This is a genomic window from Selenomonas timonae (genome assembly GCF_014250475.1).
GTDB classification, from domain to species: Bacteria; Bacillota; Negativicutes; order Selenomonadales; family Selenomonadaceae; genus Centipeda; species Centipeda timonae.
The window spans coordinates 1,958,811-2,015,845 of record NZ_CP060204.1 but is presented as its reverse complement, the minus strand read 5'-3'; the positions used below and the strand labels follow the sequence as shown (position 1 = coordinate 2,015,845).

At 57.0% G+C, this 57,035-nt stretch carries 61 protein-coding genes (2 of these 61 cut by a window edge); 57 read left to right on the top strand and 4 right to left on the bottom strand.

Going from position 1 to position 57,035, the window contains the following annotated elements; translation table 11 throughout:
- The 57 genes from H1B31_RS09690 to H1B31_RS09410 all read left to right on the top strand — a co-directional run.
- Positions 1 to 1,289: the 3' portion of a dicarboxylate/amino acid:cation symporter gene (locus H1B31_RS09690; protein ID WP_009440047.1), read on the top strand. 34 nt of this gene lie to the left of the window's left edge; 1,289 of the gene's 1,323 nt are visible here — the last part of the coding sequence; its start codon lies off the left edge, out of view; its stop codon occupies positions 1,287 to 1,289.
- A gap of 130 nt (positions 1,290 to 1,419) precedes the next feature.
- The gene (locus H1B31_RS09685) at positions 1,420 to 1,896 is read left to right on the top strand and encodes a hypothetical protein (RefSeq protein ID WP_185981282.1); all 477 of its coding nucleotides are present in this window, start codon (positions 1,420 to 1,422) and stop codon (positions 1,894 to 1,896) included.
- 86 nt (positions 1,897 to 1,982) lie between these two features.
- Positions 1,983 to 2,612: a hypothetical protein gene (locus H1B31_RS09680; protein ID WP_185981281.1), complete on the top strand. Its 630-nt coding sequence runs from the start codon at positions 1,983 to 1,985 to the stop codon at positions 2,610 to 2,612.
- Positions 2,613 to 2,734: 122 nt separating this feature from the next.
- A complete protein-coding gene (locus H1B31_RS09675; RefSeq protein WP_185980169.1) occupies positions 2,735 to 4,393 on the top strand; it encodes an FAD-dependent oxidoreductase in 1,659 nt (552 codons plus the stop codon).
- A 1-nt stretch (position 4,394) separates the two neighbouring features.
- Positions 4,395 to 4,733 carry an ArsR/SmtB family transcription factor gene (locus tag H1B31_RS09670; protein ID WP_185980168.1) on the top strand — a complete coding sequence of 113 codons (339 nt, stop codon included), beginning with the start codon at positions 4,395 to 4,397 and terminating at the stop codon, positions 4,731 to 4,733.
- Positions 4,636 to 4,902, top strand: coding sequence for a 4Fe-4S binding protein (locus H1B31_RS09665; RefSeq protein ID WP_318842520.1), 267 nt, complete (start codon positions 4,636 to 4,638; stop codon positions 4,900 to 4,902). The genes H1B31_RS09670 and H1B31_RS09665 overlap by 98 nt, the downstream gene beginning before the upstream one ends.
- Positions 4,899 to 5,522, top strand: a complete 624-nt coding sequence (locus H1B31_RS09660) for a 4Fe-4S binding protein (RefSeq protein ID WP_185980166.1) — start codon at positions 4,899 to 4,901, stop codon at positions 5,520 to 5,522. The genes H1B31_RS09665 and H1B31_RS09660 overlap by 4 nt, the downstream gene beginning before the upstream one ends.
- A gap of 106 nt (positions 5,523 to 5,628) precedes the next feature.
- Complete coding sequence (locus H1B31_RS09655; protein WP_009656698.1) at positions 5,629 to 5,901, top strand: ACT domain-containing protein; 273 nt, start codon at positions 5,629 to 5,631, stop codon at positions 5,899 to 5,901.
- Positions 5,902 to 5,916: 15 nt separating this feature from the next.
- A complete protein-coding gene (locus H1B31_RS09650) occupies positions 5,917 to 7,278 on the top strand; it encodes a PFL family protein (protein WP_185980165.1) in 1,362 nt (453 codons plus the stop codon).
- Between the two features lies 1 nt (position 7,279).
- Positions 7,280 to 7,909, top strand: a complete 630-nt coding sequence (gene nth, locus H1B31_RS09645; RefSeq protein WP_009656721.1) for an endonuclease III — start codon at positions 7,280 to 7,282, stop codon at positions 7,907 to 7,909.
- A gap of 27 nt (positions 7,910 to 7,936) precedes the next feature.
- Positions 7,937 to 8,386, top strand: coding sequence for an N-acetyltransferase (locus H1B31_RS09640; RefSeq protein ID WP_009656727.1), 450 nt, complete (start codon positions 7,937 to 7,939; stop codon positions 8,384 to 8,386).
- 12 nt (positions 8,387 to 8,398) lie between these two features.
- Complete coding sequence (aroF, locus tag H1B31_RS09635) at positions 8,399 to 9,412, top strand: 3-deoxy-7-phosphoheptulonate synthase (RefSeq protein WP_185980164.1); 1,014 nt, start codon at positions 8,399 to 8,401, stop codon at positions 9,410 to 9,412.
- Entirely contained in the window at positions 9,409 to 10,299 is an 891-nt protein-coding gene (locus tag H1B31_RS09630) for a prephenate dehydrogenase (RefSeq protein ID WP_185980163.1), read from the top strand. Before aroF ends, H1B31_RS09630 begins: the two co-directional genes overlap by 4 nt.
- Before the next feature lie 95 nt (positions 10,300 to 10,394).
- Positions 10,395 to 11,009: a transcriptional repressor LexA gene (lexA, locus tag H1B31_RS09625; RefSeq protein ID WP_009440056.1), complete on the top strand. Its 615-nt coding sequence runs from the start codon at positions 10,395 to 10,397 to the stop codon at positions 11,007 to 11,009.
- 103 nt (positions 11,010 to 11,112) lie between these two features.
- Positions 11,113 to 12,231: a cobalt-precorrin-5B (C(1))-methyltransferase CbiD gene (gene cbiD, locus H1B31_RS09620; protein WP_185980162.1), complete on the top strand. Its 1,119-nt coding sequence runs from the start codon at positions 11,113 to 11,115 to the stop codon at positions 12,229 to 12,231.
- Positions 12,221 to 12,862 carry a precorrin-6y C5,15-methyltransferase (decarboxylating) subunit CbiE gene (gene cbiE / locus H1B31_RS09615; RefSeq protein WP_185980161.1) on the top strand — a complete coding sequence of 214 codons (642 nt, stop codon included), beginning with the start codon at positions 12,221 to 12,223 and terminating at the stop codon, positions 12,860 to 12,862. Before cbiD ends, cbiE begins: the two co-directional genes overlap by 11 nt.
- On the top strand, positions 12,862 to 13,437 hold the full coding sequence (cbiT, locus tag H1B31_RS09610; RefSeq protein WP_185980160.1) for a precorrin-6Y C5,15-methyltransferase (decarboxylating) subunit CbiT: 576 nt from the start codon (positions 12,862 to 12,864) through the stop codon (positions 13,435 to 13,437). Before cbiE ends, cbiT begins: the two co-directional genes overlap by 1 nt.
- A gap of 9 nt (positions 13,438 to 13,446) precedes the next feature.
- The gene (cobM, locus tag H1B31_RS09605) at positions 13,447 to 14,202 is read left to right on the top strand and encodes a precorrin-4 C(11)-methyltransferase (protein ID WP_185980159.1); all 756 of its coding nucleotides are present in this window, start codon (positions 13,447 to 13,449) and stop codon (positions 14,200 to 14,202) included.
- Complete coding sequence (locus H1B31_RS09600) at positions 14,199 to 15,290, top strand: cobalt-precorrin 5A hydrolase (protein ID WP_185980158.1); 1,092 nt, start codon at positions 14,199 to 14,201, stop codon at positions 15,288 to 15,290. Before cobM ends, H1B31_RS09600 begins: the two co-directional genes overlap by 4 nt.
- Positions 15,278 to 16,033, top strand: coding sequence for a precorrin-3B C(17)-methyltransferase (gene cobJ / locus H1B31_RS09595; protein WP_185980157.1), 756 nt, complete (start codon positions 15,278 to 15,280; stop codon positions 16,031 to 16,033). The genes H1B31_RS09600 and cobJ overlap by 13 nt, the downstream gene beginning before the upstream one ends.
- Positions 16,030 to 16,812: a precorrin-6A reductase gene (gene cobK / locus H1B31_RS09590; protein WP_185980156.1), complete on the top strand. Its 783-nt coding sequence runs from the start codon at positions 16,030 to 16,032 to the stop codon at positions 16,810 to 16,812. The genes cobJ and cobK overlap by 4 nt, the downstream gene beginning before the upstream one ends.
- A gap of 15 nt (positions 16,813 to 16,827) precedes the next feature.
- Positions 16,828 to 17,463 (top strand): precorrin-8X methylmutase, encoded by a 636-nt coding sequence (locus H1B31_RS09585; RefSeq protein ID WP_185980155.1) that lies wholly within the window; start codon positions 16,828 to 16,830, stop codon positions 17,461 to 17,463.
- A gap of 14 nt (positions 17,464 to 17,477) precedes the next feature.
- Complete coding sequence (locus tag H1B31_RS09580) at positions 17,478 to 18,845, top strand: cobyrinic acid a,c-diamide synthase CobB (RefSeq protein WP_185980154.1); 1,368 nt, start codon at positions 17,478 to 17,480, stop codon at positions 18,843 to 18,845.
- The gene (cobU, locus tag H1B31_RS09575) at positions 18,833 to 19,402 is read left to right on the top strand and encodes a bifunctional adenosylcobinamide kinase/adenosylcobinamide-phosphate guanylyltransferase (protein ID WP_185980153.1); all 570 of its coding nucleotides are present in this window, start codon (positions 18,833 to 18,835) and stop codon (positions 19,400 to 19,402) included. The genes H1B31_RS09580 and cobU overlap by 13 nt, the downstream gene beginning before the upstream one ends.
- The gene (locus H1B31_RS09570; protein WP_185980152.1) at positions 19,402 to 20,934 is read left to right on the top strand and encodes a cobyric acid synthase; all 1,533 of its coding nucleotides are present in this window, start codon (positions 19,402 to 19,404) and stop codon (positions 20,932 to 20,934) included. The genes cobU and H1B31_RS09570 overlap by 1 nt, the downstream gene beginning before the upstream one ends.
- On the top strand, positions 20,931 to 21,893 hold the full coding sequence (cbiB, locus tag H1B31_RS09565) for an adenosylcobinamide-phosphate synthase CbiB (RefSeq protein ID WP_185980151.1): 963 nt from the start codon (positions 20,931 to 20,933) through the stop codon (positions 21,891 to 21,893). Before H1B31_RS09570 ends, cbiB begins: the two co-directional genes overlap by 4 nt.
- 9 nt (positions 21,894 to 21,902) lie before the next feature.
- Positions 21,903 to 22,670, top strand: a complete 768-nt coding sequence (gene cobS / locus H1B31_RS09560; RefSeq protein WP_185980150.1) for an adenosylcobinamide-GDP ribazoletransferase — start codon at positions 21,903 to 21,905, stop codon at positions 22,668 to 22,670.
- Complete coding sequence (locus H1B31_RS09555) at positions 22,661 to 23,539, top strand: GHMP family kinase ATP-binding protein (protein ID WP_185980149.1); 879 nt, start codon at positions 22,661 to 22,663, stop codon at positions 23,537 to 23,539. Before cobS ends, H1B31_RS09555 begins: the two co-directional genes overlap by 10 nt.
- A gap of 22 nt (positions 23,540 to 23,561) precedes the next feature.
- The gene (locus tag H1B31_RS09550; protein WP_185980148.1) at positions 23,562 to 24,185 is read left to right on the top strand and encodes a histidine phosphatase family protein; all 624 of its coding nucleotides are present in this window, start codon (positions 23,562 to 23,564) and stop codon (positions 24,183 to 24,185) included.
- Positions 24,182 to 24,556: a fluoride efflux transporter CrcB gene (crcB, locus tag H1B31_RS09545; RefSeq protein ID WP_185980147.1), complete on the top strand. Its 375-nt coding sequence runs from the start codon at positions 24,182 to 24,184 to the stop codon at positions 24,554 to 24,556. Before H1B31_RS09550 ends, crcB begins: the two co-directional genes overlap by 4 nt.
- A gap of 122 nt (positions 24,557 to 24,678) precedes the next feature.
- Entirely contained in the window at positions 24,679 to 25,509 is an 831-nt protein-coding gene (gene ispH, locus H1B31_RS09540) for a 4-hydroxy-3-methylbut-2-enyl diphosphate reductase (protein WP_185980146.1), read from the top strand.
- Positions 25,506 to 26,660: a 30S ribosomal protein S1 gene (gene rpsA, locus H1B31_RS09535; protein ID WP_185981280.1), complete on the top strand. Its 1,155-nt coding sequence runs from the start codon at positions 25,506 to 25,508 to the stop codon at positions 26,658 to 26,660. Before ispH ends, rpsA begins: the two co-directional genes overlap by 4 nt.
- Before the next feature lie 82 nt (positions 26,661 to 26,742).
- The gene (locus H1B31_RS09530) at positions 26,743 to 28,143 is read left to right on the top strand and encodes a DUF512 domain-containing protein (protein ID WP_185980145.1); all 1,401 of its coding nucleotides are present in this window, start codon (positions 26,743 to 26,745) and stop codon (positions 28,141 to 28,143) included.
- Positions 28,144 to 28,169: 26 nt separating this feature from the next.
- Positions 28,170 to 29,495, top strand: a complete 1,326-nt coding sequence (gene der / locus H1B31_RS09525) for a ribosome biogenesis GTPase Der (RefSeq protein WP_185980144.1) — start codon at positions 28,170 to 28,172, stop codon at positions 29,493 to 29,495.
- Entirely contained in the window at positions 29,495 to 30,076 is a 582-nt protein-coding gene (gene plsY / locus H1B31_RS09520) for a glycerol-3-phosphate 1-O-acyltransferase PlsY (protein ID WP_185980143.1), read from the top strand. Before der ends, plsY begins: the two co-directional genes overlap by 1 nt.
- Positions 30,077 to 30,185: 109 nt before the next feature.
- Positions 30,186 to 31,487, top strand: a complete 1,302-nt coding sequence (locus tag H1B31_RS09515; protein ID WP_185980142.1) for a homoserine dehydrogenase — start codon at positions 30,186 to 30,188, stop codon at positions 31,485 to 31,487.
- The gene (gene thrB, locus H1B31_RS09510; protein WP_185980141.1) at positions 31,484 to 32,437 is read left to right on the top strand and encodes a homoserine kinase; all 954 of its coding nucleotides are present in this window, start codon (positions 31,484 to 31,486) and stop codon (positions 32,435 to 32,437) included. The genes H1B31_RS09515 and thrB overlap by 4 nt, the downstream gene beginning before the upstream one ends.
- Before the next feature lie 137 nt (positions 32,438 to 32,574).
- On the top strand, positions 32,575 to 33,609 hold the full coding sequence (gene argC / locus H1B31_RS09505) for an N-acetyl-gamma-glutamyl-phosphate reductase (protein ID WP_185980140.1): 1,035 nt from the start codon (positions 32,575 to 32,577) through the stop codon (positions 33,607 to 33,609).
- Between the two features lie 26 nt (positions 33,610 to 33,635).
- Positions 33,636 to 34,847 (top strand): bifunctional glutamate N-acetyltransferase/amino-acid acetyltransferase ArgJ, encoded by a 1,212-nt coding sequence (gene argJ, locus H1B31_RS09500; RefSeq protein ID WP_185980139.1) that lies wholly within the window; start codon positions 33,636 to 33,638, stop codon positions 34,845 to 34,847.
- A 13-nt stretch (positions 34,848 to 34,860) separates the two neighbouring features.
- The gene (gene argB, locus H1B31_RS09495; protein ID WP_185980138.1) at positions 34,861 to 35,745 is read left to right on the top strand and encodes an acetylglutamate kinase; all 885 of its coding nucleotides are present in this window, start codon (positions 34,861 to 34,863) and stop codon (positions 35,743 to 35,745) included.
- A gap of 12 nt (positions 35,746 to 35,757) precedes the next feature.
- Entirely contained in the window at positions 35,758 to 36,975 is a 1,218-nt protein-coding gene (locus H1B31_RS09490) for an acetylornithine transaminase (protein WP_185981279.1), read from the top strand.
- Entirely contained in the window at positions 36,975 to 37,910 is a 936-nt protein-coding gene (gene argF, locus H1B31_RS09485; RefSeq protein ID WP_185981278.1) for an ornithine carbamoyltransferase, read from the top strand. Before H1B31_RS09490 ends, argF begins: the two co-directional genes overlap by 1 nt.
- 24 nt (positions 37,911 to 37,934) lie before the next feature.
- Positions 37,935 to 39,146 carry an argininosuccinate synthase gene (locus H1B31_RS09480; protein ID WP_185980137.1) on the top strand — a complete coding sequence of 404 codons (1,212 nt, stop codon included), beginning with the start codon at positions 37,935 to 37,937 and terminating at the stop codon, positions 39,144 to 39,146.
- Positions 39,146 to 40,570 carry an argininosuccinate lyase gene (gene argH / locus H1B31_RS09475; RefSeq protein ID WP_185980136.1) on the top strand — a complete coding sequence of 475 codons (1,425 nt, stop codon included), beginning with the start codon at positions 39,146 to 39,148 and terminating at the stop codon, positions 40,568 to 40,570. The genes H1B31_RS09480 and argH overlap by 1 nt, the downstream gene beginning before the upstream one ends.
- Before the next feature lie 112 nt (positions 40,571 to 40,682).
- Positions 40,683 to 41,186: a hypothetical protein gene (locus H1B31_RS09470; RefSeq protein ID WP_185980135.1), complete on the top strand. Its 504-nt coding sequence runs from the start codon at positions 40,683 to 40,685 to the stop codon at positions 41,184 to 41,186.
- Positions 41,187 to 41,507: 321 nt separating this feature from the next.
- Entirely contained in the window at positions 41,508 to 43,211 is a 1,704-nt protein-coding gene (locus tag H1B31_RS09465) for a ribonuclease J (RefSeq protein WP_037345751.1), read from the top strand.
- Between the two features lie 154 nt (positions 43,212 to 43,365).
- On the top strand, positions 43,366 to 44,217 hold the full coding sequence (locus H1B31_RS09460; RefSeq protein WP_185980134.1) for a transketolase: 852 nt from the start codon (positions 43,366 to 43,368) through the stop codon (positions 44,215 to 44,217).
- Positions 44,218 to 44,219: 2 nt separating this feature from the next.
- On the top strand, positions 44,220 to 45,161 hold the full coding sequence (locus H1B31_RS09455; protein ID WP_185980133.1) for a transketolase family protein: 942 nt from the start codon (positions 44,220 to 44,222) through the stop codon (positions 45,159 to 45,161).
- 157 nt (positions 45,162 to 45,318) lie between these two features.
- Positions 45,319 to 46,365, top strand: coding sequence for an ABC transporter substrate-binding protein (locus H1B31_RS09450; RefSeq protein WP_185980132.1), 1,047 nt, complete (start codon positions 45,319 to 45,321; stop codon positions 46,363 to 46,365).
- Positions 46,366 to 46,392: 27 nt separating this feature from the next.
- Positions 46,393 to 47,721, top strand: a complete 1,329-nt coding sequence (gene rimO, locus H1B31_RS09445) for a 30S ribosomal protein S12 methylthiotransferase RimO (RefSeq protein WP_185980131.1) — start codon at positions 46,393 to 46,395, stop codon at positions 47,719 to 47,721.
- Positions 47,721 to 48,212 carry a CinA family protein gene (locus tag H1B31_RS09440; RefSeq protein ID WP_009440094.1) on the top strand — a complete coding sequence of 164 codons (492 nt, stop codon included), beginning with the start codon at positions 47,721 to 47,723 and terminating at the stop codon, positions 48,210 to 48,212. Before rimO ends, H1B31_RS09440 begins: the two co-directional genes overlap by 1 nt.
- Positions 48,209 to 48,856: a hypothetical protein gene (locus tag H1B31_RS09435; protein WP_185980130.1), complete on the top strand. Its 648-nt coding sequence runs from the start codon at positions 48,209 to 48,211 to the stop codon at positions 48,854 to 48,856. Before H1B31_RS09440 ends, H1B31_RS09435 begins: the two co-directional genes overlap by 4 nt.
- Positions 48,857 to 48,899: 43 nt before the next feature.
- A complete protein-coding gene (locus H1B31_RS09430) occupies positions 48,900 to 50,102 on the top strand; it encodes a hypothetical protein (RefSeq protein WP_185980129.1) in 1,203 nt (400 codons plus the stop codon).
- A 34-nt stretch (positions 50,103 to 50,136) separates the two neighbouring features.
- Positions 50,137 to 51,204: a tartrate dehydrogenase gene (locus H1B31_RS09425; protein ID WP_185980128.1), complete on the top strand. Its 1,068-nt coding sequence runs from the start codon at positions 50,137 to 50,139 to the stop codon at positions 51,202 to 51,204.
- Between the two features lie 237 nt (positions 51,205 to 51,441).
- The gene (gene galU, locus H1B31_RS09420; RefSeq protein ID WP_185980127.1) at positions 51,442 to 52,326 is read left to right on the top strand and encodes a UTP--glucose-1-phosphate uridylyltransferase GalU; all 885 of its coding nucleotides are present in this window, start codon (positions 51,442 to 51,444) and stop codon (positions 52,324 to 52,326) included.
- 10 nt (positions 52,327 to 52,336) lie between these two features.
- Positions 52,337 to 53,566: a DUF445 domain-containing protein gene (locus H1B31_RS09415; RefSeq protein ID WP_185980126.1), complete on the top strand. Its 1,230-nt coding sequence runs from the start codon at positions 52,337 to 52,339 to the stop codon at positions 53,564 to 53,566.
- The gene (locus H1B31_RS09410) at positions 53,563 to 54,852 is read left to right on the top strand and encodes a DUF445 domain-containing protein (RefSeq protein WP_185980125.1); all 1,290 of its coding nucleotides are present in this window, start codon (positions 53,563 to 53,565) and stop codon (positions 54,850 to 54,852) included. The genes H1B31_RS09415 and H1B31_RS09410 overlap by 4 nt, the downstream gene beginning before the upstream one ends.
- Here H1B31_RS09410 and H1B31_RS09405 read toward each other — a convergent pair.
- The 4 genes from H1B31_RS09405 to H1B31_RS09390 form a co-directional block, all read right to left on the bottom strand.
- Positions 54,845 to 55,288, bottom strand: a complete 444-nt coding sequence (locus tag H1B31_RS09405) for an RrF2 family transcriptional regulator (RefSeq protein ID WP_009440101.1) — start codon at positions 55,286 to 55,288, stop codon at positions 54,845 to 54,847. The two genes, H1B31_RS09410 and H1B31_RS09405, sit on opposite strands and share 8 nt — an antisense overlap.
- 119 nt (positions 55,289 to 55,407) lie before the next feature.
- Positions 55,408 to 55,800, bottom strand: a complete 393-nt coding sequence (rpsI, locus tag H1B31_RS09400) for a 30S ribosomal protein S9 (protein WP_006691995.1) — start codon at positions 55,798 to 55,800, stop codon at positions 55,408 to 55,410.
- Positions 55,801 to 55,826: 26 nt separating this feature from the next.
- Positions 55,827 to 56,252: a 50S ribosomal protein L13 gene (rplM, locus tag H1B31_RS09395; RefSeq protein ID WP_009440103.1), complete on the bottom strand. Its 426-nt coding sequence runs from the start codon at positions 56,250 to 56,252 to the stop codon at positions 55,827 to 55,829.
- 145 nt (positions 56,253 to 56,397) lie between these two features.
- Positions 56,398 to 57,035, bottom strand: the 3' portion of a protein-coding gene (locus tag H1B31_RS09390; protein WP_185980124.1) for an aminotransferase class I/II-fold pyridoxal phosphate-dependent enzyme. The gene runs 604 nt beyond the window's last position; only the last 638 of its 1,242 coding nucleotides appear in the window; its start codon lies beyond the right edge, outside the window — the gene reads right to left on this strand; the stop codon is at positions 56,398 to 56,400.

Below are 57,035 nucleotides of genomic sequence, written 5' to 3'. Positions count from 1 at the left end.
ATGAGGTGGAGCAGAAAGCGCAGGCGGCGCTTTCTGCGGCGAAATTGAACAATCAGAAGAGACAGGTTGTGCTTTGGATTGGTGCGCTCATCGTTGGCGGCATACTAGGTTGGGTGAATGTACCCGTACTGAATGAGCTGTTTAACTTTATTGCGACAGTATTCACGCGTCTGTTCCAGTTCGTTGCCGTGCCGACCATTGCACTCGCTGTTATCACGACGCTTGCGGCACTTGGAACGAAGCGGGATACAGGACGAATCTTTGCACATGCTGTTACCTATACGCTGCTTACAACTGTGTGTGCAGCGGCGGTGGGGCTTGCACTCTTCCTTTGGCTCGCACCTGCGAATCTGCCGACCGAGGTTGTCGGCGCAGGCGCGTCGGATGTACCTGGGAAACTTGAAGGGCTGTCCTACTACGATCACTTCCTTTCCATTGTACCGAACAATGTGCTTGCGCCATTTGTCTCGGGCAATGTGCTCTCCGTTATGCTTGTTGCGGCGGCGGTGGGGCTTGGACTCGCCTTTGCACCCAAAACGGAGAATCGCGAGATGCTCCTGAAAGGGATTCACGGCTTGCAGGAACTGCTCTTTACCCTGATTCGCGGGCTGCTGACGGTGCTGCCTATTGGGATTCTCGCCTTTGCCGCACAGCTTGCGGCGCAGATTGAGGCGGGCGTTATCGTCGGATCTCTGGGTGTCTACACCGCTGTTGTCATTGGAGGAAATCTGATTCAGTTCTTTGTTGTGATTCCATTCTTCCTCGCCGTGCGTGGCTTGAATCCCGTACGCGTTTTCCGTCAGATGGCTCCCGCTGTCGCAGTTGCGCTCTTTACAAAGAGTTCGGCAGGCACACTGCCCGTAACGCTCGCCTCGGCGGAGCAGCGCCTTGGTGCGCATCCGTCCGTTGCGCGCTTCGTCCTGCCTATCTGCACGACGATCAATATGAACGGCTGCGCCGCATTCATCCTCGTGACATCGCTCTATGTCATGCAGAACGCGGGGATGGAGCTGACGCTCGGCACGATGGTCAGCTGGCTCTTCATTGCTGTACTGGCCGCTGTAGGCAATGCGGGCGTACCGATGGGCTGCTACTTCCTGACACTCTCGCTCATGGCGTCGATTGGTGCGCCCGTCGGACTCATGGGCATCATCCTGCCGATCTACTCCGTCATCGACATGATCGAGACGGCGGAGAATGTCTGGTCGGATTCGGCTGTGTGCGCGATCACGAATCACGAGCTGGCGGATACGCTTGCAGACGATGAGGAACTTGCTCCGACTGCCTGAGCAGCATGATATAGTATAGCTGAAAAGCCTCTGAATAATTTCGTTCAGAGGCTTTTCAGCGTTTCCACCTATAATGCATCATAGAATCGAAAGTCATAAGGAATGTTTTTTGACAAAGGAGCTGTGGATGATGTTCAGCTATGGAAAACAGATTGCAGGTATTGCGCTTGGTGTCAGCCTTCTCGGCTCTGCGGCGGCGGAGGCTGCTGTGCCGCAGGATGCGCTCGTTGTCGGCGGTATCGAATACGGTGCGTCGGAGTCCTATGTCCGCAGCGTCTACGGTGCGCCGCGCGAGGTCGAGACGAAGTTTGACTCGATTTATGCAGGTGGTCAGGGCGTCGAGTGGGAATATGGCAGCGACTTCGATATCGTCTTTGTCAATGATATGGTGCGCCGCGTAGAGATTGGTGCGCGCAACGGTATTCAGACGAAGGATGGTATCGCCGTTGGTTCCGATGTGAATGCGCTCGTTGCCGCATATGGTCAGCCGGATGCCATCCGCGGCGATAAGTACATCTACTATGCGGATGGGGATGCATCAATCGGATTTAGCTTCGAGATTGAGAATGGCCGCGTCGATGAGATCGATATGGGAGTCATCCGTTAATTTTTGGGGCATTTGAGGCGCAGGTTCACGATCTGAGCCGTCATCAGAGGGAATGATTTTGGGGGAGAGAATCATTGAATATACGGATGTGTGCAGCCTTTGTTGGGATTGCAGTCCTTGCAGGGGTGGCGGCAAGCCTTGCGGTGGATGCGTACCGCTCTGCGGTGACAGTGCCGCCCGGCGTGGATGGGGGAAAGCGCGTCACGATTGCACGGGATGCCGTCGAGCAGACGCTCTCGGCGGATGATGCGGTCAAGCGCGAGGCGGAGGCTTTGCGTCAGCACCGCGCGGAAGAGCAGAATTCGGCGGCGCGCATTGTCCGCGAAGCGCTCGTGCTCGGCGACATTGCCTACGGTGCAACGGAGGCAGACGTGCGCGCGCGCTATGGCGCGCCCTATGAGACGGAGTCGGAGCGCTCCATGCGCTACGCCGGCAAACAGGTCGTCGAATACGAGTATGCGGATAGCCTGTCGCTCGATTTCGTGGACGGTCTCGTCCGCCTCGTCAAAATATCGGAGCGCAGTTCCCTCACATCAGGGAAGGGCGTCCGCATCGGGACGCCCGTGGAGGAACTGCGCCGCGTGTATGGCGAGCCGAGCATGATCTACGGAGAGGATTATATCTACTTCTCCGAGGAGGATCCGACCATCGGATTTGCCTTTGAGATCGCACATGGTCGCGTCGAGGAGATCAAGATGGGGGATTTGGGACTCTGATCAGCATGATAGATATGATAATATTTTTGAGGACGGAGGGAAATCGTCCTCTTTTTTATTGACAATATAATCGTTATATCGTAATATATGAATATAGCGATTGCATTGAAGGAGATGGTGTTGTGAGCAAATATATCATTGTGGGCGGTGTTGCCGGCGGAGCAACGGCCGCCGCGCGTCTGCGGCGTCTGGATGAGACAGCGGAGATCATTCTGTTTGAGCGTGGGGAGGATATCTCCTTTGCAAACTGTGGGCTTCCGTACTATGTGGGCGATGTCATCGCTGAGCGGGGGGACTTGCTCCTCCAAACTCCTGAGAAGTTCCGTGGGATGTATAACGTCGACGTGCGTGTGTGCAGTGAGGTCACACGTGTGGATACGGAAAATCGTACCGTAGAGGTGCGCTCTGCGGACGGCGTATATACGGAAAATTATGATGCGCTGCTGCTTTCACCGGGAGCAAAGCCGCTGCGTCCGCCAATCCCCGGCATCAATCATCCGCGTATTGCGACGCTGCGCAGTGTGCAGGATGCGGATCGCATTCGTTCCCTCGTCGGTACGGGCGGCAGCGTTGTTGTGGTCGGCGGCGGCTTCATCGGCGTGGAGCTTGCGGAAAATCTGCGTGAGCGAGGGCTGTCTGTTACTCTGGTCGAGGCGATGCCGCATATCCTTCCGATCTTTGACACAGATATGATTTCGCTGCTTGAGGATGAGCTGCGTAGGCACGGCGTAGAGCTTGCACTTGGGGATGGCGTTGCCGGATTTGAGGAGCAGGAGGACGGTGGGATCTGCGTACGTCTTTCCAGTGGGCGTACGGTACATGGGGATTTCGTCGCGCTTGCGATCGGCGTGCGTCCCGATACCGCGTTCCTCGACGGGAGCGGCATTGCGCTCGGGGAGCGCGGGCACATTCTTGTCAATGAATATATGCAGACCAATATCCCTCATGTCTATGCTGTTGGGGATGCGGTGCTGACTCGCTCCGCACAGACGGGAAAAGCGACGGCACTCCCGCTCGCAGGTCCTGCGAATCGGCAGGCACGTCTGGCTGCGGATCGTATGGCAGGGGAGGCGCGTGCCTATCGCGGTGTAGTGGGAACTGCCGCGCTCAAGGTATTTGGTCTTACGGCAGCGGCAACGGGGCAGAACGAGCGAGCCCTCCAGTCAGCAGGGATGGTATACGGAAAGGATTATCGCTTTACGGTGATTTTCCCCCGCCATCATGTGGCCTATTATCCGGGGGCAAAGGAGCTTGCACTCAAGCTGATTTTCCGTCTTTCGGATGGTGTTGTACTGGGGGCGCAGGCAATCGGTGCAGAGGGCGTGGACAAGCGCATCGATGTTCTTGCCTCTGCCATCGGGCGGTCGCTCACGGTTGCGGATTTGGAAGAGTTTGAGCTGTCCTATGCACCGCCGTATTCCGCAGCGAAAGATCCCGTGAATATGGCCGGCTATGCAGCAGAAAATATTCTGCTGGGCAGGAGTATTCCGCTTCTCCCGCACGAGCTTTCGGCGGAACTTGCGGCAGGGGCAAGGCTCATCGACGTTCGCCCACCGGAGGAATATCATGCGGGCGAGATTGCAGGAGCGCAGCGCATTCCTTTGCCTCGGCTGCGCGAGCGTCTGCATGAATTCGACCCGCAGGTACCGATCGTCGTCTGCTGCAAGATGGGGCTGCGCGGCTATCTTGCAGAGCAGATTCTGCGGGCACACGGGTTTTCCGTAAAAAATATGGTTGGCGGCTATACTTACATGAAGATGCAGCATGAGGAGAGAAATTAAGATGGTAATTGAGGATCGAGAGCGTCTTGAGGAGGCTGCGGAATTTCTCCGTGCATTGGCACATCCCGTACGCCTCTGTATTGTGCGGCGGCTTCTGCGTGAGGGGAGCTGTAATGTCTCCTATATGCAGGATTGTCTGGATGCGCCGCAGTCCACGGTATCGCAGCATCTGAGCAAGCTGCGCCAGGCGGGGCTGATCCGTGGAGAACGCAGCGGGCTCGAGGTTGCCTATCAGTTGAAGGATGAACGTGTTGCAAAGATCTTGCGTGCCCTGCTCTGTGGGGCAGACGAGGAGGGGGCGGCTCATGGGGACGAGGAAGCGGCCACTCCCTGTTGTTGAATGCGGAAGCTGCGTTGCCTGTGGAACGTGTCAGAGTGTGTGCCCACGTGGAGCAATCTCCGTTAGGCGCGGGCTCTATGCGGTGGTCGATCCTGCACGCTGCGTCGGTTGCGGTATGTGCAGTCGTGAGTGTCCGGCGGAGATCATACGAATGGAGGTGTGCACATGAGGACGAGGGGCAAGCGATGGTATCAATATTTTTGGATCTTCTCCATCGTGTATTTCTCACTGGGCTTTGTCAATATTCTGTTCGCATGGCTCGGTATGATCTGCTTTCTCACACCGCTCGCCTTTGCTTTGGTAGCGGGAAACAAGGATTACTGCAATCACTACTGTGATCGTGGACAGCTCTTTCAGCTGCTCGGCAGCCGTCTGCATCTTTCCGCACGAAATGAACTGCCAATGTGGCTGCGCAGTCGGCGCTTCCGCTATGGATTCTTGGCGTTCTTTCTGACCATGTTTGCCAATGTGATGGTTGTAAGCTATCATGCGGCGGCAGGTGTTCCTCTGCGGGAGACGGTGACACTGTTCTGGCTGTTTGATGTGCCGTGGGGCTGGGCGTACAGCGGAGATGGCGCACCGTGGGCTGCACAGTTCGCCTTCGGCTTCTACAGCCTCATGCTGACCTCGGCAATCATCGGCATTTTGATGATGCTGCGCTATCGTCCGCGTGCATGGTGTGTCATCTGTCCGATGGGAACGATGACACAGGCAATCTGCCGTGCAAAGGCATCGGGGACGGAAGAAGCAGCGGTTCTGGGCTCGCGATGTATTTGCTCGAATGACTGATTTGTGTAATGATTGACGCTCTCTGCATTTTCTGATAAAATTTACGCTATGCCGCATTCGCTCCGAATGGTGCGAATGCTTATTTTTTCGATGAGGAGTGACGACGATGAAGCTGGTTGTGACGATTGTCGGACGAGATCAGGTTGGTATTGTGGCGATGGTGAGCGGGATTCTCGCCGAGCAGCGCGTGAATATCATGAATGTGAATCAGAATATCATGGACGGTTTCTTCAACATGGTCATGATTGCCGAGATGCCGGATGATGCGGAGATCCGCCTGAAGGATTTGCAGGAACTCCTGCGGAAGAAGGGCGAGGAGCGCGGTCTGGAGATCAAGCTCCAACATCAGGAGATCTTTCAGGTCATGCACAGCATTTGAGCGAGGAGCGGCAGAGTGATTACATTTGACGACATCCGTGAAACAAATCGGATGATTACGGAAAACCGTCTGGATGTGCGTACGATCACGATGGGGATTTCCCTGCGCGACTGTCCGCATCCGAACATTGACAAGTTCTGTCAAAATGTGTACGAGAAGATTACGCGCTCGGCGGAGTATCTCGTGCGCACGGGCGAGGACATCGAGACGGAGTACGGAATCCCCATCATCAACAAGCGCATCTCTGTCACGCCGATTGCGATTGCGGCAGACGCGTGCCAGACGGATTCCTTCGTCCCCGTGGCGGAGGCTCTTGACCGCGCGGCAAAGACGGTTGGCGTCGACTTCATCGGCGGCTTTTCCGCACTTGTCGAAAAAGGAATGACGCACGGCGACCGCGTGCTCATCGACTCGATTCCGCAGGCGATGGCGGCGACGGATATTGTCTGCTCCTCGGTGAACATCGGCTCGACGAAGGCGGGCATCAATATGGATGCTGTGCGCGAGATGGGCGATGTGATCAAGCGTACGGCGGAGCTGACACGCGAACAGGAGGCAATTGGCTGCGCAAAGATTGTCGTGTTCTGCAACGCGCCGGGGGACAACCCGTTCATGGCGGGGGCGTTCCACGGCGTCGCCGAGGGTGACCGCGTCATCAATGTCGGGGTCAGCGGCCCCGGCGTCGTGAAGCACGCGCTTGAGGATCTCAAGGGCTCGGATTTCACGGAGATTGCGGAGACGATCAAGCGCACGGCGTTCAAGATTACGCGCGTGGGGCAGCTCGTTGCGCGCGAGGCTGCGCGCCGCCTCGGTGTGCCGTTCGGCATCATCGACCTCTCGCTTGCGCCGACCTCGGAGGTCGGCGACAGTGTGGCGCGCATTCTTGAGGAAATGGGGCTGGAGGCGTGCGGTGCACCGGGCACGACGGCGGCACTGGCGCTGCTCAATGACGCGGTCAAGAAGGGCGGTCTTATGGCGAGTTCCCACGTCGGCGGGCTCTCGGGTGCATTCATCCCCGTGAGTGAGGATGAGGGCATGATCGATGCCGTACAGCGCGGCAGCCTCTCGATTGAAAAGCTCGAGGCGATGACCTGCGTCTGCTCGGTCGGGCTCGATATGATCGCAATCGAGGGCGATACGCCCGCCGCGACGATTGCGGCAATCATTGCGGACGAAGCGGCAATCGGCATGGTGAACAACAAGACGACGGCGGTGCGCGTCATCCCTGTGCCCGGCAAGAAGGTCGGCGAGGGCGTATCGTTTGGCGGGCTCCTCGGCTATTCGCCGATTGTGCCCGTGCGCAGCGGATTCAGCTCGGCAGCCTTCATTGCGCGCGGCGGGCGGATTCCGGCGCCTACGAGGTCGCTGACGAACTGATATGAGAGTAACGAAAGCCATCAAGGCGGAGCAGCTCCACATCCTCCGCACTCTCTATCCCAATGCAAAGCCTGCGCTGGAATTCAAGACGCCGTTCGAACTCCTCATTGCGGTGATTCTCTCAGCGCAGTGTACGGATGTGCGCGTGAATATTGTGACGAGCAGACTCTTTCCGCGTGCGAATACACCGGAGGCAATTGCCGCGCTTGGGCAGGAACAGCTCGAGGCAGCGATTCACGACTGCGGATTCTTCCGCATGAAGGCGAAACACATTTTGGAGACCTGTGACATCCTCCTGCAGGAGTATGGCGGCGAGGTTCCGGCAGACTTTGAGGCCTTGCAGCGTCTCCCGGGCGTCGGACGCAAGACGGCAAATGTCGTGATGAGCGTCGCCTTTCACGCACCCGCGATTGCCGTCGACACCCATGTCTTTCGCGTGGCGAACCGTCTGCGGCTTGCAGTCGGCAAGACGCCGCTCGAGGTGGAGAAGGGGCTGCAAAAGGCAATCCCGCGTGAGGATTGGAGCGATGCGCATCACTGGCTGATCCTGCACGGACGTCAGCGCTGCAAGGCGCGCAAGCCGCTCTGCGGGGAGTGCCCGCTCGCACCGGTCTGTCCGAGTGCCATTTAACTGCATTGGAGAAGGGCGCGTGAGGGCATGATTTACCGAAAGGCACGGTTTGATGATATTGAGTCCATCTACGGACTCGTGCATATCTATGCAGCACAGGGAGAGATGCTCCCGCGCTCGCGCAATACGCTCTATGAGAATCTCCGCGATATGGTTGTGGCGGAGGCAGACGACACTGTCGTCGGTGTCGGAGCACTGCACATCATGTGGGATCGGCTCGCCGAGGTGCGCATGATGGCGATTGCGCCCGAACATACGCGGCAGGGGATCGGTGCAGAGATTGTGCGCCGCTTGCTCGCGGAGGGGGATGCGCTCGGCATCGAGAAGGTGTTCACGCTCACCTATAAGCCCGACTTTTTCCGCAAGCTCGGCTTCATCCGCATCAGCCGGGAGGAACTGCCGCAGAAGGTTTGGAAAGAGTGCATTGACTGCCCGAAGTATCCGAACTGTGACGAAATTGCTATGATCAAGGTATGATGGAGGCGCATTATGATTGTCGTTATGAATCCAAGAGCCACACAGGAGAATATTGAGCTGGTCACGGCGAAGATCGAACAGGCAGGGCTTCGCACACATCTGTCGAAGGGGGAGGATCGCTTTATCATCGGTGTGATTGGCGATAAGAAGATCATCGCGGGGCTTGAGATGAACATGATGGAAGGCGTTGAGAAAACGGTTCGTATCACAGAAAAGTATAAGCTTGTCAGCCGCGATTTCCATCCGTCAAACTCCATTGTGGACGTCGCGGGTTTCCCCGTCGGCGGCGAGCAGCTTGCCATCATGGCGGGACCCTGCTCGGTCGAGAGTTACGATCAGCTCTATGAAGTTGCGATCAAGGTCAAGGCGGCCGGTGCTCAATTCCTGCGCGGTGGTGCATTCAAGCCGCGTACGAGCCCCTATGACTTCCAAGGACTCGGGCTGGAGGGGCTGAAGATCCTCCGCGATGTGGCGGATAAGACCGATCTGCGCGTCGTGACCGAGGTCGTGGACAAGGACGACATCGAACTCGTCGCAGAGTATGCCGATCTGTTGCAGGTCGGTGCGCGCAATATGCAGAATTTCCAGATGCTCAAGGCACTCGGCAGGACGCAGACGCCTGTGCTCTTCAAGCGCGGACTGTCCGCAACGATCAGCGAGTGGCTGAACGCCGCCGAGTACATTGCTGCGGGCGGGAACGGGAACATCATCTTCTGCGAGCGCGGAATCCGCACCTACGAGACCTATACGCGCAATACGATGGATCTCAACGCCGTTGCGGCGCTCAAGGAGCTCACACATTTTCCCGTCATTGCCGACCCCAGTCATGGGACGGGGCGTTGGCAGATGGTGCGCCCGCTCGCGCGTGCCTCCGTTGCCGTCGGGGCGGACGGCCTCATTATTGAGGTTCACTGCCACCCCGAATGCGCACTTTCGGACGGCGATCAGAGCCTTGTTCCACGCAACTTCGAGCAGCTGATGGATGAGGTGCGTCAGATCGCCCCCGCAGTCGGTCGGCACGCATGATGCAGACAAAGCTCGCCATCATCGGCGTCGGTCTCATCGGCGGCTCGCTCGGGCTCGCGCTCAAGGACGCGCTTGGTGAGGACATCCATATCACAGGACTCTGCCGCACGGAGACATCCATGTGCGCGGCAATGGCGTGCGGTGCCGTGGACTTTGCCTCATCCGATCTGAAAGAAGTGGTGGGGGAGGCGGATATTGTATACCTCAGCCCGCCCGTCCTTCAGATTGTGCCGATGGTCGAGCGCATCCTGCCCTATCTGAAAGACGGTGCGATCCTCACCGACGCAGGCAGCACGAAGGGCTATATCTACGAGGCTCTGCATAGGATTCTGCCCCCGCATGTGTACTATGTGCCGGGGCATCCGATGACGGGGCGTGAAAAGAGCGGCGTCGAGGCGGCGACGAAAGACCTTTTTGTAGGAAAAGCATATGTCATCATCGACGACGAGACGGTGCCGCAGAAGGTCAAAGAGCGATTGATGGCGCTCCTGAGGCATACGCGCGCGAACTTCACGACGCTTGATCTCGCACAGCATGACCGCTGCGCCGCCGTTATCAGCCACGTGCCGCATCTTGCGGCGGCGGCGCTCGTCACACTGCTGAACCGTAGCGGCGATGATCTGGACTCCTGCCTGAAGCTCATCGGCGGCGGATTCAAGGACACCACGCGCATTGCGTCGTCCAACGCGGATATGTGGGCGGACATCTGTATGACGAACGGCGTGCCGATTGCGGACTCGCTGCGTGAGCTGCAGGCAATCCTCGGCGAGGTCATCACAGCGGTTGAGTGCGGGGATCGACAGGCGGTGCACGATTATTTTGCCGCATCGAAGGAGCGCCGCGACAGTATTCTGCACGATGCAGAACAAAAATTTGATACGAATTGATGTTTTTTTTCAAAACCCTCTTTTTTTTAGAACGTACATATGCTATGATATAAAAGACTATATGTGTACGAACGAACCTGTCAGGGGGTATTAGCGTGAAGAAAACCAGAATCTCCACACGGCGTCAATCCGAGATCTTGCAGTACATCAAGGATTTCTTGGTCGAGAAGGGCTATCCGCCCTCGGTGCGCGAGATCGGAACAGCCGTCGGACTGAAGTCCAGTTCGACCGTACATCGCTATCTCGCCATGCTCGAGGAGAACGGCGCGATTCGACGCGATGCGACGAAGCCGCGTGCGATCGACATCATGGGCGAGAACCCGTGGGGGCGTACGCTCCCTGTGCCGCTTGTCGGCACGGTGACAGCAGGTGAGCCGATTCTCGCGGAGCAGAACGTCGAGGAGGTCTTCTCCTTCCCGCGCGCGCTGCTTGGAACCTCGGAGGATGTATTCATGCTGCGCATACAGGGCGACAGCATGATCAACGTCGGCATCTTCGACGGGGACTTCGTGCTCGTGCGCCAGCAGCCGACGGCGAACAACGGGGATATCGTCGTGGCGTTGATTGACGGCGAGTCGGCGACGGTGAAGCGCTTCTTCCGCGAGAAGACCTGCATACGCCTGCAGCCGGAGAACGACTCGATGGAGCCGTTCTACGAGACGGATGTGCAGATTCTCGGCAAGGTCATCGGACTCTATCGTCACATTTGATGGATATTTCGAGAGCGTTGTGTGAAAAACACGGCGCTCTCTTTTCATTTCCATGGAAGAATGTTATAATAACTCTGTTTTTCTCTTGTGGAGATTTATTTGTATGGCAAAGGGCGAATTACGCAGCGGATATACAACGGGGGCGTGCGCGGCGGCGGGCGTCAAGGCGGCGTTTCTCTATATGGCGGGAGCGGACTGGCACGAGGTCGGCCTGATGGCACTTGACGGCACGCCGCTGACGATTCCCGTGAAGAATGTTGTCGAGACGGCGGAGGGGATTCGCGCCGAGGTCGTGAAGTTCTCGGGGGATGACCCCGATATCACGAATGGTGTCTCTGTCTTTACAACGCTTGCGCTTGTCGATGAAACGGATGATATTGAATTCCGCGCGGGCGAGGGCGTCGGTACGGTGACGAAGCGTGGCATGAGTCTCCCCGTCGGTGAGCCGTCGATCAATATGGGGCCGCGGACATTGATCCGCAATGTCGTGGAGGAGATGACGGGGAGTGCCGATGTCGGCGCGCGCGTGACGATCTCCATCCCTGCGGGTGTGGAACTGGCGAAGAAAACGCTCAATCCCGTGCTCGGCATCGAGGGTGGAATCTCCGTGATCGGGACGACGGGCGTGCTCCGCCCGATGTCGGAGGAGGCGTTCAAGGACTCCCTCGTGCCGCAGATTGACGTAGCGCTTTCCGCAGGCGAGCCTGTACTTGTCTTTGTCCCCGGCAAGATTGGGGAGCGCATTGCGCTCTCGCTTGGTGTCTCGCAGTCGGCGCTGATCGAGACGAGCAACTTCATCGGCTTTATGCTCGATCGTGCGGCGGAGCGCGGCGCGGAGAAAATCCTCATCCTCGGGCATACGGGCAAGCTCGTGAAGATGGCGGCGGGCGTATTTCACACGCACAACCGCGTTGCGGATGCGCGCCTTGAGACGCTTGCCGCCTATGCGGCAGCGGAGGGGCTGGCGCAGGAGGCGGTACGCGCCGTACTCGCGTCGAATACGACGGAGGATGCAATGGAGGTCATTGCTGCGGCAGGGCTTGCGGAGCGTGTTTGTGCCGTCATCGCCGAGCGCGTGCACGTCCGTGCGGAACGCTATCTCTTCGGCAAAGTTCAGGTCGGCGCGCTGATGGTGAACTTTGCAGGGGATATTCTCGGTGCGGATGCGCGGGCGCTTTCCTTTGCCCGTGACTATGGATGGAGACTGAACCGTGAGCCATAAAATTATTGTTGTCGGCATCGGCCCTGGAGATTCTGCGTATTTGTTGCCAAAAGCACAGAAAACAATCGAAAATGCGCGTATCCTTGTCGGGGGGAAGCGTGCGCTTGCGGATTTTTCGCACAGCGGGGCGCGCGAGTGCGCCATCGGTGCGGATATTCCGGGCGTACTTTCCTTTATACGCGATGCACTCGCGACAGATGATGTCGTCGTCATGGTCTCAGGTGATCCCGGCTACTATTCGCTGCTCGACGCGCTGCGGCGCAGCTTTCCCATCGGGCAGATCGAGGTCATCCCGGGGATCAGCTCCCTGCAGATGGCATTTGCGCGGCTGGCGCTGCCGTGGCACGCTGCGCGGCTTCTCAGCTTTCATGGGCGTGAACCGCATGAGGCAGAGCTTCTCCGCACGGAGGGCGCTGTGCTCGGCATGCTGACGGATGGGCGGAACAACTCGCAGACCATTGCCGCGCGTTTGATGGCGCACGGATGGAGCAGCGATGACACCATGTATGTTTGCACGCGGCTTTCGTATGCAGATGAGCAGATCACAGAAATGACGATAGGTCAGGCGGCGGACACGGACGGCATCGGGCACGGTGTCATCATTGTCTGCGCGCATGAGGAGAAATATTGATGAATCTTGGAATCAAGGACGAGGCATTTGTGCGCGGCAAGGTGCCGATGACGAAGGAGGAAATTCGCATCCTCACGCTTGTCAAGGCGCAGATTGCGCCCGATGCCGTCGTCTATGACATCGGTGCGGGGACGGGCTCACTCTCGATTGAGGCGGCACGGCTCGCGCCTGCGGGTCACGTGTACGCGATTGAGAAGAACCCCGAGGGCATCGGGCTGATTGCGGAGAATGCAAAGAAGTTCTCCGTGGAAAATATCACCGTTGTGGAGGGGACTGCCCCCGACGCACTGGCGGGGCTGCCAGCGTTGGATGTGGCTCTGATTGGCGGCAGTGGACGACGCCTCGCGGATATTCTGGACATCATCGGGGAGCGGCTGCGCCCCAACGGGCGCATTGTGGCGAATGCGATTACAATGCAGACGGTCGCTGCCTGTCTGGACTATTTCCACGCACACGCAGACCGCTATACCTACGAGGCAATACAGGTGCAGATCAGCCGACTAGAGCGCGTCGGCCCGTACGATATGGCAAAGGCGCTCAATCCCATTTACATTATCACTGCTCAGAGAAAGTGAGGAATATATATGATCCATATTGTTGGTGCGGGTCCCGGTGATCCCGAACTTATCACGGTGAAGGGCTCACGCTATCTTGCGGAGGCAGATGTCGTCATCTATGCGGGCTCGCTCGTCAATCCCGCGCTGCTCGACTACTGTAAGGAAGGGGCGGAGATCCACAACTCGGCGCATATGACGCTGGACGAGGTGGTGGAGGTCATCGCCCAGGCGGAAGCCGACGGAAAGATGACCGTGCGCCTCCATACGGGCGATCCCGCGATCTACGGCGCAATACAGGAGCAGATGGACGCATGGGAGAAGCGCGGCTTCGACTATGATGTTGTGCCGGGCGTGAGTTCTTTCCTCGGGACGGCGGCGGCACTGCGGCAGGAGTATACGCTGCCCGGCATCTCGCAGACGGTCATCATCACGCGCAACGAGGGGCGTACGCCCGTGCCGGAGCGCGAGAAGCTGCGCAGCCTTGCGGCACATCATGCGACGATGTGCATCTTCCTCTCGATTGCGATGATCGAGGAGGTTGCGGCGGAGCTGATCGCGGGCGGCTACGAGGAGACCACGCCGATTGCCATTGTGCAGCGTGCGACATGGCCGGAGCAGAAGATTCTGCGCGGCACGCTCGCGACGATTGCGGAGCAGGTAAAGGCGGAGGATATCGACCGCACGGCGATGATCGTGGTCGGGGACTGCCTCAATACAGAATATGAGCTTTCGCAGCTCTACGCACCGCAGTTCTCACACATGTTCAGGGACGCGAAAGCATGAGAACAGCGCTCTTTGCGCTCACTGTGGGCGGTGCGGCTCTCGCAGACCGCCTCGCGTGCGCTGTGGAGGGCGGTGTGACGGTGCATCTGCCCGAGCGTCTGCGCGGCAGTGTTGTTTCGACGGAGCATGACATCGTGTATTTTGAACGCCTCGCAGATGTCATGCGTGAAGCGTTCACACGCTATGATGCACTCGTCTGCGTGATGGCGACGGGTATTGTCGTGCGCATGATTGCGCCCTATGTGGAAAATAAATTATACGATCCCGCCGTCCTCGTCTTTGACGAGGCGGGGCGGCACGGCATCAGCCTCCTCTCGGGGCATATCGGCGGCGCGAATGAACTCACGCGAAACCTCTGCGCGGCGGTGGGCGCAGACCCCGTCATTACGACGGCAACGGATGTGACGGGCATGCTTGCACCCGATGCGATTGCCGCGCGGCTTGCGCTGCGCCCCGTGCCAAAATCGGCGATACAGGTGCTCAATACGGCGCTGCTCGAGGGCAAGGAAATCGCGTATTACATTGCGAGCGATTTGCCCCATGCTGCATTCTACGAGGCGCAGCTGCGCGCAGAGGACGTGCAGGCGCGTCTCTTTCGCGGTGCTATACCGCCCGTGGGTGCGGATGAGTACCGCGTCATTATCACGGCAGCGGATGACCTCCCGCAGGAAAACGCTCCGCGCACCCTGTATCTCGTGCCGCGCCGCCTCATTGCGGGTGTCGGCTGCCGTGCGGGTATCCCCGAGGCGAAGATCCTGCGTGCGCTGACCGAGGCGTGCGGCATGATCGGCCGCGAGCCGTCTGACATCGATCTCCTCGCGAGCACGACGGTCAAGCGCGATGAGGCGGGGCTGCTTGCGGCGGCGGAGACGCTCGGACGGGAGATACGCTTCTTTCCGAACGAGGTGCTTGCGGCAATGATTGAACAATACGGGTTAAAGGAGTCCGATTTTGTCCGACAGACGATCGGCGTCGGGAATGTATCCGAAGCGGCGGCGCTCTGTGCGGCAGGTAAAGCAGGCGGGCGCATGGCGCTCGGGAAAACATCATTTGGGAAAGTGACGGTGGCACTCTTATGGGAAAAATAAGTGTTGTGGGCATCGGCCCCGGCAGTCTGGACGATATGACCTACCGCGCGCGGCGTACGATTGAAGAAGCAACGACGGTCGTCGGCTACAAGCGCTATGTGGATCTCATTGCGGAGCTGGTCGAAGGGAAAAAGGTACTCGATACGGGCATGACGCAGGAGATTGACCGCTGCCGCGCGGCGCTCAAGGAGGCGTCGGCGGGGGAGACAGTCGTCGTCATCTCGAGCGGCGATGCCGGCATCTATGGGATGGCAGGGCTTGTCCTCGAACTCCTCGTGAAGATGGATGAGGCGGAGCGCCCCGAATTCGGCGGCGTCATTCCGGGGGTCTCGGCGATGAGCGCGGCGGCGGGTCTCCTTGGTGCGCCCATCATGCACGACTTCGTTGTCATCAGTCTCTCGGATCTGCTCACGCCGTGGGAGATCATTCAGGAGCGTGCGGAGCTCGCGGCAAAGGGGGATTTCGTCACGGCACTCTACAATCCGCGCAGCAATAAGCGCGTGGGGCAGATCAACGCCGTGCAGGAGATCTTCCTGCGCCATCGTGCACCGGAGACGCCCGTCGGCATTGTGACGGGTGCGAGCCGCGCAAATGAGTCAACGCTGATCTCTACGCTCGGTGTGTTTACGAAGGAGGACATCAATATGTTCTCACTCGTCATCATCGGCAACTCGAAGACGCGCACGGTGGGCGACTGGATGATTACACCGCGCGGCTATCAGAAACGGGAGCCGGGGCTTTGATATTCACGGCAGCAGGCACACAGGACGGACGTGAGATTGTGCGCCGCCTCTGTGTAGCGGGATATGACGTGGCGGCGTCGGTGGTCAGCTCCTACGGGCAGCAGCTCCTCGCAGAACAGCGGGAGAGCGGCAGCGGTCGCCTCCTCATCAATGACACACCACTCGACGAGGATGGCCTGCGCGCATTTTTCACAGAGCACGGCGTGCACGTCTTCGTCGACGCGACCCATCCCTACGCCGTCAATGTTTCGCGCAACGCCATGACGGCGTGCGCTGCGGCAGGGATTCCCTACATCCGCTTTGAGCGCGACCTCACGGACATTTCGTATGAGAATGTGCATCTCGTGCACTCCTATGAGGAGGCATCAGAGGTCGCGGCACGCTTCGGGAAAAATATTTTTTTGACGACGGGCAGCCGCAATCTGGAGCGCTTTGTAAAGGCGGAGCCACTTACGGACTGTACTCTCATTGCACGCGTTCTGCCGACGGCGGAGGTCATTGCGCTCTGTGAGGGGCTCGGGCTGACGCCGGCGCAGATCATTGCGATGCAGGGACCATTCTCGCGCGAACTGAACCGCAGTATGTACGAGAAATACGGAGCGGATGTCATCATCACGAAGAACAGCGGGACGATTGGCGGAACGGATGCCAAATTCCAGGCGGCGGCGGATCTCAATCTGCCCGTCGTCGTGATTGACCGTCCCGTGCTTTCCTATCCACATTTGGCACACAGCTATGAAGAAATAAAGGCATTTGTCGATTCGGTCAGCGAATCGTAGAAATAGGAGTTAACCATGGATTTTATCAAGGAGCCAATGGCGATTGAAAACCGCAGCATGGAGCTGATTGCCCCCTATCTGGAGGGACTTCATCTGGATGAGCGCGAGACGAAGCTCTATTCGCGCCTGATTCACGCATCGGGCGATGTCGGCTATGCGCCGATCACGCGCGTGCATCCCGAGGCGATTGACCGTGCCATCGAGGCACTGAAGGCGGGTGCGCACATCTATACGGATGTCGAGATGGTGCGCACGGGCATCAACAAGAAGAAGCTCGCCTCCTTCGGGGGTGAGGTGCACTGTTTGGTTGCCGATCCAGAGGTTGCCGTCCGTGCGAAGGAAGAGGGCATTACGCGCTCGATGGTTGCCATGCGCCAGTTCGGCAAGGCGCTCGACGGCAGTATTGTCGCTATCGGCAACGCGCCTACGGCACTCTTTGAGGTGCTGCGCCTCGTGCGTGAGGAGGGTATCCGTCCCGCCTGCATCGTGGGCATTCCCGTCGGCTTTGTGGGCGCGGCAGAGTCCAAGGCGGCGCTTGCATCACACGGCATCGTTCCCTATATCACCGTCGAGGGCACGAAGGGCGGCAGCCCGATTGCTGCTGCGGCGATCAACGCGCTCATGTATCTCATTGACAACACGCGTCCCTAAGGAGAGATGGATTCATGCAGTGGAATATCCCGCGCATTGTGATTGCGGCGACGCAGTCGGGCGGCGGAAAGACCACGCTCGTGACAGGGCTTCTCTCAGCCCTGCGCGCGCGTGGCCTTCGCGTGCAGTCCTTCAAGGTGGGGCCAGACTACATCGACCTCGGCTATCATCAGCTGGCGAGCGGGCGCACGGGGCATAATCTGGACACGTGGCTCGTGCCGGAGGAGCGTCTGACGGAGATCTTCGCGCGCGAATGCGCGGATGCGGACATCGCCGTCATCGAGGGCGTCATGGGGCTCTATGACGGCGGGCGGCGCGGCGTCAGTTCGACGGCTGCGATTGCAAAGGCGCTGGATGCGCCCGTCCTCCTCGTCATAGACGCAAAATCCGTCGGAGCGTCTGCGGCGGCAACGGCACTCGGCTTTCGTGTCTATGACCGCACGGTCAATCTCGCGGGTGTGCTCCTCAACCGCCTTGGTAGCGAGACACATGAGGAGATGGTGCGCATGGCGATGGAGGGCGTCGATCTGCGCGTCTATGGTGCCCTACGTCGCGACGCCGCGCTCGCACTGCCCGAGCGTCATCTCGGATTGACGCCCGTGGAGGAGCACGCGGCGGCGGAGACGATTGCCGCCGTTGGTCAGCGGGTCGAGGCTGGGCTGGATCTGGACGCAATTCTGGAACTTGCCCGCAGTGCCTCTCCGCTGTCTGTTGCCCCTCCCGTGCGGACGGATACTGTATCTTCCGTCCGCATCGGCGTGGCGCGCGACGAGGCGTTTTCCTTCTACTATGCGGCGAGCCTCGCAGAACTCGAGGCCCACGGCGCGGAGATTGTCACGTTCAGCCCCCTGCACGATGAAGCACTGCCCGATGTGGACGGCATCATCATCGGCGGCGGATTCCCCGAGATGTTTGCGCGCCGTCTGGCGGAGAATACGGCGATGCGTGCCTCGATCCGCCGTGCGGCAGAGGCGGGGATGCCCATCTACGCCGAATGCGGCGGCTATATGTATCTGATGCGTTCGTTGATCGACTTCGATGGGGCAGAACATGAGATGGTCAGCATCTTCCCCGCGCGCGCACGCATGACGGAAAAGCTGCAGATGGTCGGCTATGTGGAGGCGGAGCAGACATCAGATACCGTGCTCGGTGCGGCGGGGCTTGTGCTTCACGGACATGAATTCCACTTTTCCGTGGAGGAGCCGGACGAGGGCGCGAAGGCAGTTCGTCCGCTCCGCTTCACGAAGCTGCGCAATAACGCGCAGTATGCTGCGGGGCATGCGTACAAAAATGCGCTCGGCAGCTATCTGCATCTGCACTTTGCGGGCTGCACGAAAGCCGCAGCGCATTTTACGGAGGCGTGTCGCAGATGGGGCAGATAACTCTCGTGACAGGCGGCGTCCGCTCGGGCAAGTCCGCATTTGCCGAGCGCTATGCCGCACATTGTGCCGCAGCTGGGGCACAGGTCGCCTACATTGCAACGGCACAGGTCTACGATACGGAGATGCAGCAGCGCGTCGATCTCCATCAGGCGCGCCGTCCTGCCAACTGGTCTACCTATGAGGCGCCCTTTTTTTCTGAGAACGCAATCCGCGCGGCGGGGAAGTCGCACGGCGTGATTCTCTTTGACTGCATTACGATGTTCCTGAGCAATGATATGCTCCAATATCCGGAGGAGGAGCAGGAGCGTGACTCCTTCGTCCTCCATGTGGAGGAGCGGATCGGTGCGCTGATTCAGGCGGCGCAGGAGGTGGAGGCAACGACGATTTTCGTCACGAACGAGGTCGGGGCGGGCATTGTGCCCGAACATCGGCTTGGACGCCTCTACCGCGATATGGCGGGGCTGGCGAATCAGCAGATTGCGCGTAGCGCCGCAGAGGTCTATCTCGTCACCTGCGGCATTCCCGTGAACATCAAGAAAATTGCGGAGGCGATCTGATGGCTAAGAGCATTATGTTGATGGGAACAAGCTCCCATGTGGGCAAGAGCATATTGACAACGGCGCTCTGCCGTATCTTTCGGCAGGAGGGGAAGCGCGTCGTGCCGTTTAAGGCACAGAACATGGCGCTGAACTCCTATGTCACGCTCGACGGGCGCGAGATGGGGCGTGCGCAGGTTGCACAGGCAGAGGCGGCGGGGCTTGCGCCCGAGGTGCATATGAATCCCGTTTTGCTGAAACCCACGGGGAATTCGCAGTCGCAGGTCATCATCATGGGCGAGCCAGTCGGCAATATGAGCGCGCGTGAGTATCACAAGGGCTACTCGCTCAAGGCGTGGGGCGCGGTCGAGGAAGCCCTTGATGTCTTGCAGGAAAACTACGACCTGCTTGTGATCGAGGGGGCGGGCAGTCCAGCCGAGATCAACCTCAAGGCAAATGACATTGTGAATATGCGCGTTGCAAAGCATCTGCGCGCGCCCGTCCTCCTCATCGCAGACATCGACCGCGGCGGCGCGCTCGCCTCCCTCGTGGGTACGCTGGAACTCCTCGACGAGGAGGAGCGTGCCCTCGTCAAGGGACTCGTCATCAACAAATTTCGCGGCGACGTGACCCTACTGATGCCTGCACTCGACTTCCTTGAGGAAAAGACGGGGAAGCCCGTGCTCGGTGTTGTGCCGCATATCGAGCAGCTCGGCATTGACGAGGAGGATTCGGTATCGCTCGATGAGAAGCACTATGGGGATGGCGCCGCGCACAGCGATCAGCTGCGCATTGCCGTCATTCGTACGCCGAAGCTCTCGAATTTTACGGATTTTGATGCGCTCGCAAACGAGCCGGATGTCGCACTCTACTATGTGGGCACGCCGCGTGAGCTCGGGATGCCCGACCTCATTCTCCTCCCCGGATCGAAGAATACGACGGAGGATCTGCTCTACATCCGCGAGTCGGGCTTGGAGGATGCAATCCGTGCGCGCGTGACAGAGGGGACGCCGCTCTTTGGCATCTGCGGCGGCTACCAGATGCTCGGGAGTGTTGTGCGCGACCCGCTGCATACGGAGTCCGAGCACGATGAGACGGCGGGCTTCGGCTATCTGCCGATTGAGACGAGCTTTGCGGCGACGAAGCGTCTGCGTCAGGTTACGGCGTCCGCTGACCTTCCCTTTTTGGGGATGCGGATTGCGGGCACGGGGCTTCCCGGTTATGAGATTCATATGGGGGAGACGCGCTTTATCGAAGATGTTCATCGTCCGTTCCGCATTGTTTCGGCAGCGGGGACGGCGGTGGATCTGCTTGACGGAGCGGTCTCGGCGGATGGGCTTGTCGTGGGCACGTACATCCACGGCGTATTCGATGACGACAACTTCCGCCGCGCACTGCTTAACCGTTTGCGCGTGCGGTGCGGCAGGGAAGAGCTGCCCGTGCAGTATCGTTACCGTGCGGAGAAGGAGCGCGCCTATGACCGCCTCGCCGAGACGGTGCGCACGAGCCTCGACATGGAGAAGCTGCGCGAAATCGTGGAGGAGCGCAGATGATCTCGCCCTCCCTCATCGCCATGGCGGCGTTCTTTCTCGACACTGTGCTCGGCGATCCGCAGACGCGATGGCATCCCGTCGCTGTGCTGGGACGCCTGATTGCATTTTTGGAGAAGCTGCTCTATCCGCTGCGGGGGAGCGACGCGCAGAAATTTGCGATGGGATCGCTCCTGACACTGCTTGTGCTCTGCATTTCCTATGCGTTTGCCGATGGGCTTCTCTTGGCGGCGCGTCAGCTGCCCGTGGCCTGGGGCGCGGATGTCGTCAGCGTCATCCTTCTCTACTTCTGCATCTCGCCGCGCATGCTGGCAAAGGCGGGGCAGGACATCTATGCGCTGCTCGTCAAGGGCGACATTGCGGCGGCGCGCGAGCACGTCGGCTACATCGTTGGACGCGACACGGCAGAGCTGGATGAGGCGGATGCCGCGCGTGCGGCAATCGAGACGGTTGCGGAGAACACCGTGGATGGCGTAATCGCGCCGCTCTTCTTCTTTGCTCTTGGCGGTGCTCCGCTTGCCGTGCTCTACCGCGCGGCGAATACGATGGATTCCATGCTCGGCTATAAGAACGAGCGCTATCTCTACTTTGGGCGCATGGCGGCGCGTGTGGACGATGTGTTGAACTTTGTTCCAGCACGCATGACAGGCATACTCTTCGTGATGGCGGCGTTCCTGCTCGGCTATGACGGGCGCAACGCGCTGAACATTCTCGTGCGCGACGCCGCAGGGCATCCGAGTCCGAACGGCGGTCATGCGGAGGCGCCCGTTGCAGGAGCGCTGCACATCCGCCTCGGCGGTGTCAATTACTACTTTGGCGAGCGGCACTTCCGCGCCTATATGGGAGACGCGCATATGGAGATTACGGCGAAGCACATCCTCGGCGCAATCCGCCTCATGTATACCGTGACCGTCCTCTATCTGCTGCTTTACTATATCTTATCTCTGTATTACTCTGTTTAGAGGCACTTCATGAATTCTTTTCTGATCGGACTTCAATTTCTCACGCGCATTCATCTCGTCAGACAGACCGTGTGGACAGCGGAGGATTTCGGGCGCAGTACGCGCTTCTTCCCGCTCGTCGGGCTTGTGCTCGGCATTTGCTATGCGCTTGCTGCGTGGCTGCTGCTCTATGCATTCGGAATGCGGTCGCTGACTGCCGCGCTCCTGCTCATCCTGCCGCTCCTATTGACAGGTGGGCTGCATGCGGACGGCTTCATGGACACAGCGGACGGCGTGTTCTCGGGGCGGGATCGTGCGCGCAAGCTCGAGATCATGAAGGACAGCCGTGTCGGCGCATTTGGCGTCGTGTCGTTTGTCATGCTCATGTTCGTTCAGTATGCGCTGCTCTCCGACCTAGCGCCTATGCTCTTCGTACCTGCACTCTTCGTCATGCCGATCATCGGCAGGCTCGCGATGGTGCTTGCCGTTGCGTGCTTTCCCTATGCGCGTGAGGACGGCATGGGCAAGACGTTCGCGGATATGGCGGATCGCAGTACCGCTGTGATCGCCGCGCTGACGACGGCGGTGCTCGTCCTGCCGTGGGGTATGCTCGCCACAGCTGCGCTTGTACTCGGCACGCTCTTTGCGCTCCTCTTCTGCCGTACGATGACCAATATCCTCGGCGGGGTTACGGGCGATGTCTACGGGGCGGCAACCGTACTCACGGAGACCCTTGTCCTCGCCGTATTTTCACTTGCGTCATCATATCCGAATGTTTGGGGGATTTTATGGAAATAATTGCAAAAGCGCCGGCTTCCTGCGGCGAACTCGTGGAAGGCGTCCTCGACGGGACGCCATTTCTTGTGACCGCGCCCATCAGCATGTATGCCGTGGCGACGGTCTCAGATCAGTTCACGGGCGTGCATGGGCTTGGAGAAAAGGCGGAGGAGGCTCTGCGGAGGACGCTTGCCTATATTGGCAAGGACTCCCTTCCATTTGGTATACGGCTCGATTCACAGATTCCGCAGGGAAAGGGGATGGCATCCTCGAGTGCGGATATTGCAGCCGTCTCCTATGCGGCGGCGCGTGCCTTCGGGCTGGAGCTGACGGCGCGTGAGATCATGGACATTGCGATCTCGATCGAGCCGAGCGACGGCATCGCTTTTGCAGGACTCTCCCACGTCAGCCATACGACAGGGGAGCTTTTCGGACAGTATGCGAATGTGCCACTTCTCGCTGTCTCCATCTTCGATGTGGGCGGAACAGTGGATACAATCGCCTATTATCAGAGTAAGGGAAACCGTGGAAATCAGGATGCAGCATATCGACAGCTGCTCGATACGGTGGGGCAGGCATTCCGCGCGGAGGGACATCGACAGGAAATCCTGCTCGGACAGGCGGCGACGGTGAGCGCACGTCTCAATCAGGAACATCTGGAAAAACCGCAGCTGGAGGCGTTCATTCGATCGGCACAGAGCAAGGGAGGGCTTGGCGTTCTCGTAGCGCACAGCGGCACCGTGGTCGGCGCGCTGTGGGCGTCGGATCTGAAGGCATCGGACGTGGAGAGAAGGACGCAGGAGCTTGCCGCAGAGTTTGGTGCAGACTACAGTTATATGCAGACTGCGCGGCTAATCTCAGGCGGCGTTGTCTGTGAGATTAGGTCTTGATATACAGAAAGGGGAGGGGGATATGACAGAAATCATCATCATACGCCACGGGGAGACGGAGTGGAACAAGACGGGACGCTTTCAGGGGCATTCGGATGTACCGCTCTCGGCGGAGGGACGCACACAGGCGGCGGCGCTCGGAAAAAATCTTATTGTCGATCATGTGGATGCAATCTATGCGAGCGACCTCACGCGTGCGATGGAAACGGCGGCGCCGCTTGCGGCACGGTTCGGGCTGCCCGTCATTTCGGATCCGCAGCTGCGCGAGCTGAACTTCGGGGCGTGGGAGGGGCGCAACTTCAACGATGTCAACGCCGAGAATCCCAATGCCATGAAGAATTTTTACACCGATCCGGAGCAGGCGGACATTCCTGAGAGCGAACCGTTTCCGGAGTTTCAGCGGCGCGTCGCGGGGCGCGTGCGTGAGATCGTCGCACACGAGCGCGGGAAGCGCGTTGTGATCGTCTCGCATGGCGCATCCATCCGCATCCTGCTCGCTGATCTTCTCTCCATGCCGATCCGCTCCATCTGGCATCTCTCTCAGCTCAATACGGCGGTCAATAAGATTCGCTTCGAGGACGACGGCTTTGCCGTAGTCACTCTGATGAATGATACCTCTCATCTACGTGTGGGGGATGCGCAGTGAACATCCTTGCGGTCGGGCTTGGCGGTGCACTTGGCGCCGTTTGCCGCTATCTCCTCGGACAGGTCATTCCGAAACTCGGCAGCGGATTTCCGCTCGCCACATTCGCCGTCAATATCATCGGATGCTTTGCAATCGGTCTTGTCGTCGGCATTGCGGGCAGGCACGGCGATATCGATCCGCGCCTCATCCTCTTTTTGCAGACGGGCATCTGCGGCGGCTTTACAACATTTTCTACGTTCTCACTGGAAACCCTGACCTTCATCGAGGAGGGGCGGCTCGCAATCGGCATTCTCTACATCGTTTTGAGTGTTCTCCTCGGACTCATTGCCCTCCTCGCGGCGAGAAATTTTGTCAGTGGATCGTACTTGTGAGGGAAAAAATAAATTTTATTTGCGTGGGAGAGGCAGGCGTGTTATACTGTTACACAGATTGTGTGGATAGGATTCTGTATGTGTCGATTCATTGAGAATCAATATACGCTTTGGTGAGGTCTATGGAGGTCATTTTAGCTGAACATCTGGGGTTCTGTTATGGCGTGAAGCGCGCCATTGAGATCGCCCGTCAGAATGCCTCTTCGGATGGCTCGTCCAGTACACTTGGTCCGATCATTCATAATCCACAGATGGTGGAGCGCCTCAAGAATGAGGGCGTTGGCACTGTCGGCTCACTCAACGAGATGGATGACGGCCTCGTCATCATCCGCTCGCACGGGGTGGGACCCAAGGTGTATGAGGAGGCGGAGTCACGCGGTTTAGAACTCGTGGACGCGACTTGTCCGCACGTCAAGAAGGCGCAGCTCTCTGCAAAACTGTTGTCCGAGGAAGGCTATACAGTTGTCATTGTCGGAGAGAAGGATCATCCGGAGGTCAAGAGTATCTTCGAATGGACGGGGCATGGTGCTCATATTATCGAGACAGAGGCGGAGGCAGAGGCACTGCCGCGCATCGGAAAGCTCGGGATTGTCTCACAGACAACATTCTCAGGCGATCGGTTTCAGAGCATTGTGTCCTGCCTTTTGGAAAAGTCGCGTGAGATCAAGATCCTACGCACCATATGCACGGCAACAGATCTGCGTCAGGCAGCAGCCTTGGAGCTGGCCGAGAAGGTTGACGCAATGCTTGTCATCGGCGGCAAGAACAGTGCGAATACGACGCGCCTTGCCCAGCTATGCGCAACAAAATGTAAAACATACCATATCGAAACTGTGGCAGAGCTGCAGGACGAATGGATGAATCATGTTAATAAAATTGGTATTACAGCCGGTGCATCTACACCGGACTGGATTATCAAGGAGGTTTATAAACAGTGTCAGAGCAGAGCATGAAGGAACTTTTGGAACAGGAAGATATGCCCGATATCCAGGAGCGTACGGTTGTCAAAGGGGAAGTCGTTCAGGTATCCCGCGACGAGGCGTATATCGATATCGGCTACAAGCAGGAGATTCCTGTCTCTAAGAGGGAGCTTGCCGTTCCTGCGCCGGACGATGCACGCGATGTCGTGAAGGTCGGCGATGTGATCGATGTCTATATCAAGTCGCTTGGCGGCGACAACGGCGGCAGCCTGTCCAAGGTGGAAGCCGACAAGATGGCTGCATGGAAGGTCATCGAGGAGATTCAGGAGAAGGGCGAGACAGTCGAGGCAAAGATTGCGAAAGAAGTCAAGGGCGGACTCGTCGCCTACGTCATGGGGCTGCGCGGATTCATTCCAGCATCTCAGATGGAGCTGCACTTCGTCAAGGATCTCGCGGTCTATGTCGATCAGACGGTAGAGGCGGAGATCATCGAGATCGACGTTCAGAAGCGCCGTCTTGTGCTCTCGCGCCGCAAGCTTCTCGAGCGTGACCGCGCGGAGAAGGAAGAGGCTGTGTTCTCGGTCATCGAGCCGGAGCAGACTGTCCGCGGCACGGTCAAGCGCCTTGTCGACTACGGTGCATTCATCGATATCGGTGGCGTGGATGGTTTGGCGCATATCTCCGATCTCGCATGGCATCGTGTGAAGCATCCCTCTGAGGTGCTCGAGGTTGGGCAGGAGCTCGATGTCTTTGTCAAGAGCGTCGACCGCGATGCAAAGCGCATCTCCCTCTCGGTGAAGGATACGCTTCCGGATCCGTGGGTGGAGAAGGCGGAGCAGTACGCCGAGGGCGACTTCATCGAAGGCAAGATCATCAAGCTGACGGACTTTGGTGCGTTCATGGAGATCGAGCCGGGCTTTGACGGTCTCATTCCGATGGGCGAACTTGCCGAGAAGCGCATTGAGCGTGCCGATGAGGCTGTTCATACGGGCGATGTTGTGACGGTTAAGGTTCTCCGCATCGACACGAAGCGCAAGCGCATTTCGCTTTCGATCACCAAGGCGAAGCGTGACGCAGATGCGGCAGAGATCAAGAAGTATGTCGATGAGCGTCAGGCAGAGAAGGCGGAAGCCAGCGAAAATACAGAGGGACAGGTCGAGGCTCACCTCGATTGGCTGAAGTAAGTCGGACTGCGAATAACTTTATAAGAACAATAAAGGAGTGATGCAAATCACTCCTTTTTCATGAAATGGAAAGGAGGGGAATATGGCGAGAATGTATCCGGGCATTATCTTGCGCGTGCTGGAAGGGAGCATTGCCGAGGAACTGGGGCTTGTGCCGAGGGATAAGATCCTCGCGGTCAACGATATGCCGCTGCGCGACATCATTGATTTCAGTTTTGCAATGGCGGACGAGGAGATCGAGCTCCTCGTGGAGCATGCAAATGGGGAGCAGGAGCTGATTGCATTCGATAAGGATTACGATGAGGACTTCGGCGTGGAGTTCGAGCATGCTGTCTTTGACGGGATTCGCCCCTGCGCCAATCACTGCTATTTCTGCTTTGTTGATATGATTGCACCGGATATGCGCCACAGTCTCTCCGTCAAGGATGACGACTACCGTCTTTCTTTTCTCTACGGTAATTTTGTGACGCTGACGAATATGGGGGCGGCGGATTTTTCGCGTATAGAGCGCTATCATCTCTCTCCGCTCTACGTATCGGTTCAGTGCACAAATCCTGTGCTGCGTGCCGAGATGCTGCGCTATAAGGGCGCGGCGGATATCCTTGGACAGCTCGCAAAACTCGAGGCAGCGGGCGCGGACTATCATACGCAGGTGGTTCTCTGCTACGGGCTGAATGACGGGGAGGAGCTCGAACGCACAATTCGCGATATCACCGCGCGCCGTCCCCATGCCCTCTCACTTGCCATCGTGCCCGTCGGGCTCACGAAGCACCGCAGCGATTCCTTTCCGCTTGTCCAATTCGACCGAGAGGGCGCTGCGCACGTGATCGATCAGGTGGAAGCATGGCAGGAACGCATGCGTGCGGAGGAGGGGCGCACCTTCATCTATCTCGGCGATGAATTCTACTTCCTCGCGGGACGTGAGGTGCCGTCCGCAGAGATGTACGATGGATTCCCGCAGCTCGACAACGGAATCGGACTGACGCGCAATTTCATCGAGGAGTGGGTGAAGGCCGGCGCAGCGATGGATGAGGAGGATGATGAGGATGATGAGGCGCGCATTGCGGTCGTCAGCGGTACGGCAGTTGCGCCCGTGATGGAGCAGCTGGCGCGCGAGCTCGACCCTGATGCGCGGCGCATTCATGTTCTTCCTGTCGTGAATGAACATTTCGGTGCGACGGTCAATGTATCGGGGCTTCTGACGGGGCACGATATTATGCAGGCGCTGAACGCTCTCACGCATGAGGTGGATGGTGTACTGATTCCCGCGTCTGCGCTGCGTGAGGGCGAAGATGTCTTTCTCGACGATATGAGTCTCGACGCGATGAGGGAGTCCTTTCCCTCTGTCCGCATCGAGCCTGTGGCGACGGGGCGTGACTATCGGGAGGCGCTTGCGGCATGGGGCGCGTACCATCGCGAGCGCCCGAGCGGCGGCTATACGTGGCAGAGCAATGCGGGCTATACAAAGTCTGCGGTAAGCTAACTGGATGCAGGAGAGGAGTGAAGCGGATGAGCAAGCCTATTGTGGCGGTCGTCGGACGGCCGAATGTCGGCAAATCGACGCTGTTCAATCAGATTGGCAAGAAGCGCGTTTCAATTGTCGATGATATGCCGGGGGTAACGCGCGACCGCATCTATATGGATGCGGAGTGGTTGAATCACGAGTTTACAATTATTGATACGGGGGGCATCGAGTTCGACGAGAGCGACCACATTCTCCGCTCGATGCGCAGTCAGGCAGAGCTGGCGATGGAGGAGGCGGATGTCATCCTCTTCCTCGTCGACGGACGTGCGGGGCTGACCTCCTCGGACGAGGAGGTGGCGCGCCTCCTACGGCGGACGAAGAAGCCCGTCATCCTTGCCGTCAACAAGATCGACAGCTTTGATCGCGAGTCACTGATCTACGATTTTTATGCGCTGGGACTAGGCGACCCGATTCCCATCTCCGCGTCGAATGCGATGAATCTCGGCGATCTGCTCGATGCAATCGTTGCGGCATTCCCCGAGGAGATCAGCGACGGCGCTGAGTCCGACGAGATTGCAATCGCCGTTGTCGGCCGCCCGAACGTCGGCAAGTCCTCGCTTGTGAATCGTCTGCTCGGCGAGGAACGTGTCATCGTCAGCGACGTGCCCGGGACGACGCGGGATGCGATCGACACGCATTTCACGCGGGACGGCGTGAAGTATCTGCTCATCGATACGGCGGGGATGCGCCGCAAGGGGAAGATCACTCTGCCCGTGGAGCGCTACAGTGTCATGCGTTCCCTGCGCGCAATCGACCGTGCGGGCGTGGTGCTCATGGTCATCAACGCCGCCGAGGGAATTCTCGAGCAGGATACGAAGATTGCGGGATACGTCCACGAGTCTGGCAAGGGTGTCATCATTGTCGTGAACAAATGGGATATATTCCCGGAGAAACACGATAAGTCGACGCTCCGCTTCACGGATGATCTGCGCGAGAAACTGGGCTTCCTGCAATATGCACCTGTGCTCTATACATCGGCACTCACGGGACAGCGCGTCGAGCGCGTGACGGAGCTGGTCAAATACGTTGCGGAGCAGCAGTCCATGCGCATCAAGACGAGCGTGCTCAACGAACTCATCCGCGATGCGGTCTCGGTCAATCCACCGCCGACGAAGAAGGGCAAGCAGCTAAAGATCCTCTTTGTCACACAGGTGGGAATTGCGCCGCCGACGTTCATCGTATTTGTGAACGATCCCGAGCTCATGCACTTCTCCTACCTGCGCTTCATTGAGAACCGTCTGCGTGAGAGCTTTGGCTTCGAGGGAACGCCGCTGCGCCTTGTCGTACGTGCACGCAAGGAGGAGGAATAATGACGGACTATATTCTCACGGCAATTCTCGCCTATCTGATCGGCTCGATTCCGAGCGGGCTGATTCTTGGAAAGCTCTTCTGGCATACGGATTTGCGGGAGCACGGCAGCCATAATATTGGTGCAACGAATGCATGGCGGACATTGGGGAAGGGACCCGGCATCGCCGTCTTCATTGCAGACAGCCTCAAGGGGCAGGCAGGTGTTGCACTGGGGATTTTCCTTGTCGGGACGCCGCTTGCGGCGGTCATCGGTGGGCTCTTTGCGATCATCGGGCACAGCTTTTCTCTTTTCCTGCGGTTTCGCGGGGGAAAGGGCGTTGCGACATCGCTCGGCGTTCTGACAATGCTGATGGGAAATGTGACATTCATTGTATTTGTCGTTTGGTTTACGATTGTCTATATGACACGCTATGTTTCACTCGGCTCGGTGGTCGCGGGTTTTCTTACACCGATTCTTGCGGCGCTCTACGGCTATCCGATGGAATATGTGCTGTTTACCGTGATTGCTGCGATTCTTGTCATCGTCCGACATCGTGAGAACATCAAGCGCCTGATGAACGGGACAGAGAATAAGATTTAGCGTCCTTTTATTTGTTGATTACGCTTAGATATGGTATACTCAGACTGCTATAAAAATCGTTCTATCGCCTCGAAGTAATTGGACAGGCTTGACTGGGGGATATAATTTGGTGAATACGATAAAGATTGCACTTCTCGGGGCAGGAACTGTTGGTTCTGGTGTCGTGCGTACGCTTGCGATGAATGCGGATACGATTACGGGACGCAGCGGCACACATATTGAGATTACAAAGATTCTCGTGCGCGATGCAAAAAAACATCGTCCCGAGGCTGAGGGCATTGCACTCACGGATAATTTTGACGAGATCCTGAATGATACGGAGATTTCGGTTGTCGTCGAGGTGATGGGCGGACTTACGCCTGCAAAGGACTATATGTTACGCGCGATGGCGGCGGGCAAGCACGTTGTCACGGCGAATAAGGATGTCATTGCAGAGCACCTTGCCGAGCTTTATGCTGCTGCGGCTGAGAACAATGTTGACTTCCTCTATGAGGCGAGTGTCGGCGGTGGCATTCCCATCATCAAGCCGCTGAAGGAGTGTCTGACAGCAAACAGCATCTCGGAGATTATGGGCGTTGTCAACGGTACAACGAACTACATGCTGACGAAGATGACCGAAAAGCACGTCAGCTATGATGCCGTCCTGCGACGTGCCCAGGAAAAGGGCTATGCGGAGGCAAATCCCTCGGCGGATGTGGATGGTCTCGATGCTGCGCGCAAGGCTGCAATCCTTGCTTCACTTGCCTTTGATACGGTCATCGGTTTCGAAGATGTCTCCGTTGAGGGCATTTCGCATATCACCGAGGATGACATAGAGTACGGACTCAACCTCGGCTACGTCATCAAACTCCTCGCGGTTGGTCGCAATACGGAGGAGGGAATCGACGTCCGCGTCCACCCCGTTTTCCTGCCGAAGACGCATCCGCTTGCCTCGGTGAACGGGGTGTTCAACGCGATCTTTGTGCGCGGCAATGTGCTCGGTGATGCGATGTTCTACGGACGCGGTGCAGGTTCGCTCCCTACGGCTTCGGCGGTGGTTGCGGACATCATCGAGATTGCGCGTGATATTGTGTCCGGTACGACGGGTCGCATGAAGTACAAGATCGGGGAGAGAAAAAAGCTCTGTCCCGTGGAAAAGACGAAGTCCTCCTACTATCTGCGTCTCGTTGTTGCAGACGAGCCGGGTGTGCTCGGAGAGATTGCAACGACATTCGGGCGTGCGGGGGTCAGCCTCAAGTCCGTGATTCAGGCGCGTTGGACGGAGACTGGGGATGCAGAGATCGTCGCCGTGACCCATGTCGTCACCCATGCAGCGGCATCTGCAGCAGTAGAGGCACTCGAGGCGCTCCCCGTCGTACGTGAGGTGCGCAGCTTGATCCGCGTTGCAGACGGGCAGGAGGATCTGCTATGAATGAGCGATCCGTACGGGTGCGCGTTCCTGCGACAAGTGCGAATCTCGGCCCGGGTTTTGACGCGTTGGGGGTTGCCTGTACGCTGTATAACGAAATGACGCTGACGCTCACGCACGAAAAGGGGCTTCATATCTCTGCGCGCGGCGAAGGCGCGGCGTATATTCCGGGCGATGAGCGCAATATCGTATGGAAATCCATTCAATATCTTCTCCAGCGTGCCGACCGTGCGGAGGAGTTCCAGGGCGCAAAGATCCGCATGAACAATCGGATTCCGCTGTCACGTGGACTCGGCAGCAGTGCAACTGCGATTGTGGCGGGGCTTACTGCGGCAAATGCCATTGTCGGCAGTCCGTTCAGCCGTGATGATCTCCTGCAGCTGGCGACAGACATCGAGGGACATCCCGACAATGTTGCGCCTGCGATTTTCGGCGGATTTACGGTGAACACGGTGACAAACGGTCATGTGGAATGTTTTTCCTTCCTGCCGCGTATCTTTATGCGCTTTGTCGTCATGGTGCCGGACTTCTATCTCTCGACAAAATCTGCGCGTGAGGTGCTGCCCTCGGAAGTCCCCATGAAGGACGCTGTATTCAACGTCAGCCATGCAGCGATGATGGTCGCAGCGCTCGCGCGCGGTTCGGAGAAACATCTCGGCAATGCCTTTGAGGACGCACTCCATCAGAACTATCGCGCATCCCTCATCCCGGGCATGTTTGATGTCTTTGCCGCAGCGAAGAAGGCAGGCGCCTACGGGGCAGTCTTGAGCGGGGCGGGACCCTGCCTCATTGCCTTTGCTCCCGAGCATCGCAAATGCACGGAGGAAGTGGCAGCCGCCATGCAGGAAGCGTTCCTTGCGCACGATGTGAAGGCACGCCCCCTTCATCTGCGTCTCGATACGAAGGGGGCGCGTGTCCTGCATCGCAAGGAATCTTCCGTAAAGAAAAAATAATATGTATTGTGCCGGTTTCACGGGCAGTTCTATGGACTGCAGTGGAACCGGTAATTTTTTGAAAAAAGACTTGAAATCTTATGCAGTAAAGATGTATAATTATAAAATCTTTTCGAAGATGAAACGGAGGGGATGAAATGAAGGCAAGTATTATCGGAGCTTCTGGATATGCCGGGGAAGAACTGATTCGCCTGCTACATGGACATCCGAATGTCGAGATTGCACATCTGACATCGGAGCGTCATACAGGCGAACGCATATCCACGCTTTATTCACATTTATTGAATATTTATAACAAAGAGCTTGAATCCATGGAGGATGTACGACGCATTGCCGAGGTCAGCGATGTCCTCTTTATCGCACTTCCGCATGGACATGCAATGAAGATTGCAAAGAGTGTTTCGGATCTGCCGCTGCGCATCATTGATCTGGGCGCAGACTATCGGTTTGCAGATATCTCCGTGTATGAAGAGTGGTATCATGTGGATCATATCGACCCCGATGCGGATCGCGCCTATGGTCTTGCCGAGCTCTATCGCGATCAGGTGCGTTCAGCGCACATCATCGGAAATGCGGGCTGCTATACGACGGCGAGCATACTTGCACTTGCGCCTCTTGTGAAAGCCCGTCTGGTGCAGATGGATTCGATCCTCGTCGATGCTGTGTCGGGTGTATCGGGAGCGGGGCGCACACCGAAGGAAAGTACGCATTTTCCGGAGTTCTATGATAGCTTTACGGCATACGGCGCCGTATCGCACCGTCATACGCCGGAGATCGAGCAGGCGCTTTCCAATGTGGGCGGCGCTGCGGTCACGATTAACTTCACGCCGCATCTTGCACCGATCTCGCGCGGCATTCTCGCAACCTGCTATGCGAAAATGAACGAAGGCGTGACGCCGGAGCAGATTGATGCGGCCTTTGCGGAGATGTATGCGAATGAGTTCTTTATCCGCCTGCTTGGAAGAGGTGCGTATCCCGCAACGAAATGTGTACGTGGCACGAACTTCTGTGATATCGCGTGGCATATCGACCCGCGAACGCAGCGTGTCATTGTATTCTCTGCCATTGACAATCTCGTCAAGGGGGCGGCGGGGCAGGCAATACAGAATATGAATATTGCATTTGGTCTGGATGAGCGTGCGGGGCTGGATCTCGTGCCCATGTATCCGTGATTTTGTAGGAAAATGGAGGAAAATATATGTTCAGCGAAGAGAGTGCGAAGCTCGGGGTTACCTACCCGAAGGGATTTCAGGCAGCCGGCGTCAAGGCGGGCATCAAGAAGAGCGGGAATCTCGATGTTGCCGTGATCTACAGTGACAGGGAAGCCGCTGTCGCGGGAACCTTTACGAAGAATGCCGTTGCAGCAGCGCCCGTCCATGTCTCAAAGGCGGTTGTTGCCACGCATACGGCACGCGCCATTGTTGCCAATGCGGGCTGCGCCAATGCCTGCACGGGGGCGCAGGGCGAGGCGGATGCCGCCGCCATGCAGAAAATCGCAGCCGATGCCCTTGGCTGCGGTGTGCAGGATGTCATTGTCGCCTCGACGGGCATCATCGGTCAGCTCCTGCCGATGGACAAGGTGGAGAAGGGCATTCATGCGGCGGTAAAGGAGCTCTCGCCGCATGGCAGCGCGGATGCGGGAAACGCCATCATCACGACGGATACCTATTCCAAGGCGGGGACGACGTCCGTCGTGCTCGGAGGCAAGGAAGTCCGTCTCGGCATCATCGCAAAGGGCTCTGGCATGATATGCCCGGATATGGCGACCGTGCTCTGCTTCATTACGACCGACGCGGATATCGATGCCATCCTCCTGCAGGAAGCGCTTTCTGAGGTCATGGAGTACAGCCTCAATATGATCTCGATCGACGGCGACATGAGCACGAACGATATGGCAATTGTGCTTGCGAACGGGGCTGCAGGAAATCCGAAGATCACGGAGAAGAATGCGGACTACGAGGCGTTCAAAGGAGCACTCCTCGCGCTCTGTCAGGGGATCTCGGAGAAGATCGCAGCAGACGGCGAGGGGGCGACGAAATTCATCACCATTCACGTCAAGGGGGCAAATAATTTTGCTGATGCCAAGACGGTTGGCATGAGTGTGGCAAACAGTCCGCTCGTCAAGACTGCGTTCTTCGGTGAGGATCCGAACTGGGGACGCGTGATCTGTGCGGTTGGCTATGCGGGCGTCCCGATGGATCCGAATCGGACGACTGTGAAGTTCGGCGGCATTCCCGTCTATGCGGAAGGCGTGGGTGCGGCATACGATGCGGATGCACTGCGTGCAGTGATGACAGCGCATGATATCGTCATTGATATCGACCTTGACGATGGCGCTGCGGAAGCCACGGTCTGGACCTGCGATTTCTCCTATGAATATGTGAAGATCAACGGCGAGTATCATACCTGAGAGGGGGACGGCGATGTACTCCGATCATGACAAGGCGGAAATTCTTGTAGACGCACTCCCATACATTCAGGAGTTCTACGGGAAAACGGTCGTCATCAAATACGGCGGCAACGCGATGATCAACGACGCACTGAAGGAAAATGTCATGCGCGACGTGGCGCTGATGAAGTTTGTCGGCATCCGTCCGATCCTCGTGCACGGGGGAGGACCCGAGATCACGGGCTTTCTCAAGAAGGTCGGCAAGGAGAGTGAGTTTGTCTCGGGGCTCCGTGTGACCGACGAGGAGACTGTCGAGATCGCCGAGATGGTTCTCGACGGTAAGCTGAACTCAGAGATTGTGGGACTGCTCAATCTGCGCAGCGTGCGTGCGGTCGGGCTCAGCGGCAAGGACGCAGGGCTCATCAAGGCGAAGAAGAAGCACGCGACTGTCTATGAAAACGACGAGGCGCGTACGGTGGACATCGGCTACGTCGGGGAGGTCACGGAGATCGATACGGGCATCATCGTCGATCTCCTCAATCAGGGCTATGTACCCGTCATTGCCCCCATCGGCATGGGGGCTGAGGGAGAGAGCTACAATATCAATGCGGACTATGTTGCAGCGGAGATTGCGGGGGCGCTGCATGCAGAGAAATTCCTGCTCCTTACGGATGTGGAAGGCGTCTACAAGGATTTTGGCGACAAGAGCAGTTTCCTCTCGCAGCTGCACATGGACGAGGCGAAGGAATACATACGCAGCGGCGTCATTGCGGGCGGCATGATTCCGAAGGTGGAGGCGTGTCTTAGGGCACTTGAGGCGGGGGCGCACAAGACCCATATCATCGACGGGCGGCTTGCACACTCCATCATCTTGGAGATCTTCACCTCGCGCGGTATCGGAACGATGGTGCTTCCGTAGGCAGGAGATATGATGAAGAACGAGAATGAAATTATTGCAAGGGACACGGCGAGCTATCTGCCCGTGTTCGCACGCTATCCGATTGTGCTCGACCACGGGGACGGTTCGTATGTGTGGGATGTCAATGGGCGAAAATACCTCGATGCGCTCGGCGGAATTGCGGTGAATGTGCTCGGACATAATTACGCGCCGCTCGTAAACGCGATTGCCGCGCAGGCAGCGCGTCTCATCCATGTGTCGAACCTCTACTACACCGAGGCGCAGGCGGATGCTGCGGCAAAGCTGTCGCAGCTCACGGCGGGCGGCAAGGTGTTCTTCGGCAACTCGGGTGCAGAGGCGAATGAGGGCGCAATCAAGGCTGCGCGCAAATACGCGCATACAATCTCTCCCGACAAATCGCAGATCATCACGGCGCTCGGCAGCTTCCACGGCCGTACACTCGCGACGCTGACGGCAACGGGACAGGAGAAATTCCACAAGGGCTTCGAGCCGCTGCCGGGGGGGTTCGACTATGTGCCGTTCAACGATATTGCGGCGCTTGAAGCACAGATGAGCGAGAATACGGCGGCGGTCATGCTCGAACCAATTCAGGGCGAGGGCGGCGTGCGCATGCCGTCGGACGGCTATCTGAAAGAGGTGCGGGAACTCTGTGACAAGCACGATGCCCTCCTGATCTTTGACGAGATTCAGACGGGGATGGGGCGCACAGGGACGTTTTACGCCTATGAAGCGCAGGGCGTAATGCCGGATGTTGTCACGCTCGCCAAAGGGCTTGCGGGCGGTGTACCGATTGGGGCGTTCGTCGTCACGGAGAAGGTCGCCGTTGCATTTCACGCGGGTGACCATGGCTCCACCTTCGGCGGGAATCCGCTTGCGTGTGCGGCGGCAAACGTCGTCCTTGATACGATTGCAGACGAGACTTTCCTGCGTGAAGTACAGTCGGTCGGCACATATTTCAAAGAAGCACTGCGCGGCTTGCAGGAGAAATACCCTGCGCATATCAGAGAGGTGCGCGGCACGGGGCTGATTCTCGGCATGGAGATGCAGAGGAATGAGGATGCGGCGGCAATCGCCCGACGGATGTTGGAGCAGGGCGTTATCATCAACTGTACGGCCGGGAATGTTCTGCGCTTTATCCCGTCGCTGATTTTCTCGAAGACTGAAGTGGATGAACTGATTGCTGTTTTGGATCGCTGCATCCTTGACATATGTGACCGAGGAGGACTATGATGAACAAGGGAATGGATTTGCTCTCCATCCACGAACTCAGTGCAGATGACGTAGAGGAGATACTGACGCTTGCGGCTGATCTAAAGGCAAAGCAGAAGGCGGGCATTCCGCATCCTCTGCTTGCGGGGAAGACGCTTGGCATGATCTTCGAGAAGTCCTCGACTCGGACGCGCGTCTCCTTCGAGGTGGGGATGTACCAGCTCGGTGGGCAGGCGCTCTTTCTCAGCAGCCGCGACCTGCAGCTTGGGCGCGGCGAGCCGATCAAGGACACAGCGCGCGTGCTCTCACGCTATCTCGACGGCATTATGATCCGCACCTATGGGCATGACCGCATCGAGGAGCTGGCGCGCTGGGCGGATGTCCCCGTCATCAACGCGCTCAGCGATCTTCTGCACCCATGTCAGGCACTTACGGATCTTCTCACAATCCGTGAGTACAAGGGCAAGAATCTCGCGGGATTGAAGATGGCATATGTCGGCGACGGCAACAATATGACGCATTCACTCATGTATGCGGCGGCAAAGGTCGGCATGCACTTCGCTGCGGCAACGCCCGAGGGCTATGCGCCGAATGCGGCGGTTGTGGCAAATGCAAAGGCGGATGCAGCGGCATCGGGCACAACGGTGACGATCACCACCGATCCGAAAGAGGCGGTGCAGGGCGCAGATGTCATCGTCACGGACACGTGGGCGAGCATGGGGCAGGAGGATGAGCACGATGCGCGTATTGCACTCTTTCGTCCTTATCAGGTCAACCGTGAGCTTGTTGCCGCCTCGGGGGAGGAACGTTGCATCGTCATGCACTGTCTGCCCGCGTATCGCGGTGAGGAGATCACGGAGGAGGTCTTTGAGAACTTCGCCGATGTGATCTTTGATGAGGCGGAGAACCGTCTCCATGTCCAAAAGGCAATCATGGCGCTCGTAATGGGCGACTGAATTTACTAAGGAGTTGTTTCAAACATGGCAAAGCAGATCAAAAAAGTAGTCCTTGCGTATTCCGGCGGTCTGGATACCTCGGTCATCATTCCGTGGCTGAAGGAGCACTATGACAACTGCGAGGTCATCGCCGTCTGCGCGGATGTCGGGCAGGGCGAGGAGCTTGAGCCCGTACATGACAAGGCTCTTGCCTCAGGCGCATCGAAGGTGCATATCGTCGATCTGATGAAGGAATTCCTTGAGGAGTACGTCTGGCCGACACTCAAGGCGGGCGCAGTCTACGAGGGGAAGTATCTGCTCGGCACATCGTTTGCGCGCCCTGTGATTGCAAAGGCTCTCGTCGACATCGCAAAGAGCGAGGGTGCAGATGCGATTGCACACGGCGCGACGGGAAAGGGCAACGATCAGGTGCGCTTTGAGCTGACGGTCAAGGCGCTTGCACCAAATCTCCAGATCATCGCGCCGTGGCGCGAGTGGGATCTCGACTCCCGAACGGCGGAGATCGAGTATGCAAAGAAGCATGGCATCCCAGTTGCGACGGAGAACAAGACCTACAGCATGGATCGCAATATCTGGCATCTCTCGCATGAGGGCTCCGATCTCGAGGATCCCGCGAATGAGCCGAAGAACTCCATGTTCCTTATCTCCTGTGCGCCTGAGGATGCGCCGGATGCACCCGAGTATGTCTCCATCTCGTTCGAGCAGGGTGTTCCTGTCGCTGTCAACGGGGAGAAGCTGGGGGCGGTCGAACTACTGACGAAGCTCAACGAGATCGGTGCACGCAACGGCGTCGGTATCGTCGACATCTGCGAGAACCGCCTCGTCGGCATGAAGTCGCGCGGCGTCTACGAGAATCCGGGCGGATCGATCCTCTACTACGCGCACCGTGAGCTCGAGTATCTCTGCCTCGACCGCGCCACCTTCCACTACAAGGAAGGCCTTGCCATCCGCTATGGCGAGCTCGTCTACGATGGCATGTGGTTCTGCCAGCTGCGCGAGGCGCTTGCCGCATTCGTGGACAGCACGCAGGAGACTGTGACGGGTGAGGTGCGCCTCAAGCTCTACAAGGGCAACATCATCTCTGCGGGCGCAACGTCGCCATATTCGCTCTACAGTCAGGAGTTTGTCACCTTTGAGCATGACGATGTCTACAACCAGGCGGATGCAACGGGCTTCATCAACCTCTTTGGCCTGCCGCTCAAGGTGCGCGCACTCATGCAGGAGGGGCAGAAGTAATGAGCGAAAAGCTCTGGGGCGGACGCTTCTCCAAGACGACGGACGAGATGATCAACGAGTTTCAGGCGTCCATCGCCTTTGATCGGCGCATGTACCGCGAGGATATTGCAGGATCGCTTGCGCACTCTGCTATGCTTGCAAAGGTGGGGATTCTCTCGGAGGAGGATCGTGCGGCAATCGACAAGGGGCTGCGAGATATCCTCGGACAGATCGAGAGCGGCGCATTTGAATTCAGCGTCGAGCTCGAAGATATTCATATGAATATCGAAAAGCGTCTGACCGATGCGATTGGAGATGCGGGCAGCCGTCTGCATACGGCGCGCAGCCGCAATGATCAGGTGGCACTCGATACCCATATGTTCGTGCGCCGCTCCGTCGTGGAGGTGCTCGGTCACATCGCCGAGCTCCAACACGCGTTGGTGGAATCCGCACAAGCCAATAAGGATGTCATCATGCCGGGCTACACACATTTGCAGCGCGCCCAGCCCATCCTTTTTGCGCATCATCTTATGGCATACTTCGGTATGCTTACGCGCGACTTTGAGCGCTTTCAAGGCGTCTATGCGCGGACGGACATCATGCCGCTCGGCGCAGGGGCACTCGCGGGCACGACGCTGCCGATTGATCGTGCATTTGTCGCGCAGAAGCTGAACTTTGAGCGCATCTATACGAACAGTTTGGATGCGGTCAGTGACCGTGACTACATCCTCGAATTCCTCTCGGCGGCGTCCATCCTCATGGTGCATCTCTCGCGTCTCTCGGAGGAGATCATCCTCTGGTGCTCGCGTGAGTTCTCCTTTGTGGAACTGGACGACGCGCACTGCACAGGCTCGTCCATGATGCCGCAGAAGAAGAATCCCGATGTCTCCGAGCTCGTGCGCGGCAAGACGGGGCGCGTGGTCGGTCATCTCATGGCGATGCTCACTGCGGTCAAGGGACTTCCGCTTGCGTACAACAAGGATCTGCAGGAGGACAAAGAGGGGCTGTTTGACGCCATCGACACGGTGAACTTCAGCCTTGCCGTCTACGCACAGCTGATCCGTGGGATGAAGGTGCGCGCGGATGTCATGCGCCACGCCGTCGAGGCGGACTTCTCGAATGCAACAGATCTTGCGGACTACCTCGTTCGGAAGGGAATGCCCTTCCGTCAGGCACATAGCGTCTCCGGACAGGCGGTCGCACTCTGCATCGAGCGTGGCATCTGGCTTATAGATCTGCCGCTTACGGACTATCAGAAGCTGTCGAACCTCTTTGCAGAGGATGTATACGAGGCGATTCGCCCCGAGACCTGCGTTGCGGGACGGAACTCCTATGGCGGTACCTCGTACGAGCAGGTCGCAATGCAGCTCACTGCGGCAGAGGAACTGATGGCGGAGGAGAAGCGCATACTCTCGGCGTTGGAGACGAAGCAGCAGATCCTGTGAGCCACTTCTTTTAGCGTCAGGTGCTAAAGATTTATCAAAGAATAATCCCGTGTTAAGTTATATCAAACGCTGCACAGGGATAATATACCCACATCGGAAAGGAGAAATTACGATGAAGAAAATTGCAATTCTGGCTGCTGTGCTTGGTCTTTCCATTTCGACGGCGGCTTCGGCAGCGCCGATCAACCATCTCAGCACACATGATACGGCTGTCGGCATCGGTACGAAAGAGGCCTATATCGAGTACAAGGCAACGGACGAGATCGCCGTTGGCATAGGGCGGAATGACCGCGATGAGTACGGCAATCCAAAGGATGTCTACATGCAGTACAATGTTGTTGGACAGAACGTTCGCCTCCTCGGCGGTTATCGTTGGGATATGGGGCAGACAGACGAGAACAATCTCTATGGGGGCTTGGCGCTCAGCACACCGACAGTACTCGGCTTCAATGCCTATGCGTCCTATATTGCGGGCAAGGATTTCAACGAGTCGCAGGTCGGGCTGAACAAGTCCCTGATCGCAAATCTGGATCTCAATGTAAACTATCATAACTTCAAGCCGGATCACGGCAGCCGTGAGAACGGCGTCGGTGTCGGTCTCACCATGCGCTTCTGAGCGCACGATATAAGGCACTCCCTGCACTCGGTTGGGAGTGCCTTTTGTGTATCTGCACAAAATTTATTTGCATTGTTGGTAATGGAATGGTAAAATAGCCTCAAGTGAATGGATCGGATCATTTTTCTTGCGGTTTTCGCGTTGCTGTGCGGTCGTATTTTTTCACAGCAATGACAGCGAAGACGGCGCTTTCCCATATGGCGACGATGGAGGAAATCTCCTCCGGTCGCTGTATTTTCGTGTGGATGAATTCTGATTTCATGATCGAATGGATGAGCAATTATTTAAGGAATAGGGACACGGTGAAGATGTCCCATATCTATGGAGGTGTGTTTTTTGTCGTTAAATCGTAATGGCAATCATGGGAAAAATGTGCAGAAGGTACAGGTCATACCGCTTGGCGGTCTTGGCGAGATCGGAAAGAACATGACTGCCATCCGTGTGGATGATGAGATTCTCGTTGTGGACTCCGGGCTCATGTTCCCGGAGGAGGACATGCTCGGCATCGACCTCGTCATTCCCGATATTACCTATCTGATCGAAAACAGGGACAAGGTCAAGGCAATCGTCCTGACGCATGGTCATGAGGATCACATCGGCGCGTTGCCCTATGTGATGAAGCAGATTCCTGTACCCGTCTATGGGACGCGGCTGACGCTTGGTATTCTTGAGGGGCGTCTGAAGGAAAACGGGGTGGATTCAAGCAATCTGCACTCCGTGATGGCGGGAGACATCATCAACATCGGCTGCTTCAGCGTCGGATTCATCCGCGTGAACCACTCGATTCCCGACGCGGTCGGACTCTCGATCAAGACGCCTGTGGGCATGATTGTCCACACGGGGGATTTCAAGCTGGACTATACGCCGGTCGACGGACAGATGACGGATTTCCGCCGCTTCTCCGATCTCGGCAACAAGGGGGTTCTGCTCCTCCTCGCCGACAGCACGAATGCGGAGAGGGAGGGGCATACGGCGAGCGAGCGCACGGTCGGCGCGGCATTCGACAAGGCCTTCCACAATGTGCGCGGGCGCATTATCGTCGCGACGTTCTCTTCGAATGTCCACCGCATCCAGCAGGTCATCGACACGGCGGTGAAATACAAGCGGCGCGTTGCCGTCCTCGGGCGCAGCATGGAGAATGTGGTTGGTATCTCTCTTGATTTGGGCTATCTGACAGCACCCGAGGGGACGATCATCGGCATCGATGAGGTGAACAACTTCCGTCCCGAGCAGATCGTCATCGTGACGACGGGCAGTCAGGGTGAGCCGATGTCTGCGCTCTCGCGCATGGCGGCATCCGATCACCGTAAGATTACGATTGTGCCGGGTGATACAGTTATCATCTCGGCGACGCCGATCCCGGGCAACGAGAAGCTCGTCTCTAAGACGGTGGACAATCTGATGAAGCTCGGTGCGAACGTCATCTATGGGCGTGACAAGGGCATTCACGTCTCGGGGCACGGCAGCCGCGAGGAACTCAAGCTCATGCACAATCTCGTGCGTCCGAAGTTCTTTATGCCCGTGCACGGCGAATACCATCACCTCGTGCAGCACGCAAGCCTTGCACGCGAACTCGGTATGCCGAAGGAAAATATCTTCATCAGTGAGAACGGACAGATTCTCGAGTTCACGAAGGAGAAGGGACAGGTTGTCGGACGCGTGCAGTCCGGCATGGTCATGGTCGATGGTCTCGGTGTCGGCGATGTGGGCAATATCGTCCTGCGTGACCGCCGTCAGCTGTCGCAGGACGGCATCCTCATCATCGTTGTGACGATGGATCGCCAGAACAACCGCGTTGTATCGGGACCCGACATCGTCTCACGCGGCTTTGTCTACGTGCGTGAGTCGGAGGCGCTGATGGAGGAGGCACGTGCGCGTGTCCAGCAGGCGCTCGATCGCTGTGAGGATGAGAATGTGCGCGAGTGGTCGGCGATCAAGTCGAATGTGCGCGACGCACTCAGCCGCTATCTCTTCGATAAGACGCGCCGCCGCCCGATGATACTGCCCATCATTATGGAGATCTGACAAAGCGGATACAAAGAGGTCGCCCATTTAGGGCGACTTTTCTATTTGTAAATATATCGGAAAAATTGTAGCCTTGTGTATATTGCGGGTAAGTAGAAAAAGGGGTAGAATGAATCCGTATGGTAATGTATTGATTGGGGCGAGGAGGAGTTTTATGACGGCAGCTGAAGAGAAGGAGCTCCAGCTTTTCGCGGTGAAGGTACGCGAGGGTATTTTGCGCAGCACACATGCAGCAAAGAGCGGGCATCCTGGCGGCTCACTTTCATCGACGGAGTATTTTACCTATCTCTACAATAAGGAAATCCGCGTTGACCCGAAGAATCCGAACGATCCGATCCGCGATCGCTTCGTTCTCTCGAAGGGACATGTCGCACCCGGACTCTATGCGACGCTTGCCAATCGCGGTTTCTTTCCCGTGGAGGAGCTGCTGACACTGCGCCATATCGGCTCACGTCTGCAGGGACATCCAAATATGAACCTTACGCCGGGCGTGGATATGTCCACGGGCTCGCTCGGGCAGGGCATTTCGACGGCGGCGGGCATGGCGAAGGGCGCAAAGTATCTGGGCAAGGATATCAATGTCTACACGCTGCTCGGCGATGGTGAACTTGCCGAGGGTCAGGTCTGGGAGGCGCTCATGTTCTCGGCGCACTACAAGCTGGACAATCTCTGCATTGCGGTGGATGTGAACGGCCTTCAGATCGACGGTGCCACGGCAGATGTCATGAACACGGCACCGATCGACGCGAAGTTTGAGGCGTTCGGCTGTGCGGTTATCTCGATTGACGGGCATGACTACAGTGCGCTGGAAGAGGCGTTCAAGGCGTTCCATGCAAACAAGGGGACAGGAAAGCCAACCGCGATCCTTATGAAGACGGTGAAGGGCAAGGACATCTCCTTTATGGAGAACAATGCCGGCTGGCATGGCAAGGCACCCAATGATGACGAACTCGCACGAGGCCTTGAGGAACTGGCTGCGATTCGCAAGCAGATTGAGGAGGCATGAGCATGGCAGACGTAAAGAAAGTTGCAACACGTGACAGCTACGGAAACGGACTTGTAGAGCTCGGCAAAGAACATGAAAATATTGTTGTTCTGGATGCGGATCTCGCAGGGGCGACGAAGAGCGGAACATTCAAGAAGGCATTTCCCGATCGTCACTTTAACTGCGGCATTGCAGAGTGTGATATGGTCGGCGTCGGTGCGGGACTCTCGACGATGGGGCTCGTGCCGTTCGTGTCCACCTTTGCCATGTTTGCGGCGGGGCGTGCCTACGAGCAGGTGCGCAACACGATCGGCTATCCGCATCTGAACGTCAAGATCTGTGCGACGCACGGCGGCATCTCCGTCGGTGAGGACGGTGCATCCCATCAGTGCTGTGAGGACTTTGCCCTCATGCGTACGATTCCGGGCATGACGGTCATGTGCCCCTCGGATGATGTGGAGGCACGCAAGATGGTGCGCGCCGCGTACGAGATGGAGGGGCCTGTCTACATCCGCTTCGGGCGTGCGGCGACGCCGGTCTATCATGACGAGTCATATGAATTCGCCATTGGAAAGGGCGAGGTCATTCAGGACGGTACGGATGTCGCCATCATCGCGACGGGCATTCTCGTCCCCGAGGCAATCAAGGCAGGCAAGCTCCTCGCTGCTGAGGGGATCAAGGCGCGCGTCATCAATATGGCGACAATCAAGCCGCTCGATGAGGAGCTTGTCATTCGTGCGGCGCAGGAATGCGGCAGGATTGTGACCGTCGAGGAGCACAATATCCTCGGCGGACTTGGCGAGGCAGTTGCAGGCGTTGTTACCGAGCATGCCCCCGTTCCCGTCCACCGCATCGGCGTTCGTGACGAGTTCGGGCACTCCGGCCCTGCGGCGGAGCTGCTCAAGCAGTTCGGACTGACGGCAGAGCACATTGTGGCGCAGACGAAGACCTTTGTCGGGAAGTAAACGAACATGGGAAGACGCTTTTACATTTGTAGAGGCGTCTTTTTTATTTCGAAAATAACGCCGCAGTGGGGGATGGATAAAATACCTTGTGGATTTTCGGCGAATTGTTTATAATGGAGAGAGTTTAGATTCTTCAATGTAAAGAAAGAGAAGCCTCATGAAGCGGTATACGCTATTTATCGTCGTGATTGCTCTTCTCGTGACAATGATTGCTGCAGGGTCGGCACTTCTCTCGTCCGGTTCGCCTACGGTGAAACGCCATCCCATGCAGGAACTGACAGCATATACATCACTCCCCGCAGAGATTGCGGCGGTTCTGTCCGAGGAGTATGAAAAAGAGCATAATATCCGTGTCAATTTCGTTCAGCTGTCCTCCGAACAGATTCTAAAGCGTCTCAATGACCAATCCCGTGAGGAGGGGGATGGAAAGGCTGCGCTTGTCCTGACGGATCGTGAGACGCTTGACCGCGCTGCTGCAGCAGGCTATCTTGTACCCTATATCTCGGAGAAGAGCGATCAGGTTGCGGACTCGTTCCGCCATCCGAACCGCTATTGGACAGGAGTCTGGTATGATCCTGTCGTCTTTGCCGTAAATCAGGACTATCTGCGGACGCATCTCGATCTGCCGAACTCTTGGCAGCAGCTCACACAGCAGCGTGACATCCGCATCGGAACCACGGATTTCATGGCGGCAGATGCCTCGTCGAATCTGCTCTACAGCATGATTGCCGAGTACGGTGATCAGCGCGCATTTGAGATTTGGCGCAGGATTCAGCCGAAGATCATACAGTATTCCAAATACCTGCACACGCCGGTACGGCAGGCGGGGATGGGGGAGGTAGATCTCTCGGTGGCGGTTCTGAGCGAGACACTCCGTTATGTGCATGACGAGTACCCCATCCGCATTCTCTATCCCGTGGACGGCACGTCGGCGGTCATCTATGGGACGGGCATTGCCTTTCGTGCGTCGGAGCGCGATGCACGCGCGGCAGAGGTCTTTGCAGACTGGCTGCTGACGGATGAGGCGCAGCTCTCGCTGGAACAGCATCGGTTCTACTTCCTCACCACGAATCCGATGACGCTTTCCTATCAGATGTTTGCAGGGAAGAATATCAACATTTTTAGAAACAGGCCGTATTTCAGCAAGGAGGAAAAGGAGATCCTCCTGGATCGCTGGATCAAAGAGGTGCGGTTCTACGAATAATAACGAAAGCCGGAGGAGAGTTTATCAGTGAAAGCAGGTTTTATCAGTCTCGGTTGTGCAAAGAATCTCGTTGATACGGAGGTCATGCTCGGCATCATGCAGGAGCACGGGATTGAGATCACCAATGAGCCTGCGGAGGCGGATATCCTGATCGTCAACACCTGCGCCTTCATCCAGTCCGCGAAGGAAGAATCCATCACAACCGTGCTTGGCATGGCGGACTATAAGGAGACGGGGCGCTGTCGGAGCCTGATTGTTGCAGGATGCCTCGGGCAGCGCTATGGACAGCAGTTGCTCGATGAGATCCCAGAGGCGAACGCCATCATTGGGACAGGGGCATGGGGGCGTATCATGGAGGTCATCCAAGAGACGCTGAAGGGGCGGCGTCTTCTGATCTCAGGCAAGGACGAGACCATCTATGATGCCAAGACGCCGCGTCTGCGCACGACCCCCCAATATACCGCCTATGTCAAGATCGCCGAGGGCTGCGATCATCGCTGTGCGTTCTGTGCGATTCCACTCATTCGTGGCAGCTTTCGCAGCAGGGAGATGGAGGATATTCTCTCAGAGGCACGTGGACTCGCAGAGAGTGGCGTGCGTGAGATCGTCCTGATCGCGCAGGACAGCGCAAACTATGGTCTCGATCGCTATCGAAAGCCGATGCTTCCTGCACTTTTGCGGGAGCTGGCGAAGATTGAGAAAATTGCATGGATTCGCGTGCTCTACAGCTATCCAAAGTACTTCACGGATGAGCTCATTGAAGTGTTTGCAAGCGAGCCCAAGGTTGTAAAATACGTCGACCTCCCTCTGCAGCACGCACATAATGCATTGCTGCGTTCAATGAATCGCCCCGATACTCGTGAGGGCGTAGAGAAGCTGATTAAAAAGCTGCGTGAGCGCATCCCCGGCGTTGCAATCCGCTCGACGTTCATTGTCGGATTCCCCGGAGAGACGGACACGCACTATCAAGCACTCCGCTCCTTTGTGGAGGAGCAGCGCTTTGATAAGGTGGGAATCTTTACCTACTCCGAGGAGGAGGATACGCCTGCAGCCACGATGGCGCAGAAGGTCTCCGAGGAGGTCATGCAGGAGCGTTATCATGACCTCATGAGCCTGCAGAGCAAGATCTCCGAAGAGATCAATATCGGCCTTGAAGATCAGGAGATAGATGTTCTGATCGAAGGGCGCGATGCGGAGCAGCAGGCGGTCGCTGTCGGACGCTCTTATCGGGAGGCACCCGAGGTGGATGGTCAAATCTACATCGAGGGGGATGCCGAGAGCCAAGTTGGTGAGATTGTCCGCGTCCGTCTGCTGCAGGGATTTACCTACGATATTGTGGGTGAGAGGGTGCATTGATGGAGTCTGCATATGAAATGCTCTCTGATAAGTTGGGGAGGGATCTATACGCGCGCGGACTTACGATTGCCTGTGCTGAGTCCTGTACCGGAGGACTCCTCACGAGTACGCTGACGGATATTCCAGGCAGCTCCTACTACGTCATGGGCAGCGTCGTTTCCTACTCAAATGATGTGAAGTCGCGTGTTCTTGGTGTTTCCGAGGAGACTCTTTCACAATACGGTGCTGTCTCTGAGGAGACGGCACGGGAGATGGCGGAGGGGGTGCGACAGCTCATGCAGACTGATATTGGCGTCGGCATTACGGGCATTGCAGGCCCCGACGGCGGATCGGAGGAAAAGCCGGTCGGTCTAGTTTATATTGCCATAGCCGATCGAATGCATACAATTGTCGCAAAAAACAATTTCTCCGGAACACGGCTAGAGAATAAGCGTGCAGCTGTCGAAAAAGCACTTTCTATGATACACGATCTGATAAGGAGTTTCCTATGATAAAGAGATACCGAAAAATAGCCGCAGCCATTGGTGCCATGGTAGTTCTCTCTGCTGTACCTCATGCCTTTGCGGAAGAGACGGTGCAGGCTGTTCAAGAGAGCGCAGGCGAGACCGCGCCTTCCGAACTGCCCTATGCATATGAGAGTAGATCATACGGCTATCGCATTATGTGCCCCAAACAACCTGCTTTCGTTATCCCCTCAGTCGAGCTTGATGGGCACGAAGGTGAGGTTTTGATTTTCGAGAACGAGGATTACTATATCAAACACGCGTGGGTTATTCACATGAATGCATTCCCGGAGGACGGCGTCCCTAACCTTAATGCGATCAGCCCGGAGGAGTCGGTAGAGCTTCTCAAGGGGATTATGGGCAGCAACGGATATGAAGGGATTATGCTCATCAATCTGACAGAGGATAACAAGGCGATCTTTGCAACGACTGCCAAGGAGATCGAGATTGATGAGGATGGCGATGGCACACCGGATGCAACGGCAAAGGCGGACAGCCAGATGGCGGTGCTCTTCTTCCGCGGTGCAAACGGTATGCGTTATGGACTCGAGCTCATCGACAATCCGGAGCTGCGTGCCTCCTCCGTCTCTGCCTTTTTGGCGGGCGCACGTACGATGCAGGCACTGCAGTAAGCAGTTGCTTTCATAGAGTGAGAGAATTGAAGGAGAAATATCAATGAAGATGTCATCGAAGAGAACAATGCTCACCGCTGCGGTGCTTCTTACGCTCTCATCGGGTACGGCATATGCTGCTACACCGGGTACTGTGGATTCGCAGGAACTATTTCACGCCAATCGATTGGTGACAGATCCTGCACAAAAGCCTGCGGTCGAGGAGACCGCGGCTCCGAATCGCTATGAAGCATCCATATCGGCGCAGAAGAAAGAATCGGTGACTGCCGCGATGGCACCGCCTGTGGCAAAAGCGGCATCCCAGCCGGCACGCCTTCGTTGGGACAGCGTAGATGCACGTCTTGCCGCACGAAATGGGGATCCGTCCTTCAGCCTTTCCGCACAAAAGGCGAAGCCTGTCATCATTACGGCGGAGGACATCAAACGCGAGGAGAAGCTGGCGGCAAAAGAAGGGCGCCCTGTGCAGGAGCTGGTTGGGGACGTGAATATGAATCGTCCGACGCCGCCGCCAAAGCCGAAAAGACTGCTTGTCCCAAGCAGTGAGCGACCTGTGATGAATCCCCACGCAGCAGATGCATCCGTGCCTCTGCAGACGAATGTGCCGCCTGCATCGGGGCAGCATGCGATGCGGCAAGACTCTGCCGCCGTACAGCCGATTGCGCCGCCTCCCGTCATGGAGCGGCAGGCAGAAAAGACAGGGCAGAATGTCTCTGTATTGCCGACAAGCCCCCCTGTCTCTGCGTCCGAGGCAGAACAGCGTCCCGAGCGTCAGCGCTATCCACAGCTTCCTCATAGGGAATTCTCTCTGACACCTCCCGCCGAGAACGGGGCTGCAGCGAAACAGCCGGAGCGCTTCGAGGCTCTGGACAGTACAAATGCACAGCGTCCTGCCGTCGCCCCCGTAAAGGATCACACACCTGCCGTGGAGCACTCTGTGCGTCCCGATGGGATTCCGGAGCTGGCACCAAGACAGATTCCTCAGAACTCGGAGGAAGATCTCGCGGGTATTTCGGATGAGGTACGCCGCCACATCCTTGCAGGTCAGCTTGCGATGGAGGTTCAGCTGCAGCGGGATCCGAGCGTTGCGGGAATGCGGGCGATTACGAAGGTGCTGCGTGAGAATACAACGCTGACGCGGCTTCAGAAGATCGACTTCCTCATTGGTTTCGGACGTGCACTGCATCAGAGTGGGCTGCCGCGCCAGCAGGAAGCTCTGCTGATCAAGACGATTGCGGACGCGTTCTAATCAATTTTATGGAAATTGATCGGGAGGGAAATCCATGAAGTACTTTGATATCGCAGTCATTGCGGGGGATGGCATAGGCCCCGAGGTCATTGCTGAAGGGAAGAAGGTATTTTCCGGCATCGCTCAGATGGATGGGGGATTCTCCGTTTCCTTTGAGGATTTCCCGTGGGGCTGTGAATACTATCTGAAGACGGGAGAAATGATGCCGGAGGATGGTCTGGATCGCCTCAAGGATTTTGATGCCATCTATCTTGGAGCCGTTGGCTACCCCGGGGTACCGGATCACATATCCCTAGGGGATCTCCTACTTCGGATTCGCCGTGGATTCGATGAATACATCAACCTTCGTCCCGTACGTCTCCTGAAGGGAGCTCCGTGTCCGCTTGCCGATGTCTCAGCGGATGACATTAATATGATTGTTGTGCGCGAGAACAGCGAGGGGGAGTATGCGAATGTTGGCGCACACCTCTACACGGGAACGGAGCGTGAGGTGGCACTGCAGACGAGCGTCTTCTCACGTCATGGCTGCGAACGTGTCATACGTTATGCCTACGAGCTTGCACGTCGTGAAAAACGCTCGCTTACCTCGATCTCCAAGGGGAATGCACTCCGTTACTCCATGGTGTTCTGGGATGAAATTTTCGCGGAGATTGGCAAAGAGTATCCCGATGTTGAGATACACAGTCTTCTTGTCGATGCGGCGAGTATGTTCTTTGTCAAAGATCCGGGGCGCTTCGAGATTGTCGTGACAAGCAATCTCTTTGGCGACATCCTGACGGATCTCGGTGCGGCGATTGCAGGCGGCATGGGACTCGCAGCTGGTGCGAATCTCAATCCCGAACGGAAGTATCCGTCGATGTTCGAGCCGATCCACGGAAGTGCGCCGGATATTGCGGGACAGGGGATTGCAAACCCACTGGCATCCATATGGTCGGTCAGTCAGATGTTGGAATTCCTTGGAGAGCCAGTATGGGCAGAGCGTCTGCTCACTGCGATTGAGACACTGCTCGTGGAGCGAAGGACATTGACGCCCGACCTTGGCGGGCATGCCAAGACCGCGGAGATCGGCGACGCCGTCCTTGAGATATTAAGGAATCGTTGATAAAATGAAGTCTGTCAGATTGGCGTAGATTTTTTCGTCCGAACTAGGAGGCAAACCTGACGCATAGCGAGGGCTATGTGGAGGATTTGCCGATGAAGTGCGGGTAAAAAAGATGGGCTAAGATGGCGGTGCTGAATTTATTAGTGCTTTCTTAAAACCCTAATTGAAAATTTGCATGAAAAGCGCGGGGAGCTGTGCGCCTCGCGCTCTATTTACATAATGAATGGAGCAGATAAGATGAAAGAGAAACAGCGCATACGCAAAGCCGTTATTCCCGCCGCAGGCTACGGAACGCGGTTCCTCCCTGCGACGAAGGCAACGCCGAAGGAAATGCTGCCCATTGTAGACAAGCCGACCATCCAGTACATTGTGGAGGAGGCACTCGCGAGCGGTATCGAGGACATCCTCATCATCAGTGGTCATGGAAAGCGTGCCATCGAGGATCACTTCGACTCCGCGCCTGCACTCGAGCACGAGCTGGCGCGCAAGGGAAAAGATGATCTGTTGAACCTCGTTCGCGAGACCACCGATGTGAACGTTCACTATGTACGGCAGAAATATATGCGCGGATTGGGCGACGCCATCCTCTGCGCGCGTAGTTTTGTTGGGCATGAGCCTTTTGCTGTCCTGCTCGGTGATGATGTTGTCTACCATCCCGAGCGTTCGGCTCTGGGACAGCTGATTGATGTATATGAGGAGACCTGCGGCTCTGTTCTGGGCTGTCAGGTGGTTTCGGATGAGCAGGTCTCATCATATGGTATTGTTGCGGGGGAGACTTTGGAGAATCCGCGCCTCATGCGCGTTTCCGACATGGTGGAGAAACCGTCTTTGGAGGAGGCGCCAAGCCGCATGGCTGTGCTTGGGCGCTATATCATCAGCCCGGAGATATTTTCTATTCTCGGCGAAACGAAGCCGGGCAAGGGCGGGGAGATCCAGCTGACGGATGCGCTCAAGGTGCTGGCGCAGCGAGAAGCCGTCTATGCCTACGATTTCAAAGGGAAGCGCTACGATCTCGGAGATAAGCTGGGGTTTTTGCAGGCGACCGTTGAATTTGCACTGCGCCGCGAAGATCTCGGTGCGGATTTTAAGTCTTATCTGCAAGATCTCGTAAAGACACTGTGAGGCGATTGGTTTGCAGAAGGAAAATCAGGCAAATCTTGCGCTTGCGCTGAGTGTCATCGGTGCCATCGGGACGGCAGGGCAGGGAGGCTCGCTCGCACTGACAACCATTCATCACGGATTTCTGGCGGCGACGATCGGCGGACTGGCGGATTGGTTTGCGGTCAAGGCAATCTTCGGGCGCCCGCTCGGCATCTCCCATCGGACGGATATCCTTCGGCGCAACCGCGTCCGCATCATGGAGTCCCTCGTGTGCTTCTCTGCCGATGATCTGCTCAGCAAAGAGAATATCATGGATGTTGTTGAGCGCGAGAAAATCGGGGCGCTCCTCGTAGAGTATTTGCAGCATCGCGGTGGACGTGAGCGCCTCGTCGAGGCTGCAGTGGACATTCTCCGCCATGTTTCCTCGGATGTGGACAGTCGCAGCATCGCAAAGGAACTGACTCCATACGTGATTCAGGCACTCCATGCACTTCCTTTGGAGGAGAGCTTTGCAGAGCTCCTTGACGTGCTGACAGAAGAGCCCCATGCAGATCGCATTTTCAATATGCTGATCCGCATGGGGCTGCGGCTCGTGCGGACGCAGGTCTTTCAGGATATGCTCCATGAGAACATCGCATCCATACGCACGGAATATGAACGCGATGGGATGATACGTGCCTTTGTCCTGTCCTTTTTCGACGATGCAATGATTGCGGAGTGGCTGACCGTACGCTTGGAGGAGATTCTGACCTGTGCAACGGCGTTGGATGACCGCCGCCATCGGGATGGAGTTCAGGCACTGGTCTCCTTTGTGACCGGGCTGCGCGCGAATCCGAAGCTGTATGAGGAGCTTCATCGGTACAAGATTCACGTGATCGAGCAGCTCGAGATTGAGACCATTCTCACCGACTTTATCGAACATCGCATGAAAGGGAATCATCCCTTCTGGATTCCATATGTCAAGGAGCTCCTCAATGAAAAAATAGACATCTTTGTCCATTCGGAGGCGTGGCAGCATCGTGCAGATCGCTGGATGAAGGATCTCGCTGCCGGAGAGGTGGAAAAGCATCACGCGATGATTGCGGACTTTGTGCGGGAGTATCTGAATCAGAAGTCGGATGATGAGCTCATCACCTTCGTCGAAGGGAAGGTGCATACTGATCTGCAGATGATCCGCGTGAACGGCGCCATCGTCGGTGCATTCGTCGGTATGGGGCTGTCGCTCATTGTGACATTTGCAGAAAGGATGTGGGGACTGTGACGCGCACATGGAACAAGGCCGATACGGCTCTTTTGGGCTCCTTTCTGTTCTTTCTGCTCTCCCTCGGCCTGCATCTGCATTTCCCGCAGACGCTTTGGACGGAGGGGCTGCTCATGGTCAGTGAGGCGGCTCTGGTCGGCGGCGTTGCAGACTGGTTTGCCGTCACGGCGCTCTTTCGCAAGCCCCTCGGATTTCCGTATCACACGGCAATCCTGCCGCGCAGGCGGGACAGCTTCATCCATGCAATCGTTGTCATGGTGCAGAAGGAGTTCTTCTCGCGGCGCAAGATTTTCCGCCACATCGAAAAGATTCATCTGCTCCCGATGCTGCAGGAATTTCTGCATAAAAAAGAAACCGAGGAGCAGCTGACAGGAACAGTCATGCATTTTATCCGCGCCTCATTTCTACGGAAGAACAATAAGAAAGCGATTGCCTATTTATCGGAGCGCTTCAAGGCTTTGATTCTGCGTGAAGATCCGTCGGAGTCGATGCGCCGATTTGATACGCTGTCTGCAGAGAATGGATGGGATCGGCAGGCGCTCTCACGGATCGCGCAGCTTCTTGCACGAGAGGTATCTGCGGAGGAAACGCGTCATTCGATTCGGGAGACATTGGCAGAGCTCGAGCGCGAGAAGATCGGCGATGGCTTCTTATCACGTCTGCTTGAGGTGACGAATACGGTCAACCTCGACGAGGGAGCAGAGCTGATCCAGCGACATACCTGCAATGTTCTGGAGGAGCTTGGGCGAGATGGCTCACCCCTGCAGAAAAATGCCGTGGCACTTCTCCACGATTGCATATCAGACCTGCGTCAGGATGATGAACTGTTGCACCTTGCCCGCGAACTGCAGGAGCGACTGGCACAGGAGCTTCCGATTGACGAAACGCTCGCGCGACTCTTTCAGGGGATGCGCAGGCACTTTCAGATGGATTTGAATCGGGCGGTCGATCCAATCGAGGAGCATATGCCCGCCTTTTACACACAACTGCAGAACATCCTTCACCTCGAATATCAGCACATGCTCTTCCTCGTGGAGGAGCGGACGGAGCTGCAGAAGATCATCGCCAAGGTACTCTATGATCTCTTGGCGCGCTCTGCGCTCCACGCGCAGACCCTCGTTGGTGTCATTGTCAATAACGTGTTGTCCCGTCTCACAGACGATGAGCTCAATCATCTCATCTACGACAAGGTGGAGGAGGATCTTCTTTGGATTCGCGTCAACGGCTCTCTCGTGGGTGGATGTATCGGACTTTTGCTCTTTGTCTGCATGAACATTCTCAGATAAAGTACATGAGGTTTTCGCTGCTCTCCTCGTGGTTCAGAGCGGTAAGGAGTTCCTCCAATGTGATCGCGTTCAGTGTCTCGTATATGCTCTTATCCAACACATCGAAGACATTGCGCGAGAGAACATGATTCAGCTGATCCATTTTCTCAGAAGCCAATCCGGTCTTTTCGATGAGAGAGATTTCGATGGAGGAGAGAACGTCGTATGCCGTGATCTCGCGCGGATGACGCGAGAGCTGATAGCCGCCCTGAGAGCCTTTGATTGAGTTGACGAGCTTGCTGCGCTTGAGCAGGGAAAAGACCTGCTCAAGGTAGATCTTTGAGATACCCAGATGATCCGATATACTGATGATCGTGATGGGGGAGGACGCATCGTAGTTGCGTGCGAGAAATACCATGGCCGCGATTCCGTAGCGACCTTTTGCAGAGATTTTCATGAACTCACTTCTTTCAGTAAAACATAGTTTTTATAGCAATATAATATGTTAAAACTGAGAAAATGTCAAATAAAAATCCCTTCTTCGCTGAAGAAGGGATTTTGTATTGCAATGCGATATTAGCGCTTCGAGAACTGGGACGCCTTACGTGCCTTCTTGAGACCGTACTTGCGGCGCTCCTTCTCACGCGGGTCACGCGTGACGAAGCCTGCCTTCTTGAGGGCAGGGCGCAGCTCTGCATCCATCTCGATGAGTGCGCGCGTGATGCCGTGACGGATTGCACCGGCCTGACCGGATGCACCGCCGCCGGATACATTGGCAATGACATCGTATTTATCAACCGTTTCGGTCAGGTTGAGCGGCTGACGAACAATCAGCTCGAGCGTCTTGAGACCGAAGTATTCCGCCATCTCACGACCGTTGATCGTAACCTTGCCGTCGCCGGGGACGAGGCGGACGCGTGCGACTGAGGTCTTGCGGCGACCTGTGCCGTAGTAAGTGACTTGTGCCATCGAACAGATTCCTCCTTTTATGAAACTCAGCGAATATCAAACGCCAGCGGTTCAGGCTTCTGTGCTGCGTGGGGATGCTCCGGGCCAACGTAGACATTGAGCTTACGGAAGATCTGAGCGCCGAGGCTGTTCTTCGGCAGCATACCCTTGACAGCGTGCTCGATGACACGGGTCGGGAAGCGGCGGAGCATATCGCCGGCGGTCGTAAAGGTCGTGCCGCCCTGATAGCCGGAATGACGGAAGTAGGTCTTGTCCGTCAGCTTCTTTCCCGTGAACTTCACTTTCTCAGCATTGATAACAATGACGTAATCGCCAGTATCGACGTGCGGCGTATAGATGGGCTTATTCTTGCCGCGTAGAATTTTCGCGATCTCTGCTGCAAGACGTCCGACCGTCTGGTTCTCGGCGTCTACAACATACCACTTGCGTTCAATATCGGCGGCTTTTGCCATAACCGTGGTTTTCACGTAATTCCCCCCTAGAGAGTAAGAGCATTCAATGATTATGAGTTGATGCAATATCCACTCATGTCTCCGGGGCTAATGGCTACATGAAAAATATCACACGTCGCTATTCTATGAGATTTTGAGCGGAATGTCAAGGCATTTTATCCATTGCGCGCTTGACTTTTTCTGCAATCCCGTGCATTTTTGTGCTTGGGACGGAGCACGCTGCAATGCGCACGCCCATTTTGAGCGGTACGGCAAAGATCAGATCCTCGTGGAGCAGATCGCAGACTGCCTGCGGATCTGCTGCCGGGATGGCGAGGAAGAAGCCGCCCTTGTAGGGGAGGGCGGGGAGACCGCATGCCGCTGCCTCTTTCATGAAGATGTCGCCACGTTCCTGGACGAGACGATAGAGGGCATCGCGCTCCGCCTCGTAGGAGGCATAAGCGGCCGCATCCTGCTGAATGCGCGTCAGGAGGGTCATTGCGCCGCGGTTGATGTTTGACCATGTGGCGCGTGCCGCATATTTGCTGATCTCGCCGAACTCATCGATGACCGCTTTACTCGCAGAGAGTGCAATGAGAGCGCCGCAGCGCTGTCCGTAGAACGTATACGCCTTGGACATGGAGAAGGCAAAAAGCGTCAGGATATTTTCAGGTAGATTGGCGAATTTCTGCATGAAGGCGCGCGTTTCATGCTTTTCTCCTGCAAAGTCGATGTAGGCAATGTCGACGAGCAGTTGTACCTTCTTGCCCGCGGCTGCGTGCTTCTTCACGCAGTCGAGTACAT

Bases quoted from the DNA above. Each gene is read 5' to 3' on its own strand.
- H1B31_RS09685 (WP_185981282.1), top strand. From the start codon at position 1,420: ATGTTCAGCTATGGAAAACAGATTGCAGGTATTGCGCTTGGTGTCAGC.
- H1B31_RS09680 (WP_185981281.1), top strand. From the start codon at position 1,983: ATGTGTGCAGCCTTTGTTGGGATTGCAGTCCTTGCAGGGGTGGCGGCA.
- H1B31_RS09670 (WP_185980168.1), top strand. From the start codon at position 4,395: ATGGTAATTGAGGATCGAGAGCGTCTTGAGGAGGCTGCGGAATTTCTC.
- H1B31_RS09665 (WP_318842520.1), top strand. From the start codon at position 4,636: ATGAACGTGTTGCAAAGATCTTGCGTGCCCTGCTCTGTGGGGCAGACG.
- H1B31_RS09660 (WP_185980166.1), top strand. From the start codon at position 4,899: ATGAGGACGAGGGGCAAGCGATGGTATCAATATTTTTGGATCTTCTCC.
- H1B31_RS09655 (WP_009656698.1), top strand. From the start codon at position 5,629: ATGAAGCTGGTTGTGACGATTGTCGGACGAGATCAGGTTGGTATTGTG.
- nth (WP_009656721.1), top strand. From the start codon at position 7,280: ATGAGAGTAACGAAAGCCATCAAGGCGGAGCAGCTCCACATCCTCCGC.
- H1B31_RS09640 (WP_009656727.1), top strand. From the start codon at position 7,937: ATGATTTACCGAAAGGCACGGTTTGATGATATTGAGTCCATCTACGGA.
- aroF (WP_185980164.1), top strand. From the start codon at position 8,399: ATGATTGTCGTTATGAATCCAAGAGCCACACAGGAGAATATTGAGCTG.
- H1B31_RS09630 (WP_185980163.1), top strand. From the start codon at position 9,409: ATGATGCAGACAAAGCTCGCCATCATCGGCGTCGGTCTCATCGGCGGC.
- cbiD (WP_185980162.1), top strand. From the start codon at position 11,113: ATGGCAAAGGGCGAATTACGCAGCGGATATACAACGGGGGCGTGCGCG.
- cbiT (WP_185980160.1), top strand. From the start codon at position 12,862: ATGAATCTTGGAATCAAGGACGAGGCATTTGTGCGCGGCAAGGTGCCG.
- cobM (WP_185980159.1), top strand. From the start codon at position 13,447: ATGATCCATATTGTTGGTGCGGGTCCCGGTGATCCCGAACTTATCACG.
- H1B31_RS09600 (WP_185980158.1), top strand. From the start codon at position 14,199: ATGAGAACAGCGCTCTTTGCGCTCACTGTGGGCGGTGCGGCTCTCGCA.
- cobJ (WP_185980157.1), top strand. From the start codon at position 15,278: ATGGGAAAAATAAGTGTTGTGGGCATCGGCCCCGGCAGTCTGGACGAT.
- H1B31_RS09585 (WP_185980155.1), top strand. From the start codon at position 16,828: ATGGATTTTATCAAGGAGCCAATGGCGATTGAAAACCGCAGCATGGAG.
- H1B31_RS09580 (WP_185980154.1), top strand. From the start codon at position 17,478: ATGCAGTGGAATATCCCGCGCATTGTGATTGCGGCGACGCAGTCGGGC.
- cobU (WP_185980153.1), top strand. From the start codon at position 18,833: ATGGGGCAGATAACTCTCGTGACAGGCGGCGTCCGCTCGGGCAAGTCC.
- H1B31_RS09570 (WP_185980152.1), top strand. From the start codon at position 19,402: ATGGCTAAGAGCATTATGTTGATGGGAACAAGCTCCCATGTGGGCAAG.
- cbiB (WP_185980151.1), top strand. From the start codon at position 20,931: ATGATCTCGCCCTCCCTCATCGCCATGGCGGCGTTCTTTCTCGACACT.
- cobS (WP_185980150.1), top strand. From the start codon at position 21,903: ATGAATTCTTTTCTGATCGGACTTCAATTTCTCACGCGCATTCATCTC.
- H1B31_RS09555 (WP_185980149.1), top strand. From the start codon at position 22,661: ATGGAAATAATTGCAAAAGCGCCGGCTTCCTGCGGCGAACTCGTGGAA.
- H1B31_RS09550 (WP_185980148.1), top strand. From the start codon at position 23,562: ATGACAGAAATCATCATCATACGCCACGGGGAGACGGAGTGGAACAAG.
- ispH (WP_185980146.1), top strand. From the start codon at position 24,679: ATGGAGGTCATTTTAGCTGAACATCTGGGGTTCTGTTATGGCGTGAAG.
- rpsA (WP_185981280.1), top strand. From the start codon at position 25,506: ATGAAGGAACTTTTGGAACAGGAAGATATGCCCGATATCCAGGAGCGT.
- H1B31_RS09530 (WP_185980145.1), top strand. From the start codon at position 26,743: ATGGCGAGAATGTATCCGGGCATTATCTTGCGCGTGCTGGAAGGGAGC.
- der (WP_185980144.1), top strand. From the start codon at position 28,170: ATGAGCAAGCCTATTGTGGCGGTCGTCGGACGGCCGAATGTCGGCAAA.
- plsY (WP_185980143.1), top strand. From the start codon at position 29,495: ATGACGGACTATATTCTCACGGCAATTCTCGCCTATCTGATCGGCTCG.
- thrB (WP_185980141.1), top strand. From the start codon at position 31,484: ATGAATGAGCGATCCGTACGGGTGCGCGTTCCTGCGACAAGTGCGAAT.
- argC (WP_185980140.1), top strand. From the start codon at position 32,575: ATGAAGGCAAGTATTATCGGAGCTTCTGGATATGCCGGGGAAGAACTG.
- argJ (WP_185980139.1), top strand. From the start codon at position 33,636: ATGTTCAGCGAAGAGAGTGCGAAGCTCGGGGTTACCTACCCGAAGGGA.
- argB (WP_185980138.1), top strand. From the start codon at position 34,861: ATGTACTCCGATCATGACAAGGCGGAAATTCTTGTAGACGCACTCCCA.
- H1B31_RS09490 (WP_185981279.1), top strand. From the start codon at position 35,758: ATGAAGAACGAGAATGAAATTATTGCAAGGGACACGGCGAGCTATCTG.
- argF (WP_185981278.1), top strand. From the start codon at position 36,975: ATGAACAAGGGAATGGATTTGCTCTCCATCCACGAACTCAGTGCAGAT.
- H1B31_RS09480 (WP_185980137.1), top strand. From the start codon at position 37,935: ATGGCAAAGCAGATCAAAAAAGTAGTCCTTGCGTATTCCGGCGGTCTG.
- argH (WP_185980136.1), top strand. From the start codon at position 39,146: ATGAGCGAAAAGCTCTGGGGCGGACGCTTCTCCAAGACGACGGACGAG.
- H1B31_RS09470 (WP_185980135.1), top strand. From the start codon at position 40,683: ATGAAGAAAATTGCAATTCTGGCTGCTGTGCTTGGTCTTTCCATTTCG.
- H1B31_RS09465 (WP_037345751.1), top strand. From the start codon at position 41,508: ATGGAGGTGTGTTTTTTGTCGTTAAATCGTAATGGCAATCATGGGAAA.
- H1B31_RS09460 (WP_185980134.1), top strand. From the start codon at position 43,366: ATGACGGCAGCTGAAGAGAAGGAGCTCCAGCTTTTCGCGGTGAAGGTA.
- H1B31_RS09455 (WP_185980133.1), top strand. From the start codon at position 44,220: ATGGCAGACGTAAAGAAAGTTGCAACACGTGACAGCTACGGAAACGGA.
- H1B31_RS09450 (WP_185980132.1), top strand. From the start codon at position 45,319: ATGAAGCGGTATACGCTATTTATCGTCGTGATTGCTCTTCTCGTGACA.
- H1B31_RS09440 (WP_009440094.1), top strand. From the start codon at position 47,721: ATGGAGTCTGCATATGAAATGCTCTCTGATAAGTTGGGGAGGGATCTA.
- H1B31_RS09435 (WP_185980130.1), top strand. From the start codon at position 48,209: ATGATAAAGAGATACCGAAAAATAGCCGCAGCCATTGGTGCCATGGTA.
- H1B31_RS09430 (WP_185980129.1), top strand. From the start codon at position 48,900: ATGAAGATGTCATCGAAGAGAACAATGCTCACCGCTGCGGTGCTTCTT.
- H1B31_RS09425 (WP_185980128.1), top strand. From the start codon at position 50,137: ATGAAGTACTTTGATATCGCAGTCATTGCGGGGGATGGCATAGGCCCC.
- galU (WP_185980127.1), top strand. From the start codon at position 51,442: ATGAAAGAGAAACAGCGCATACGCAAAGCCGTTATTCCCGCCGCAGGC.
- H1B31_RS09405 (WP_009440101.1), bottom strand. From the start codon at position 55,288: ATGAAAATCTCTGCAAAAGGTCGCTACGGAATCGCGGCCATGGTATTT.
- rpsI (WP_006691995.1), bottom strand. From the start codon at position 55,800: ATGGCACAAGTCACTTACTACGGCACAGGTCGCCGCAAGACCTCAGTC.
- rplM (WP_009440103.1), bottom strand. From the start codon at position 56,252: ATGGCAAAAGCCGCCGATATTGAACGCAAGTGGTATGTTGTAGACGCC.